Genomic DNA, 57,421 nt, shown 5'->3' on the forward strand with positions numbered 1-57,421 from the left:
ATAATGTTTTTATTCATACATGGTATGATCAAAGCGGATTAGGAAGAGATGCAATTCAAACAACCAGAAATAGACAACCTCGGTTTTATCCAGACACAAACAATCCTTATTTTCAAGGAGATGGTTCAAATGATCATTTAATTGTTAATACTCCAAATGGAATACAAGATGTAACTAATTCTGGAGATGAAGGAACAGTAATAACAATTGCTAGAGCAACTAATAAGAGTCAACATTCTTTTGGTGTTTTAACAGGTGCTAATAGGTGGTCAACTCATATTAACTGGAATAATAGAAACTTATATTTTGACCCAGGTATTTGCTGCAATCCGACACGTTCTTTTAATAATAACGCAAATACAAATGTCTGGGAAATATATACCTTTATGAAAACTAACACAAACACTATTGCGCGTTCTGGGGGAACACAACGTTTTAATGGAGTGTACAATAATGGTAGATGTACTAGAACTGAAGATTTTGCTATAGGATGGGCAAATGGCAATCAGTCAGGAAATCATGCAACAACAAGTTTTACAGAACTTATAATGTATAATACTGATATTACAACCGCTCAAATACAAGAAATTGAGCAAAATGCAATCACATTTTGGGGTATTTAATCATTAAAAAACAATATTATTAAAACAATTTTATGATAAACTATAGTAACATAATAAAATTTATAGTTACATCTTTATTAATATTATTTTCTTTTTCTACATATTCTCAGGAAATTAATGTTGTTGATAATAAAGGAACTGTGAACACTGTGAACAATAATAATGTTTATACGTCAGCAACAGATCCTAACACACCTACTCCTATAGCTTTAGAAAACGATATTTGGTTTGACACAAGTACAACACCAAATACCATTAAAGTATGGGATGGAACAACTTGGTTATCCTTAGCAAATAATTTTTGGTCTTTAACTGGTAATGCGGGAACAAACCCTACGACTAACTATCTAGGAACTAGTGACGGACAAGATTTAGTACTTAGAACAAACAATGTAGAGGCTATGAGAATAAATCAATCAAATCAATATGTTGGTATAGGAATATCTGGAGCAACAAGCCCTCTTCATATAAGCAAAGATCTTGCTGATGGTATTGGAATTATTCGTGTTCAAGGGACAGAACCCGATATTAATTTCAATGATACAGATGGAGGCTTTAACACGTTTACTTTTGAAAACGCTGGGGTAGCAAAATTTGCATTTGGTAGAAGAAACACGGACGCTTTTTACATAACAAGAAATGACGGTACTTGGCATGATGAAACCTTTAATATTCTAAACACCAACGGTCATATTGGATTAAACACCGATGCTCCAAGCGAGCGATTGGATGTAAACGGTAAACTTAGAGTTAGAGATATAGCTACAACAACAGCAGACAATGATATTTTAACTACAACAGCTACTGGAGTTATAGAAAAGAAATCTTCCTCTAAATTTGAAAACACATGGTTAGGTAAAGATGATAATCTTACAGCTGACAAAGATGATAGTGAAATTTACAAGAATGGTAAAGTTGGAATAGGTGATTTTTCAGCTTCAACAATTGATGCTCAATTACATACCAAAAGTACAGACGTGCCTTTTAAAATTGAGCCAAACACCACTACTCCTACCGGCACAAGTGGTGGACAAATGTATGTAGACAGTACAGATGGAATTTTATACATATATGACAATACAAGGACTAAATGGCTAAGTGTTCATCGTACTATGGTAGGTTGGGGTAGAAATAGCAATAATACTACAAATGAATATTTGAGGCAGTTTAACGGGGCTCAATCTAATAATAATGGCTGGCGCATGATTAGGAATGGTACAATTACGGCAATTAGTGCTCAGACTAACATTAATCAAACTTGGACTATAGAAATACGTAAAAATGATGTTACAACTGTTATAACGTCTTTAACAATGACTAGTGTACAAGGAAATCATAATAACACAATAAATGTAAATGTTAATGAAGGAGATTTTATTCAAGCTTATTGCAATGGCAATAGTATTGATTTCCCTCAAGTATTAATTGAAATTGCCTGGAGAAAATAACCCAAGTAGATACAAAACATAACTATCTAATAATCTACTAGTTAAATCAAAAATAAATAAACAAAAGTTGAAAAGTTTAAAAAATATGTATTACTTTTGCAGCTTTAAAATTAAAAATTAATCCTCTTTAAAATTATAACAATTAAATGATCATAAACCTACTACTACTTCAATAATAGTTAACCTAACTATTAAACATTTTTGTCTTAGAGTATATAAAAAGACTATAATAATATGCGGGTATTATCATAATTATTTTATATGCTTTGTTAACTTATAATTCAGTTATAATTAATTGAAATGCAATTTAACGTACGTTGAATAACGATAATAAAGCCTTACCCTAAAGACAAATCCACTAACCAGAAGAAATATACACTTCAACTAAGTTTTAAATCAAAATTTATTGATTTATAGCACCTTTGAAGCGTAGATGTAGGGAATTATACAACATAGTGTAATGAAGACAGTTACAAACCGACAACCAAGCAGTTTTTAACTAAATGAAAGTTTAATACAGTGGTATTATGAAAACAATAACTAAAATAACTATATTATTATTTACTTATTCTGTAGGTGCTCAAACTGCATTTCACAATTATGGTAATATAAAAATGCATACTAATGCTAGTATTGGATTTCACACAGATTTAACAAATGATGGTACTCTTGACAATAGCAATGAAGGTTTAGCTGGTTTTTATAGCAATAATGAAACAAGAATAGTATCAGGAAACAATAAAGCTACTTTTTACAATGTAGAAATAGATGCTGCTAATAATTTAGAGCTTAGAAATTCTTTAGGTATTACAAATGAATTAAGTTTTATAAATGGAAAAGTTATAACGCCAAGATCAAATTCAGACATTTCTTTAGATTTTATACTACATGATTTTTATGCTGGTGAAGATGATAATAGACATGTTGATGGCTATACTACTGTTTTAGGTTCTGAGGAATTTACATTCCCTATTGGAGATGATAACAGATTAAGACCAATGATTTTACCAACTCAAAATCAAAACGCAACTTTTAAGGGAGCATATTTTAACGAAGATCCGAATTCACCTAATACTTTTGCTCAATCTTTTTTAACGAATCAAAAACAAGTTTTTATTGAAAACATTAGCCAACTTGAATTTTGGGATTTAAAAGGAGCTAATAAAACAACGATAACATTAACTTGGGATAATCAGAGTGATATTGCAGCAATAACAAATACTATTGAGCAATTAAAAGTAGTTGGATGGAGTAAAACTGAGAACAAATGGATTGACTTAGGTAACAGTAATGTTTCTGGTGATTTAATAAAAGGAGAAGTTACCTCAAATGAGTTTATACCAAATGACTATGAAATAATCACAATTGGTTCTGGAATTGCAGACGGTAGTTTAAATGATGTAAACATCATATTTTCACCTAACGGGGATAGTACAAATGAAACTTTAGTTTTTGAAGGAATAGAACAATACAATAAAAGTTTATTAGAAGTATATAATAGATGGGGAAACCTTGTATATAAAACAACTAATTATAAAAATGATTGGAATGGAAAATCTAATGGAAGAGCTACCATAAAGGAGAATGATGACTTACCAGTTGGAACTTACTTCTACACGTTAAAATTTGGTCAAGACAACTTAAATAAAAAGCAAAAAGGTTGGGTTTATATTCAAAGATAAAACAACCACAACTTAATTTTAAAATAATTAAAACTTATACGAATACCATTTAACGTACGTTAAATGGTATTTTTTTTACTATCATTATTATGAGTAAATCCGCTAATCTTTAGAAAAACACTGTTCAACTAAAACTCCCAGTAATACTTATTGATTTAAAGCACCTTTGAAGTGTAAATACAACGAAACATTTACAAAGCGACAACCATTTTAAATCAATGATTATGAAAACAATAACTAAAATAGCCGTATTATTATTTACATACTCTATAAGTGCTCAAACTGCATTTCACAATTATGGAAATATAAAAATGCATGCAAATGCTAGCATTGGATTTCATACAGATTTAACGAATGATGGCACACTAGATAATGACAATGAGGGGTTAGCTGGATTTTATAGTGATAGTGAGACTAGAACTATAACAGGAAACAATAAAGCTACTTTTTACAATGTAGAAATAGACGCTACTAATAATGTAGAATTAAAAAATTCTTTAGGTGTAACTAATGAATTAAGCTTTATAAATGGTAAAGTTTTAACTCCAAAATCAAATTCAGACATTTCTTTAGATTTTATGCAACATGATTTTTATGCTGGTGAAGACGACAACAGACATGTAGATGGATATACTTCAGTTACTGGAACTAATGAATTTACATTTCCAATAGGTGATGACAACAGATTAAGACCAATGAAGTTACCTACTCAAAATCAAAACACAACTTTTAAAGGAGCATATTTTAACGAGGACCCAAATTCTCCAAATACTTTTGCTCAATCATTTTTAACAAATCAGAAACAAGTTTTTATTGAAAACATTAGTCAACTGGAATTTTGGAATTTAAAAGGAACTAATAAAACTACTGTTACTTTAACTTGGGATAATCAAAGTGATATTTCAGCTATAACAAGTAACATTAAACAATTAAAAGTAGTAGGATGGAGTAATGCACAAAACAAATGGATAGATCTTGGAAACAGTAATGCTTCAGGAGATTTAACCACAGGACAAGTAACTTCGAATGAATTTGTACCTAACGATTATGAAATAATTACAATTGGGTCTGGTGTTGTAGATGGTAAATTAGATGATGTAAACATCATATTTACACCTAATGGAGATAGCACAAATGAAACTTTAGTTTTTGAAGGCTTAGAGCAATACAATAAAAATGAGTTAGAAGTTTATAACAGATGGGGAAATCTTGTATACAAAACAAGTAATTACAAAAATGACTGGAACGGAAAGTCTACAGGAAAATCTACAATAAACGCTACAGATGACTTGCCAGTTGGAACTTATTTTTACACTTTAAAACTTGGTAAAACTGAATTAAGTAAAACTCAAAAAGGTTGGGTATACATTCAAAGATAATAGCAACATACAACTTCTACGAGACAATTCTCCTAGGAGTTGTTATATTATATCCATAATCAAAAGCCAAACAAATCAATACCAAATTGGTTAATTACAAAACCAATACTAGTAAAATGATGTATGCTATGGCTATGAAGCACTTGATAGAATATAATTAACAGTGAATTTACCAGTACTTAAATTATTTTTACCAAACCTACAAACAACTAATAATCAAACAGATAAAACCTATTTAATTTATTTAAAAGTTATCAAAATCATAAACTCAAATATTTTGGCACGCTCTTTGAAAATTATACATCAAACGCGGAAGCCGAAAAGCGCATAGAGTAAGCATAACCCTAAAATTAGCAATTATGAGAACAGGGATACTTTTTTTATTAGCAATCATGTCATTAGCAACAGTAAACGCTAATAACACAGACAAATCAACTAGCAAAATTGGGGTTACATATCGTTACAATGATGCTGTTACCTTTGTAGAAAGAGGGGTACAATTTCATGTATTTTTAAATGGTGATTTTGATTTTAATACACATTACAAAAACACTAGATATGTAGATTATTATGGTAAACGTAAGAGAGTAAATCGAGGTGTTAGAATTGAACGTGATTTTAAAGGACGTGTAAGACGTGTTGGAAATTCTTTTATTAATTACGATAGTAGAGGTAATGTAAAACGAATAGGTAGTGTTTACATCGGTTACCGTTTTGGTCAGTTAACTAAAGTTGGAAATTTAAGAGTTGAATATGATCGTTGGGGAACTCCAAGGTTTTATGGAGATGTAAAATATAACGATTACTGTGGAGATGATGTTTATTACAATGATAACAATATAGATATTGACATTAACATTGGTAATATATTTGATTATGATGATGTTTATTTTTACAAAAGAAACTTTAGAAGAAATTACCGTAAGTATAAAGAAGATAATAACTTCTATTACTATAGAGCAAACCCAAATGCTAAAATTGGTAAACGAGGTAAAATATTAAAAAGACGTAAGCAAAGAAAACACAACAATAAATATTTCAAAAGAGCAACTCCTGAACAAAAAGGAAAGTCTAGAAGAAATAATAGATAACAAAAAAAGCCTCATCAAAATGATGAGGCTTTTTATTTATTATTTACAATAATGATTACTTAGCTACATTTACAGCTCTAGTTTCACGTATTACTGTTACTTTAACTTGCCCTGGATACGTCATATCATTTTGAATTTTTTGAGAAATATTAAATGATAATTCAGCAGCTTTGGTATCGTTTACTTTAGCACTTTCAACCATAACTCTTAATTCACGTCCTGCTTGAATAGCATATGCTTTTTGAACTCCGTTGAAACCAAAAGCAATATCTTCTAAATCCTTTAAACGTTGAATATATGAATCTAACACTTGTCTACGAGCACCAGGTCTAGCTCCAGAAATTGCATCACACACTTGTACTATTGGCGACAACAAACTCTTCATTTCTATCTCATCGTGGTGAGCTCCTATGGCATTACATACATCTGGCTTCTCTCCATATTTCTCTGCCCATTGCATTCCTAATAAAGCATGTGGTAATTCACTTTCTGTTTCAGGAACTTTTCCAATATCGTGTAATAAACCAGCTCTTTTAGCAGCTTTAGCATTTAAGCCCATTTCTGCAGCCATAATACCACAAAGATTTGCAACTTCACGCGAGTGCTGTAATAAGTTTTGTCCATAAGAAGAACGGTACTTCATACGTCCAACAGTTTTAATCAACTCAGGATGTAATCCATGAATACCTAAATCAATTACGGTACGTTTACCTACTTCTATAATTTCTTGACCTATTTGTTTTTCAGTCTTCTTTACGATCTCTTCAATTCTAGCTGGGTGAATTCTTCCATCTGTTACCAACTTATGCATTGATAAACGAGCTATTTCTCTACGAACAGGGTCAAAACAAGATAAAATAATTGCTTCTGGTGTATCATCTACAATAATTTCAACTCCAGTTGCAGCTTCTAAAGCTCGTATATTACGCCCTTCTCTACCAATAATACGACCTTTAACATCATCAGATTCTAAGTTAAACACCGATACACAATTTTCTACAGCTTGTTCTACTCCTACTCTTTGAATAGTGTTTAAAACAACTTTGCGAGCTTCTTGCTGTGCAGTCATTTTAGCTTCTTCAACAGTGTCTTGAACAAAAGACATTGCATCAGCCTTTGCCTCATCTTTTAATGAAGCTACTAATTCTGTTTTTGCATCTTCAGCAGATAAGCCAGAAATTTGCTCTAACATATCTACATGACGCTTGTGAAGCTTGTCTAATTCAGACTCTTTCTTATCTAAAAATTCTAATTTATAATTAAAATCACCATCTTTTTTCTCAAGTAATTTATTTAATTTTTTATTTTTATCTAACTCAGAAGAAACCTGACTTTCTTTATCTCTAATTCTCTTTTCAACATCAGAAACTTTCTTTTCTCTTGATAAAACAACCTTTTCGTGTTCAGACTTTAATTCAATAAACTTTTCTTTGGCTTGTAATATTTTATCTTTTTTTATTGCATCCGCCTCAACTTTCGCTTCTTTTACAATATTTCTCGCTTCTTTCTTTGTTTCCTGTATTAATTTATTTGCATTAGATTTCTCTAACATTTTTGCAATAAAAAATCCTATTGCTACCCCTATAATCCCTGCTAAAACAGGGAATAATATTCCTTCCATAATTTTGATTTGATTGTATAAAAAAACCTACATTAATAGGGTTTTATAAACTCCAAAAAACAAGTTTAGGACTAACTGGCTTATCAAGGATCCGAAATTAAATCGGCGTGCTTTACGAACCAAGACTCATCCTTTCTAAATAAATAGTGTTGAGTTTAACAAACAATGTACTAATGTAGGCAGTATATTAATTTTATGTATTTTAAAGAACGTTATAAATGATTTTCCAACAAGTTAGTCAATTCATTTATCTTTTCCAATACTTCAGTGTTTTCTTTAGTATTGGTTAATGATACTATTTCTGCTTTAGACGCATACTGCAATGCACACATTGCCAATACATCTTGTTTATCTGCTACCGCATAACTTTGTTCAAACTTGGCTATTAATTCATTAATATCTTTTGCTGCTCTACGCATTCCTTCTTCTTCATCAGTGTCTTCTACACTCAACGGATACGTTCTACCAGCAATTACTACATTAACTTTTATTTTCGCCATGTAAAGAACTTTTTTATGAATTCAAAAGAGTAATACATTTATCAATCTCTCGAACTAAAGCATTTATTTTGAGTTTTGTTTCTCTTGTATTTTCGTTACTGCCTTCTATAGTTTTTGCAACTTTAAGTAATTTATATTCTTCTTTTCTTACTTCTAACTGTTGCTCTTTCTCTTGTAATAAAACTTGTAACTTTGCATTATTTTGAAGCAAAACTTGATTTTCTTCTTTCAAAAATTCATAATTGGAAAGTATTTTTTTCAACTTATTTTCCAGTAAATGAATTGCTTCTAAAGGGTTACTCATTTATTTTTTAGAATAAAACTATATCCACAAAGTTATTAATATAGATTTTAAATAGCAACTCTTTTAGTATCTTTTACTAAAACACTAGTAATTAAGCATCTAATTCTTTGATATAATTTTAGTATTTTTGTTTAAAACTGTTATAATTTGAAATTTCTTTTCTCCTTTTTTTTAGGCTTCTTTTTCTGTTTTAGTTATGCTCAAAAACAATATCCAAAAGACTATTTTTCGCCACCTTTAAAAATACCAATTGTTTTTGCTGGTACTTTTGGAGAATTAAGGAGTAATCATTTTCACTCTGGTGTAGATATAAAAACTCAAGGAAAGCAAGGAATTCCAATATATGCACCTGCAAATGGGCATGTTTCTCGTATAAAAGTATCTCAATATGGTTTTGGTAAAGCAATATATTTAAAACATCCTAATGGATACACAACAGTATATGCTCACCTTAAAAAATACGCACCAAAAATTCAGAAATACGTTAAAAGGATTCAGTACCAAAAAGAAAAATATCAAACAGGAAATATTTTCCCAAAACCAGAAAAATTCCCTGTTAAAAAAGGTGATTTAATTGGTTACACTGGAGATACTGGGAGTTCAGGTGGTCCGCATTTACATTATGAAATAAGAAATACCCAAACCGAACATATTATTAATCCGATGCATTTTGGATTAAATGCTGCTGATGATAAGAGTCCTTCTATAAAAAAACTAATTGCTTATCCTTTAGAAAATAATTCACGAATAAATAATTCAGCATTAAAAACCCTTATATCATTTAAAAGCATCGGTGAAAATAAATTTATAAGTGAGAGTATTAATGCTAGTGGTACTATTGGATTTGGTATTAGTGTTTTTGATAGGTTAAATGGTGCTTTAAATAAAAATGGTATTTACAGTCTAGAAATGAAAGTTAATGGTAGTAGAGTTTATTATCATGATGTTGAAACATTTTCTTTTGCTGAAAGCAAATACATAAATTTATTAATTGATTACCAACATTATAAAACCTATAAAAGTAGAGTTCAGAAAACACACAAAGTAGCTGCCAATCGATTAAACCTTTATGAAGACCTGGTGAATAATGGAAAAATAAAAGTTGAAAATGGAGCCAGCTATAATGTAAAAATTATAGCTAAAGATTTTAAACATAACACTTCTTCAATTACAATTCCAGTTAAAGGAGTAGAAAGTAATTTAATATTTAAACAAAAAGACACTACAAACTATAAAATAACTGCCAAAGACTTTAATAAATTTAATCATAAAAATGTAACTATAGCTTTTCCTAAAAACACATTTTATAACGATTGTTTTATAGATTTCTCTTTAGAAAACGGAATAGCCAAAATACATAACCCAACAGTTCCTCTTGATAAAAGATATACACTAACATTTGAAACTTCATTTTTAAATGAAAATCAAAAACAACATGTATATATAGCAAATGTTACCAATTCTAAATACCCAAGGTACACTTCCACAAGAAAAAAAATAAATAAAGTGTACACTACAACAAAAGTGTTAGGAGATTATACTTTACTTTTTGATAAAATTAAACCAACCATACAATCCTATAATTTTAAAGACAAACAATGGATTTCTAAAAACAAAACCTTAAGACTAAAGATAAAAGACAGTGAATCGGGAATTAAAAATTACCGTGCAACTATCGATGGTAACTGGGTTTTAATGGAATACAATCATAAAAAAGGAATTCTTACCTACGATTTTACCGATAAAAAGTTGGTAGGTAGCAAACATCTTTTTAAACTTGTAGTCTCTGATAATGTGGGAAATACTAAAATTTTTTCTGCTACATTTTTCAAAAAAATAAACTAAAAAACCCTTGAGAAAACTACTTTTATTACTACTGTTCCCTTCATTAGTTTTTGCACAAAAAACAGTGACTGTAAAAGGAAAAATTACCAATAAATTTAACACACCTGTTGAGGGTGTTGCTATTTCCTATTTATCTAAAGGTACAACTACCGATGCTGATGGAAGCTATCAATTTACCATTCCTATGCGAAAAACGGTTTCTGTAACTTTTAGCCATGTATCTTATAAAATAATCGTTAAAAAATTTACATCAAGAGGCAGAAAAATATTTGACTACTCTCCTACTCTAAATTTTAAAACACAAGAACTAGAAGAGGTAGTAATTAAAAATTTAAAGAAAGAAGCACAAGGAATTACAAAAATAAAAGCAAAAAAGGCAACTACAATATTAGGAGCAAACGCTGGAGTAGAAAATATTTTAATGACACTTCCTGGTGTTAGTAATAACAATGAATTAAGTACTCAATACAATGTACGTGGTGGTAATTTTGATGAAAACCTAGTGTATGTTAATGGAATTGAAGTATACCGTCCATTTCTAATTCGTTCTGGACAGCAAGAAGGGTTAAGTTTTATAAATCCACAATTAGTCCAAAATATTAATTTTTCTGCAGGTGGTTTTCAAGCTAAATATGGCGATAAACTTTCTTCTGTTTTAGATATTACTTACAGAAAACCTACTGAATTTTCGGCTAAATTAGATCTAAGTTTGTTAGGGGGGAGTTTTTCTATTGAAGATACTTTTTTAAATAATAAATTAAGTGCTATTGTTGGTGTCCGTTATCGAGATAATAGTTTGTTTGTAAACAGCAAACAAGTAGAAGTTAATTTTAGACCGAAATTTACAGATGTTCAAGCATTTTTATCATACAAAGCTACTGATAAACTTACGTTAAACTTATTAAGCAACTTTTCTTTAAACAACTATAATTATCAACCTTTAACACGAAAAACACGATTTGGTACACTAGCAAATCCATTAGAGTTAATAGTTTTTTATAGAGGTCAGGAACAAGATCAATTTAAAACACTTTTTGGAGCTTTTTCTGCCGAATATCAAGTAAACAAAGATTTAAAAATAACAGGAACTGTTTCTTCTTTTAACACCCAAGAAGAAGAACATTTTGATATTGCTGCTTCGTATAATTTAGGGGAAGTAGACAGCAATATTGGTTCAGAAAATTTCGGAAATGTAAAATTTTCTCAAGGAATTGGTTCGCAAATAAATCATGCACGTAACGATTTAGATGCTTTAATAAGTAGTATGCAACTTAGGGCTATCTTAAAAGATGGGCAAAACGAATGGAGAGCAGGAATTAAATACCAAACTGAAAACATAAAAGATCGTATTCGTGAATGGGAAGTTATAGATTCTTTAGGATTTTCTGTACGCCCACCACATCATACAGGAAACAACCAACCTTACCAACCTTTTACTGGACCTATAGAACCTTATAGAACTATTAGAGCAGCAAATGAGGTAGATATCAATCGTCTTTCTGGTTTTGTTCAATTTAGTAGAAAAGCAAATTGGAACAACCATCAAGTATGGATGAATATTGGAGTTAGAGCGCATACTTGGAATGTAAAAACAGCTACGAACAATAGTAGTAGCCAATTTATTTTTAGTCCTAGAGCGCAATTTTCTATTAAACCTGACTGGGATAAAGACATGCTTTTTAGAATTTCTGGAGGATGGTATTCTCAACCTCCTTTTTATAAAGAGTTACGTGATTATAACGGACAAGTGCACCCGAATGTAAAAGCACAAAAATCAATTCACTTAGTTGCCGGTAACGATTATAGCTTTATGCTTTGGGAACGCCCGTTTAAACTAACTACAGAATTATACTATAAAAACTTATCTGATGTAAATGCCTATTCGGTAGATAACGTTCGTATTCGATATCGTGCAGATAATGCTACAAAAGCTTACGCTTATGGTTTAGATGTAAGATTAAATGGAGAGTTTGTTCCTGGAAATGATAGCTGGGTTAGTTTTGGGTATTTAAAAACTGAAGAAAACATAAATAATAGAGGCTATATAGCTAGACCTACAGACCAACGTTTAAAATTCGGCGTGTTATTTCAAGACTATGTTCCTAATATACCTGATTTAAAAGCGCATTTAAATCTAGTTTACAATACAGGATTACCAGGTGGAGCTCCTGCATATGCAGATGTTTACCAATTTCAAAATAGGTTAAACGATTATAAACGTGCCGATGTTGGTATTTCTTATGTTTTTGCAGATGCTAATAAGCAACACAAAACAGGTTTTTTAAAGAACTTTAAAGAGTTTACTGCAGGATTAGAGTTATTTAATATTTTCGATATTCGCAATTCCATAACCAATACATGGGTTCGTGATGCCTATAGTAAAACCCAATACGGAATACCAAATTATATGACCGGTAGAGTTTTAAATTTTAAAGTAGGAATGCAGTTTTAGACTACATCTCTATAACTAAAAAACCACCTTACATACACTACGACACAGTTTCGCTAATCACTTACTAGAAAATGGTACAGACATAAGGTATATACAAGTTAGGCTACATTTGAAATGAGCATTTTCAATCGAAAAACCAAAAAGAAACATATTGAACAATTCGGACTTAAAGTAGCTGAATTGTTGGAGTCTGAAATGCCTCAAATCAAGACTGCTATTGGACTCTCTAAAATTTACGGAATTGGCTTTACGCATAAACCAAGAGGAATATATATTTCTCGAGGTTATAATCCCAAAGAATTTGAGATTATAAACAGAAATCACAAAACTCGTTTTAACCTAAATGGAATTTCAGTTTTTAACAAAAAAGAAAATCTCTATCAACCGATTAAATTATATTATCAATCTGACGGATTGACCGAAATCGAAATAGATAATCCAGAGTATTTCCACAAAACATTTGACCTAAACCAAATTCAGAAAAACCAAATAGAACTGGAGCATCTGAAAATGGAAAATCCAGACCAAAAGACAGCAGAAAAAATATTAAAATCGTTGACTAAAGAGCAAATCGGACTTTTGGAATTGGAATACACATTTGAAATTGAATTTGACGAGAAACTATACTACACTATTTTGGACATGGAAGACGGAAATTACATTGCAGTAGACAAAAAAGGAAAAGTATATCGACTAAACCACGACCACGAAAAAATGGTCAAACTTATAGCCATCAAGCCGACTGACTTCTTTGAATTTTACAATGGGCAAAAAAGCGAACTGGAAAATGTTATGTGTGGATAAAAAACGTTGCCTAACACCGTATAAAATTAATTGCTTCTGCTAGCTAAGACAACAATCTTTGCGCACAATTCACTCTATTATGTTTCAGAATGTAAATCACTTACCTAACCGTAACATACCATATACAAACACGTTAATCCTCCTCTTAGCCTACACAATAAATCTAAAAAGTTTATAAATAAGTTACAGTTCTAATTATATATTTTGTACAGTTTTAAAAATTTTTATTTAAAAACTGTACAGTATATGTACAGATTAAAATATTTTATTTTTAAATATGTACACTTATGAGCTCAATTCTTTTGTACAGATTAAAATATTTTTATTTTAAAACTGTACAATATTAATGGGGAAATTTCTATACAATCTTTTTAAAATTACTTTTTGAGTTGTACAAATTTTTTATAAAAAACTGAGGCTACTTTATAACAAACTATTTTAATTTATCTCTTTTAAGTATATTAGTAATATACTAACGTTGTGGTATATTAAAAAAACGTAAGAATGAACTTCGAACTAAATAAATCGATAGAAATTTTAGAGAAAACCCCTCTAGTTTTGGATACTTTACTGAATGGTTTATCTAAAGAATGGATTGAAAATAACGAAGGTAAAAATACTTGGAGTCCGTATGATATTGTTGGTCATTTAATCTTTGGCGAAAAAACAGACTGGATCATAAGAATAAAAACAATTTTAAGTGAATCTGAAAACAAGCTCTTTGAACCATTTGATAGATTTGCCCAACTAAAAGGAAATCAAGAAAAGACAATTAGTCAATTAATAGATGATTTTAAAGAATTAAGAACGCAAAATCTGAATGAATTGAATTCGCTAAATATTAGCCTAAAAGATTATAATCGTACAGGAATTCACCCAGAATTTGGAGAAGTAAATTTAAAGCAACTTATTTCTACTTGGGCTGTTCACGATTTAGGTCATTTAGGACAAATATCGCGAGTAATGGCGAAACAATATAAAAACCAAGTTGGACCTTGGATTAACTATTTGGGTATTCTAAAAAAATAACAACACTATAACAATAACTATAGTTATTAATACAGGTTTTAGTGCTAAACTCTATTCAATTAAACCTTTTTGATTTGACATTCTAAAGAAAAAAACACAAATTTTTAACTAAGAGATAAATCGAAAATTTATTACTTTTAATACCTCAACAAACCATACACAAACACGCTGTAACTAATTAAAATAATAAATATTTAATGAAACAATCTATAGTACATATTGCATTAGTTGTAAAAGATTACGATGAGGCGATTGAGTTCTATACTAAAAAACTCAACTTCGATTTAATTGAGGATACTTATCAACCAGAACAGGATAAAAGATGGGTTGTAATAGCACCTCCTAACTCAGCAGGAACAACAATTTTACTTGCAAGGGCTTCAAAAACAACGCAAGAAAACTTTATTGGAAATCAAGCTGGTGGAAGAGTGTTTTTATTCTTAAACACTGATGACTTTTGGAGAGACTATAAAGAAATGATTGCCAAAAGAGTGCAATTTGTTAGAGAACCTAAAAAAGCGGAATACGGAACTGTTGCAGTGTTTAAGGATTTATATGGAAACTTATGGGATTTGTTAGAATTAAACTCAGATCATCCAATTGCTAAAAGAATGAAATAAAAATTGGCCACAATAATCTCTATAATTAATTACTGCGTAAAATTTAAAACTACCTAAAAACAACATGAAATTATCGTTAAAAGCACAAAAAATATATAACGAAATAGACAAGGAAACAACTAAATTAGGTGATTTAAGAAAAATTGCAAAAGAAATTAAAAAAGACCATGAATTGGCTATGGAACTTTGGTCTACTGGAAAATTTATGCCACGTCAATTAGCTATTCTAATAATGGACAAAAAACTTCTAAATCAAGAATTAATTAACCTAATTGACAACGATATTCAAAAACACAATTACGATGAGCAAAATCATCTAATGGATTGGTTAATGGCAAATCAATTATCAAAAGATAAAAAGATAGTCTTACTTATGGAAACTTGGGAGAAGAGTCCTTCTTATTTACAAAGAAGAGTTTTTTGGTATTACCAAGCTAGACTAAGATGGATGGGAAATACTGAATACTCAAATACTGAATACTTATTAACCGCAATTGAAAAAAACATGATGGATGAAAAACCAGAAGTTCAATGGGCAATGAATTATACAGCTGGACAAATTGGTAAATGGCAAGAAGCATACCGTGAAAGATGTATTTCCATTGGCGAAAAAACTGGACTCTATAAAGATGAAATTGTTCCTAAAAACTGTACTCCAAGTTATTTGCCTGAATTTATTAGAATTGAAGTTGCTAAATTAAACTAACCTCAATAATACTCTTTATAAATCACTTAGTTTTAGTTAACTTAACTACGCAAACACATTAACAAAAATTAAACCTAATGGAACAATTAAAAAACTGTATTTTAAATCAAGTATCTATTAAAGAAAAAGCAATGGATACTATTCTTTCAGTTTTTGAACCATTAGAAATACCTAAAGGAGAATTCTTTTTAAAGTCTGGAAAAACTTGTCGACAAATGGCCTTTATAGAATCTGGCTATATGAGAATGTATGATATTGCAGACGGAAAAGAAATAACATTATGGATTGGTAATAACGGTAAATTTATAACCTCGCTTTCAAGCTTCATCTTTGAAACAAGAAACAATTGGAACATACAAGCTATTACCAATTGTAAACTTTATGTTATTAATAGAGAGAATCACTTTAAACTTAACAAAACAGAGTCTAAATGGTTAGAGTTTGATAATATTTTATTAGCAAATTCCTTTGCTTTACTAGAAAGAAATATGTTTGCTCAACTTCATACTACAGCTAAACAACGATTCCAAACTTTACTTAATGAAGAGCCAGATCTTTTTAAAAATGTTCCACTTCAATATATAGCTTCTATGCTAGGTATTACTCCAGAGTCTTTAAGCAGGTTGAGAAAAATGAATTAACTACCATTTGTCAAGAGAGATTACAATTTGTTTATAGAAATTTGTTTCAATTAAATTTAAATCAAATGAACAAATTACAAAACGCTTTAAAAATAAATGCTTTATTCTCAGGTATATCAGGCATACTATTAATTGTAATAAATCAACAAATTGCAAAAATATTTGGAACCAATAATAATACCCTTTTTTGGATAGTTGGAGTCATCCTAATTTACTTCGCATTAACCATATGGTATGAAATTAAAAGACAAAGGAAACTCGCTGTTATTTGGATTATAATTCAAGATTACACTTGGGTTTTAGGTAGTATATTCTTAATAATTTTTAAGCCTTTTCAAATAACAAAAACTGGGAGCTTAGTTATTGGAATTATTGCTTTAATAGTTTTATATATGGGAGTAAACCAAATGATTAATTTAAATAAAACTACAATTGATAATACATAATTTTTTTTATTATTTTTTTAAATAATCTCTGATTTTAAAGAATTCGTAAACATTCACTATAGTTTCAATATTTTTATTTCAAAAAACACGAATAGAATTCTTAAAATCTGATGTACTAGTTTTTGAGCAAGAAACTAGTAACAACTCAGAAAACGTTACCAATTATTCGCTAGGTAGTTTTCTTTTGCTAATTTGGTGCTATTCAATACAGTGAATCATACGTAAATATATTATTAATAAATGATCAAAATAATTGAAACTGAAAGGTTAATACTACGAGAACTAATGATTTCTGATGCAGAACCATTTTTTAATCTCAATGCTAACTCTGAAGTTATGAGGTATACAGGTGATCAACCTTTCTCTTCTATTTCTGATGCTGAATTATTCTTGAAAAATTATACTGATTATAAAAAAAATGGATTTGGACGCTGGGCAGTTATTCTAAAAGAATCAAATGAGTTTGTAGGTTGGTGTGGGTTAAAATTAAACGAAGAAGAATTCATTGATTTAGGTTTTCGTTTTTTTCAGAAAGATTGGGGGAAAGGCTATGCTACAGAAGCTGCTAAAGCTTCATTAAAATATGGTTTTAAAAATTTGAACCTTACTAATATAATAGGAAGAGCTTCTATTGACAATAAAGCTTCAGTAAGAGTTTTAGAAAAAATAGGAATGATTTTTTGGAAAAATGATAGTTGCAAAGGAATTGAAAATTCTGTTTATTATAAAATAAATAAAACACAGTATAACTCTTTATAGTTTCATTACTCCTAAATACTAAAAAGATGATAGCTAACACTTTTACGTATTAGCTATCATATAAATATATTTCTATATTAATTATCGTATTATACTTTCGATATTAGCAAACACAGTGAGACCAATCTAGACCGTATTTTTGTAACTGATCCTCTATATAATACTCTCTATCTCCGTCTCTCCAACTAGTTCTACAAAAATCGGCACAACTAAAGAATGGTCTTCCTCCTTTAATTTCTTCTTGATCTTTCTTGCTTAAAACTTTCCCTAGGTTTAAAATTTGTTCTTTCATAATAATGATATGTTTTTAATTACTCAAACATAGGCAATTAACAAAAAAACAATCGAGAAAAAACCTTACTATTAGTAAGGGAACACCCTCTTTATTAAAAGCTAATCTTTATTTTTTTAAGTACTTTAGCCATACATTAATGTCGGTATTAGTAAAAAAGTCGTACGTTAAAGAACTCGAAGCAGTTAAAAAGTAAATTTTTAGTTAGACGTTAAAATGAACAATAAACCTTTATTAGATTATATAAACAAACACATTCTTTTAACTCCAGAAGAAGAAGCTTTTCTGCTTTCTAAAATAACACACCGAAATTATCTTAAAGATCAATATATAGCACAACAAGGTGATGTATGTAAAACTGTTAATTTTATTGTCTCGGGATGTACAAAAACGTTTTATATGAATTTAGAAGGTCAGGAACATGTTATTATGTTTTCTATTGAAGATTGGTGGGCTTCTGATTTAGGTAGTTTTATAACTCAAACTCCTTCCGACTTTAATGTTCAATGTATAGAAAACACACAACTTATTCAATTTACCTTTGATAATCTAGAAGAATTGTATGCTGAAATCCCAAAACTTGAGCGTGTTTTTAGAAAAATTGTAGAACGTGCTTTTGTTGCTTCTCAAAAAAGAATTGTTAGAAACTTTAGTCTTTCTGCTAAAGAGCGTTATTTAATTTTTAAGAGTACATATCCAAAAATAGAACAGCGTGTACCTCAATATATGATTGCTTCCTACTTAGGTATTACCAAAGAATTTTTAAGTAAAATTAAAAGTCAGTTAATTCAAAATCAATAAATGTTAATCTAGTTTAACATCATTTCATAATCTACTTCATTTTTTATCTTTTTTATGCTTTAGATATTTGTACCATAATATTTAAAACTAAAAAAGATGAATACTTTATTAGAAAAAATCAGCTCAATTAACGATATGATTCTTCAAGGTAAAGCCTTAGAAGCTTTTGATCAATTTTATCATGACGATGTAGTTATGCAAGAAAACGACAATCCAATTGTTGAAGGTAAAATTGCCAATAGACAACGTGAAGAAGATTTTTTTGCTGCTATTACTGAATTTAGAGGTGCACAACCTTTAAAAGTTACTATTGGGGAAAATACTACAATGGTTGAATGGCATTTTGATTATACTCACAAAGATTGGGGTATTAGAAACTACACGCAAGTTGCTGTTCAAGATTGGAAGGATGGACAAATAATTAAAGAAAAATTTTATTACACAGCATAATTTTAAAAAACAATAGAATGAAAAATACAATCAAAAATATAGGCGCATTAGTAGTACTTTCTTTTCTTACATTTTCTTTTACAGGAATAAAAGAAACAAGAAAAGACATTAAAATAAAAAATAGTAACATTGTTTGGAAAGGATATAAAGTTACAGGTTCACATCAAGGAACGATCGCTTTAAAATCTGGTTCTTTAAACTTTAACAAAAAGAAATTAACTGGTGGAGAGTTTACTATAGATATGGCAAGTATTACTTGTACTGACTTAAATGGTGAATATAAAAACAAGTTAGAAGGACATTTAAAATCTGATGATTTCTTTGGAGTTAAGAAAAATCCAACAGCCTCTTTAGTTTTTAAAAACGTAAAGTCTACAGGAAAAAATTCTTATAAAATAAAAGGAAATTTAACGATTAAAGGAATTACCAAATCTGTAACACTTAACCTATCTATTTATGGAAATAAAGCAAATGCTACTTTAAAAATAGATAGATCTAAATACAATGTAAAATACGGATCTACAAGTTTCTTTGACGGTTTAAAAGACAAAGCTATTTATGATGAATTTGATTTAGTTGTTGATTTAGAGTTTTAACAAACTCTATAATGGTTTATTAAGTAAGGTTAGTAAAAAACCCATTAAATATAAGTTATGTTTAGTGGGTTTTAAATAAAAATTAGATTTTAAAAAATTCCTTTTTATATTTTTATCCTAATCCATTTTTTAAATTGATGAACTTTATTTCTTGTAGCTGTTCTTCTAAAAATGTGATGGCTTTTTTACTTCTCATTCCCGACTTACAATACACTACTATATTTTTTGTGGTATTTATTTCTGTATATCGTTGTTGTAATTCTCCTAATGGAATATGGTTACCACCAATATGATTTTGCTCACGCTCCCAATCTTCTCTAACATCTAAAAGATTATACTTTTCAGTATTTTCTTCTAACTCAGCTAATGTTATTTCGTTTGCTATTGTTTTAATTCCACAGAAAAAATCGTAATCCTCTTCCAACGTAGTTACTTTTGATTTTGCTGTTTTTTCAAAATTCAAAATCATTTGACGCATGTTTAAGGTATTATACATTAAAAGCTTATTCGCTAATACCTCTCCAATACCACAAATTATTTTTATAACTTCATTCGCTTGAAAACTTCCTATAATCCCTGGTAATACACCCAATACTCCTATTTGAGAACAATTTGGCGATTCTTCTGGTTTTGGTGGCGTTGGATATAAACATCTATATGTTGCACTTTCGTTATAATTAAATACGCTTACTTGTCCTTCAAACTTAAAGATTGCTCCATATACTAACGGTTTATTGGTTAGCACGGCAGCATCATTGGTTAAATATCGAGTTGAAAAATTATCGCTTCCATCTACAATTACATCATATGCTTTAAACATTGCAATTGCATTTGTTCTTGTTAGTTTTTCTTTATAAACATTAAACTGGATAAATGGATTTAATTTTGACAATCGTTTTGCAGCGCTTTCTGCTTTTGAGAATCCTATATCGTCTATCGTATACAATATCTGACGCTGTAAATTACTTTGATCTACCTCATCATCGTCCATAATTCCAATCGTACCAACACCAGCCGCAGTTAAATATTGTAACATTGGACATCCTAGGCCTCCTGCTCCAATTACTAAAACTTTAGCTTGTTTTAATTTTTGCTGCCCTTCTACGCCTATTTTATCTAAAATAAGGTGACGATTGTATTGTTTTTGTTCTTCTTTTGTAAACATATTTCCTTTTACAATTATGCAACTTATAATTCTTAGTGCTCTTAATAATTTTAGTATTTCTTTTAACTAAAAACTTCCCAATCTTTCCAAACTACTTCTAATCCTTGTTCTTTAAGCATGGTTACCACTTCCTCTGTGCTTCGTTCGTCTGAGGTTTCAAATTGCTCTAGTGATTGTGGTTCAACACTGTAACCTCCAGGGTTGGTTTTCGATTCTGCACTTATAGAAGTTGCCCCTAAATTAACAATATTATTTCTAAATACTTCACTTTCTCTGGTTGACATAGATAGTTCTAAATCTTCATCAAATAATCTAAAAGCACATATCAATTGTACCAAATCTGCATCGGTCATTTCAACTTTTGGTTCTAGTCCTCCTGAATGTGGTCGTAAACGTGGAAATGATATTGAGTATTTTGTTTTCCAATAAGTCTTCTGTAAATATTTTAAATGTAAAGCTGTAAAAAAACTATCGGCTCTCCAATCTTCTAATCCAAACAATACGCCTAATCCTATTTTATGAATCCCTGCTTTTCCTAAACGATCTGGAGTATCTAATCGATATTCAAAATTAGATTTTTTCCCTTTCGGGTGGTGCTTTTTATATTCTTCCTTATGATATGTTTCCTGGTATACTAATACGGCATACAATCCATTTTCAATCAATAATTCATATTCTTCTTGATCTAATGGTTGTACTTCAATAGTAATATTAGAAAACTGAGAACGTATTACTTGTATTGCATTTTTTATATATTCAACTCCAACAGTTTTATTTGCTTCTCCTGTTACTAATAGAATATGATCGTATCCTTTTTCTTTTAAAAAAGCTACTTCTTTTAATATTTCTGCATCTGTTAACGTTCGGCGCGGAATTTTGTTTGTTAAGCTAAAACCACAATACGTACAAATATTTTGACACTCGTTACTTAAATACATGGGAGCATACATTTGTATGGTATTTCCAAATCGCTTTTTAGTTAGCATTCGGCTTTTTTGTGCCATTTGCTCTAAATATGGTTTCGCAGCTGGTGATATTAGCGCTTTAAAATCTTCTGAATCTAATTTTTCTTTTGCTAAAGCTTGCTCCACCTCTTCTGAAGTTTTTTCAAAAATACTTTGGAGTGTTGTATCCCAATTATATAGATTGAATACACTCTTAAATGTACTCTCTTTCTGTTTTTCTTCCATTATCATTGTAAATGAAGTATAGTAACGTAATTCCTCCTTGTAATGACGTTAATTTAAAAAACTAGTTAATGGGCTACTTGCTTCTGCTTCCTTCCTTACAGGTGCTAATTTTGCTTCATAAGCCATTCTTCCTGCTTCTACTGCTTTTTTAAATGCTTTTGCCATTGCTACTGGGTTTTGCGACACTGCGATAGCTGTATTTACCAATACTGCATCTGCTCCTATTTCCATAGCATGTGCTGCATGCGAAGGCGCTCCTATTCCTGCATCTACAATAACTGGCACATTAGATTGTTCTATTATTATTTCTAAAAACTCTAATGTTTTTAATCCTTTATTGCTTCCTATAGGTGCTCCTAATGGCATTACACACTGTGCTCCCACTTCTTCCAAACGCTTACATAAAACAGAATCTGCATGAATATAAGGCATTACTACAAAACCTTGTTTTACCAATTCTTCTGCTGCTTTTAAAGTTTCAATTGGGTCAGGTAATAAATATCTTGGGTCTGGATGTATTTCTAATTTCACCCAATTTGTTTCCAATGCTTCTCTTGATAATTCTGCTGCAAAAACTGCTTCTTTTGCCGTTCGTACTCCTGATGTATTTGGTAATAAATTTATTCTTGAATGATTCAAATGCGTTAATATATCATCTTCGTCATTCTGTACGTTTACTCTTTTTAAAGCAACTGTTATTAGTTCACTTTCCGATGCCAATAAGGCTTCTCTCATTAACTGTGAGGTACTAAACTTTCCTGTTCCTGTAAATAAACGTGAAGTAAAGTTTTTATCAGCTATTGTTAATTTTGTACTCATAGCCCTATTTATTATCTCCCATTTTATACACTTGCTCTTGCGTACTTGGTGCCTTTAAAATTTGATGAAAAACTGGAATACTTGTAAAATCGTTAGTTATTGCTCCAGAAACTGCTACTCCATAAACACCTGCTTTTATAATTTCTGTAACGTCATCTAAAGTAATTCCGCCAACAGCTATAATAGGTGTTTCTGTTTTTAATTCCTCAACTAATACTTTATACCCTGCAATTCCTATAACTGGGCTTAAATTCTTTTTTGTTTCTGTATATTGAAAAGGTCCTAATCCTATATAATCTACTTTTTTTTCTAGTAACTTCTTACAATCTTCTAAAGTATTTGCTGTACTACCAATGCTATAAAACTTCCCCAAATAGGCACGTACTTTTAATGGGCAAGCGTCATTATTTCCTAAATGCACCCCATCAGCATTTACTTCTTTTGCTACTTTATAGTAATCGTTTATAATTAATCTTGTTTGGTAATGTCCCGTTATTTCCCTTGCCTTTTTAGCCGTTTCTAAAATTGTTTTCGGGTCTTGTTTTTTTAATCGAAGTTGTACCCACTCCGCCCCAGATGAGCATGCTTTTTGAATGTTTTCTAAATGTTCTTCCGGTGTATTTCCTTGTGATATATACTGTAACTTACTTACCATATTATTTATAATTATGAACTCCTAATAAGGTTTCATTTGAATTTAAAAATTGTTCTGTATACCATTTTGCTGCTTTACAAGCATCTTCTAATGATTTTTCTTTTAGCAAATTTGCTGCTAATGCTGCTGATAAAACGCAACCACTTCCATGTTTTTCAAAAACTGAATCTACATTTGGAGGAATGTTCATTTTTACAATTTTACTGTAATACACTTCATCCCATCCTTTTTTTTCTGTTCGATGTCCGCCTTTTAAATATACGTTAGTTTTTTCTGAAATAAAATCAATTGTTTCTTCTATTGCCTTCTTTGGAAACAATACTTTTATCTCTTCATAATTAGGCGTTATAAATTCGCACTCTATCAATACTTTTTCTAAAACTTCTAAGTTTTCTTCTGAATGAAATTTAAAACCTGCACTTGCTTTTAATATTGGATCTAAAATTATTTTTATTGTAGGGTTTAACTTTTTTAAAACTTCTACAATCTCCAATAATATTTCCCACGATTGAATAATTCCTATTTTAACTACAGATATTGTAAACCGATTAAAGAGAACTTCTATTTGATTTATAATCATTTCCTTTTCAACCCATTTACAAGCTTTAAAGTCAATATCATTTTGAACTGTTACTGCTGTACATACCGATAATCCATACAAATTATGAGCTTCAAATGTTTTAATATCTGAAGTAATTCCTGCGCCACTTGAAGGATCTAAACCAGCTATTGTTAGAATGTAGTCTTTAATATCTTTTTTAATAGTCATTGCGAAACCTTGCTAAATCTTGAAGTTATCTATTCTTTGTTTAAACACTTACTTCTTTATGTTTTCCTCGTAATGAGACTTTATTTCTTTAAAACTTTCTACTGGATTTTCCGAGTTCCATACACCACCTAAAACCCCTATTCCTTGAAAACCTAGCTCTAGTATTTCTTTTATCGTTGTTGTATTTATACCTCCCATACCTACAATAGTTTTGTCTATATCGTTTACATCAAAACCTCTCCCTTCGTATCCTTTTTTTGATATTGATGAAAATACAGGGCTCAATAAATGATAATCAAATTCTATATCACAAACAGCTAATTCTTCTGATTCATGAAATGAACTACTCATTGTTTTTCCCAACATATTCAACCCTATAAAATATTGATTTCCATTCTCTAGAGCGTCACGCCTTTTTTGTTCTTGAAAATGAATTCCTTTTAAATTGAATTCATTAATTAATTCATGAAAATAATGTGTTATAATTCTATCATGATATTGAATATCTATCTCATTTAAAAACTTAACATGCTCTTCATAATTTTTATAAGGCTTCCTTAAATGATAATATTCCAATCCTTCTTCAAATAATTGATGTAGGATTTTGATTTCATTTTCTATATCTTTTTCTGGAGCTATTAAAACAATCATGAATTTTTAATTACGTGTTGAGAATTATGAGTTACAAATATCTAACTATATATTAATTTGTAACTCATAATTAACAATTGATTATAGATATACTTCTGATCCTTTATCTTTAAACTCTTGTGATTTTTCTTCCATTCCTTTTGCAAATACTTCATCTCCTTCTACTTTATTTACAGCTGCAAAATCACGTACTTCTTGTGATATTTTCATAGAACAAAACTTTGGTCCACACATTGAGCAGAAATGTGCAATTTTTGCTCCTTCTGCTGGTAATGTTTCATCATGATATTCTCTTGCTAATTCTGGATCTAATCCTAAATTAAACTGATCTTCCCAACGGAATTCAAAACGTGCTTTACTCAATGCATCGTCTCTATGTTGCGCTCCTGGATGTCCTTTTGCTAAATCTGCTGCATGTGCTGCTAGTTTATACGTTACTACACCCGTTCGTACATCATCTTTATTTGGTAAACCTAAATGTTCTTTTGGAGTTACATAGCATAACATTGCACATCCAAACCATCCAATCATTGCTGCACCTATTCCTGATGTTATATGATCATAACCTGGTGCAATGTCTGTTGTTAAAGGGCCTAAAGTATAAAATGGCGCTTCATCACATGCTTCCAATTGCTTATCCATATTTGCTTTTATCATATGCATTGGAACATGACCTGGGCCTTCTATAAAACACTGAACTTCGTGTTTTCTTGCAATTTTAGTTAGCTCTCCTAAAGTTTCTAATTCTGCAAATTGCGCTTCATCATTCGCATCTGCTATAGATCCTGGGCGTAATCCATCTCCTAATGAAAATGCAACATCGTAGGCTTTCATAATCTCACAAATCTCTTCAAAATGTGTATATAAAAAGCTTTCTTTATGGTGCGCTAAACACCATTTTGCCATGATTGAACCTCCTCGAGAAACGATTCCTGTTATTCGTTTTGCTGTCATAGGTACATAACGCAAACGCACTCCAGCATGGATGGTAAAATAGTCTACACCTTGTTCTGCTTGTTCAATTAAAGTATCTTTAAATATTTCCCATGTTAAGTCTTCTGCAACACCATTTACTTTTTCTAAGGCTTGATAAATTGGTACAGTACCTACTGGAACTGGAGAATTACGGATAATCCATTCACGTGTTTCATGAATATTTTTACCTGTAGATAAGTCCATGATATTATCAGCTCCCCAACGACAAGCCCATACTGCTTTTTCAACTTCTTCTTCTATTGATGACGATGTTGCTGAGTTTCCAATATTTGCATTTATTTTGACTAAGAAGTTTCTTCCTAAAATCATAGGTTCAGCTTCAGGATGATTTATGTTTGAAGGTATTACCGCACGTCCTCTTGCAACTTCTTCTCTTACAAACTCTGCGGTAACTTTTGCTGGAATACTTGCTCCGAAATCTTGTCCTGGATGTTGTTTTGATAAACGTGTTATTTCATCTATTCGTTGATTTTCTCGAATAGCTATGTATTCCATTTCTGGAGTAATGATTCCTTTTTTTGCATAATATAATTGAGTTACATTTTGTCCTTTCTTTGCCCTCTTTGGTTTGTTTTTAAAATTGAATCGTAAATGATCTAAACTTGTATTGTTTAATCGTTCGTTACAATACTCTGAAGAAAAGGTTTCTAATTGCTCTACATCCCCTCTATTTAAAATCCACTCGTCTCTAATACGCTCCAACCCATTATGAATATTTATTTCACTAGTTGGATCTGTGTATGGTCCTGATGTATCGTAAACTGTTACAGGTTCATTTGCTGTTCTTTTTTTGGTCATTGAGTCTACAGTATCGCTTAACTCAATTTCACGCATCGCTACTTTTATTTGCGGATGTATTTTTCCTTGAACATATATTTTCTTTGAACTAGGAAAAGGTTGTCTAGTTACGCCTTTGCTTGGTGCTGTATCTTTTTTCTTCATACTTCTATTTAATGATTCAAATTAGTTGTTGTTACTTATTTTTTATCCTCCTTGAGTTGATTTAATAATTAAAACTTCGTCATTATCCTCAAGGTTTTCTGAAATCCAATTTTCTTTTTTTATGACATTGTTATTTACAGCCAAAGCAATACCCTTTGTTTGAATTTTTAGAGAAACTATTAATTCCTTTACTGTTAAATTATTTGAAAACTGGTGTTTATTTTCGTTTACTTTAATTAAAATCATGTTCGATATTTAAAGTAAACTATAGAAGAATATCTAGTACCGATTTACATCGCATACTAAATTTTAAGATACTAACTTTTTCCTACGCTGGTGTTAACCATATCAGGTTCTAAGGATATTTCTCAAACTAGTTTCCTAGCTACTCCTAAAGCTTACAGTTACAAATGTAAGTATTTTTTTATTCAGTTCAACATATTTGAAACTACTATAAAATAATCAAAATTATTCATTCAATAAAAAGAAAAAAACTAAAATATAAAAAGCTAAAAACCAGAACATAAAGGGGTTAAACCCCCTGTAAAAAGAAACACTTTGCTATTAGCTTTGGTAACCTAATCACAAACTTTATATATTATGAAAACTGAAACTTTAACAGAAAACCAAACATTAGTTGGAGGATGGTCTCCGTACACAGCTTTAACTGCAGAAGACCGTAAGGTATTTGATGAAGCTACTGCTGGTTTAGTAGGTGTTAAGTATGCTCCTCAACTAGTTTCTAAGCAAGTTGTTGCTGGAGTAAATTACCGTTTTAAATGTGAAGCATCTATGCCTCCTTCAATGGTAGTATGGGAAGCTATTGTAGAAATATTCCAACCTTTAGGTCAAAAACCTCATGTTGTTGGTATTATTCGTTTATAATTAAAAAAATAAATACTATGTCTACAATAATTCCACAAGTAATTGATTCTAACAATGAATTAGAAAAATTATCAACTGGAGATATCGGTATCATTGCTGAATATGCCTTTCAGAATCCTTATTCTATAAATGGTCCTTTTGGTACAATGAAACTAACACTTTCTAACGATACTGTTTCTAATGAAAATATTGCTATTGGCACTATTAAAATTAATACTTTATGGGGACTAGGTTCAACAACTAATCTTCATTTTGAAAGTACTGATGATTTTAATGGAAGTACTGGATATACTTCTGTTAATGCTGAATCAAAAGGAACTATTACTATTCGTCCGAATCCTCCGAAATTAATTAGAGCTAAGGTTAACATTTCATTAAAACCTGGGTTTCAAGAAGGCACATTAAGTGTTGAAGGTTTCTTTGAAGACTTTCAAATAAAAGCTACTTATGTTCATTATTCAAATGAGAATAATTAATTTTTCATTTTTTATGAAAACAAAAACGAGCCTTATAATAAGGCTCGTTTTATTTTACTGAAATAATTTATCAGTTATATTTTCTCAATTTTTTTAGTTACTTCTTGAAGTACTTCGAAAGCAGTTTCTGCCATTTTATTTCCTTTAAGATCTAATAATGGATTTACTTCTACAAATTCAACACAAGCAACTTTTTTACTATCTAATAGTTTATTTATAATTGCTATTATTTCATACTGATCGAATCCTTTTGGTACGGGTGTTCCTGTACCGTAAGAAATCATATCACAATCCATCGCATCAACATCAAAAGAAACATAAATAACATCGCAATCTGATAATTTATCTAAAGCTTCTTGTACACAAACTTCTAATCCACGGTATCGAACTTCTGCAACCATATAGTTCTTAATACCATGCTTTTCCATTTGTTTATTTTCTGGCTCTTCTGTATCACGAACTCCAAAAAACACAACATCCTCTGGCATAACTTTTTGTCCTGGTGTTCCTATGTTCTTCATTCTATCCCATAACTCTGCAGTCTCTCTATCTACATCGTTTATTTGGCAGTCTAAATTATCATCTGCAATAGCTGCCGATAAAGGCATTCCGTGAATATTTCCTGATGGCGAAGTATAAGGTGAATGTAAATCTCCATGAGCATCAATCCAAACCACACCTACTCTTTTTGTAGGATATGCCGCTTTTACACCACTTATGGTTCCCAAAGCTGATGAATGATCTCCTGAAATTACAATAGGAAATTTACCTTCTTGTAAATTTACTTTTACGTGGTTACTTAATCTTTTACATTGATTAAAAACACTATTTATTCGTTTAGCAAATGAATTATTCTTTTTATTGTAAATAGATTCATTTTCTGTAATTACATCTTCAAATTCATAAGAATCAAAATAACTACTGCTTTGATTAATCGCTGCTATTTCTATTGCATCAACTCCCATATCAGATCCACGTGTTCCTGCTCCAATATCTGATCTATTTTTAATAATTTTAATTTCTTTCATTACCAATTATATTAAATAAAAAAATGTCATTTAAATTTTAAATGACACCTTTTTGTTATTTTATCTTTTACTTAGTTTTACAAAATCTCTGTGGTTTTCACCTGTATAAATTTGACGTGGACGACCGATTGGTTCTTTTCCTAAACGCATTTCTCTCCATTGAGCAATCCATCCTGGTAAACGTCCTAAAGCAAACATTACTGTAAACATTTCTACTGGAATTCCCATTGCTCTGTATATAATTCCTGAATAGAAATCTACATTCGGATATAACTTACGTTTTACGAAATACTCATCGTTTAATGCTTCTTGCTCTAATGATTTAGCTATTTCTAAAATTGGATCATCTATTCCTAAATCAGCTAATACTTCATCTGCAGCTACCTTAATGATTTTTGCTCTTGGATCAAAGTTTTTGTAAACTCTATGTCCGAATCCCATTAAACGGAATGGATCATTTTTATCTTTAGCTTTCGCCATGTATTTTTTAGTATCCCCACCATCATTCTTTATCGCTTCTAACATTTCTAACACAGCTTGGTTTGCTCCACCATGTAATGGACCCCATAAAGCTGAAATTCCTGCTGATAATGATGCAAATAAACCTGCATGTGACGACCCTACTATTCTTACTGTAGATGTAGAACAGTTTTGTTCGTGGTCTGCATGTAAAATTAATAACTTATCTAATGCGTCTTTAATGATTGGATTCATCTCATAATCTTCATTAGGCTGCTCAAACATCATTTTCATAATGTTTTCTACATATCCTAATTTCTTAGATCCATAATTTAAAGGCAATCCTTGTTTTTTACGCATTGCCCAAGCTACTAATACTGGAAACTTAGCTAATATTTTTACAATAGCATTATACATCTCTTCTTCAGAATCTACATTTACTGAAGTTGGATTAAATGCTACTAATGCACTTGTTAATGATGATAACACTCCCATTGGGTGTGCATTCTTAGGAAAAGCTTCAATAATTTTCTTTACATCTTCATCTACAATCGCTTTTGAACGAATATCGTTATGAAACTTTTCTAATTGTTCTTTTGTTGGTAACTCTCCAAAAATTAATAAGAAAGCTACTTCTAAAAAGTCTGCTTTTTCTGCTAAATCTTCTATAGCATAACCTCTATAACGTAAAATACCTTCTTCTCCATTTAAAAATGTAATAGCACTTTGGCAAGAACCTGTATTTTTATATCCTGGATCGATAGTAATAATACCTCCAGAAGCTCCTCTCAATGTTTTAATATCAATTGCAGTTTCATTTTCGGTTCCAGTAATTAATGGGAACTCATACGTATTTTCGCCAATTTGTAATTTTGCTATATCTGCCATTTTATCTCTTAAAATTTTTATTAATGAAGTGAGTTGCGAAGATACCATTTTTTGTAAGATTTTAAAAATTGGTGTCGATAGATTTTTAATATCAAAAAATAAGAACTACCTATAATATAATTCGTTAAAAAACAAAAAACCTTGTTAGATTAACTAACAAGGTTTGAATATATTATTTACTATATTTTTACTTTATTTTAAAAGCTTTCTCTTGTGGAAAAAAAGCAACTCCACCTAATTCTTCTTCAATACGTAATAATTGATTGTATTTAGCCATACGATCTGAACGAGATGCTGAACCTGTTTTAATTTGCCCTGTATTTAACGCTACTGCTAAATCTGCAATTGTATTGTCTTCAGTTTCTCCTGAACGGTGACTCATAACTGAAGTAAACCCTGCATTATGTGCCATGTTTACCGCTGCAATTGTTTCTGTTAAAGTTCCAATTTGGTTTACTTTAATTAAAATTGAATTTGCGATTCCGTTTTCAATTCCTCTCGATAAACGCTCTACATTCGTTACAAATAAATCATCTCCAACTAACTGTACTTTATCTCCACAAATTTCTGTTAAGTATTTCCATCCTTCCCAGTCATTTTCATCCATTCCATCTTCTATCGATATAATTGGATACTTCTCTGCTAATGCAGCTAAGTAATCTGCTTGTTCTTTACTTGAACGAATTTCTCCTTTTGAACCTTCAAACTTTGTATAATCATACTTACCATCAACATAAAATTCAGCTGCGGCACAATCTAAAGCAATCATTACTTCATCTCCAAACGCATATCCTGCATTTTTTGTAGCCAAAGCTATTGTTTCAATTGCATCCTCAGTTCCTTCTAATGTTGGTGCAAACCCTCCTTCATCTCCAACTGCTGTAGATAAATTACGATCGTGTAATACTTTCTTTAAGTTATGAAAGATTTCTGAACCAACCTGCATTGCTTCTGTAAAATTCTTTGCTTTAACTGGCATTACCATAAATTCTTGAAATGCAATTGGTGCATCTGAATGCGAACCTCCATTGATAATATTCATCATTGGAACTGGCAATGTATTTGCTGATACACCACCAACATAACGGTATAAAGGTAAACCTAATTCATTTGCTGCTGCTTTTGCTGCCGCTAATGATACTCCTAAAATAGCATTGGCACCTAATTTAGATTTATTTGGTGTTCCATCTAAATCAATCATTAATTGATCGATCATATTTTGTTCAAAAACCGATACTCCTAATAATTCTTGAGCTATAAGTGTATTTACATTTTCAACTGCTTTTAACACTCCTTTACCCATATATTTATCACCTCCATCGCGCAATTCAACCGCTTCATGCTCTCCTGTTGATGCTCCAGATGGTACTGCAGCTCTACCCATAACTCCATTTTCCGTAGTTACATCTACTTCTACTGTTGGATTACCTCTTGAATCGAAAATTTGACGTGCGTGAATGTTGATTATAATACTCATAATTGTTTATTTTTAATATAGATTCCCGTGAATTTAAACTCACGGGAATGCTAATTTTATACTTGCTAATTTACTAATTGTGGTTGATTATTGGTTATTTGTATATAACTAATTACGAAAACGTTTACGCTCCAACCTTTGCTTTCTTTATATTTTCTATAAACTGATCGAATAAATATTCTGAATCATGTGGTCCTGGACTTGCCTCTGGATGGTACTGTACAGAAAATACATTTTTAGATTTCATTCTAATTCCAGCTACCGTATGATCATTTAAATGTACATGTGTAATCTCTACATCTTTATGAGCTTCTGTTTCTTCTCTATTTATAGCAAATCCATGGTTTTGAGAAGTAATCTCACCTTTTCCTGTAATTTGGTTCTTTACTGGGTGATTAATTCCTCTATGTCCATTATGCATTTTATATGTAGAAATACCATTTGCTAATGCTATTACTTGGTGTCCTAAACAAATTCCAAATAATGGTAAATTTCTTTCTATAATTTCTTTTGCTGTTTTTTGAGCATCTACTAATGGTTCTGGATCACCAGGTCCATTTGAAATAAAATAACCATCTGGATTAAAATCGCTCATTTGATCAAAACTAGCATTGTAAGGGTATACTTTTACATAAGCACCTCTTTTTACTAAATTTCTTAAGATATTTTTTTTAATTCCAATATCTAATGCAGAAATTTTAATTGGTGAATTTTCATCTCCAACAAAATAAGGTTCTTTAGTTGAAACTTTAGAGGCTAATTCTAACCCTTCCATATTTGGAATTCCTGCTAATTGTTTCTTTAGCTCTTCTATATTATCAGTTTCTGTTGAAATAATTGCATTCATTGCTCCATTATCTCTAATATAAGAAACTAATGCTCTAGTATCTACATCAGATATAGCAACTAAATTGTGCTTTTCAAACCAATCATATAAATTGCTATCAGAATCTACTCTTGAATGTGTAAAACTAAAATTACGACAAATTAAGCCTGATATTTTAATACCATCCGATTCATTTTCTTCATTATTAATTCCATAGTTACCGATATGTGCATTTGTAGCCACCATCATTTGTCCAAAATAAGATGGATCGGTAAATATTTCTTGATAACCTGTCATTCCAGTATTGAAACAAATCTCTCCAGTAGATGTTCCTTCTATTCCAATTGACTTTCCGTAGAAGATAGTTCCATCTGCTAATAGAACTAATGCTTTTTTACGTTGTTGATATTTCATTTAGTGTGTTGTGTAATTTGTATGCAAAAATATATAAAAAAAGGGATAAACATTAAATGTTTATCCCTTTGATATAATTTATAAAAATTTTCATTTTTATTCTTCTTCTTGTGAAGTTTGAGTTTCAACAGCAGCTTCAACTTTCTTCGCACCACCACGACGGCTACGACGAGTATTCTTTTTAGCTTTGTTTCCTTTTGGATCGTATAACTCGTTATAATCAACTAATTCTACCATTGCCATAGAAGCGTTATCTCCTTGACGGTTTCCTAACTTGATGATACGTACATATCCTCCTGGTCTGTCTGCAACTTTTACAGAAATCTCTTTAAATAATTCTGTTACAGCCTCTTTACTACGTAAATAACTAAATACTACACGACGGTTGTGTGTTGTGTCTTCTTTAGACTTCGTAATTAAAGGTTCAACAAACTTACGTAAAGCTTTAGCCTTAGCTACAGTTGTGTTAATACGCTTGTGCTCTATTAAAGAACAAGTCATATTTGCTAACATCGCTTTTCTGTGCGCTGTTTGTCTTCCTAAATGATTAAATTTCTTTCCGTGTCTCATGACATTTGGGTTTTAGCTCTCATCTTGCTTCTACCCTCTAAAGGGGAGCAAAATATGAAAGGTTAATCTCTATCTAATTTGTATTTGCTTAAATCCATTCCAAAACTTAAGTTTTTATTCGCCACTAACTCATCTAATTCAGTTAATGATTTTTTACCAAAGTTTCTAAATTTCATTAAATCGCTCTTGTTAAATGATACTAAATCTCCTAAAGTATCTACTTCTGCAGCTTTTAAACAGTTTAAAGCACGAACTGATAAATCCATATCAACTAATTTCGTCTTTAATAACTGACGCATATGTAATGATTCCTCATCATATGTTTCAGTTTGAGCAATTTCATCTGCCTCTAAAGTGATACGCTCATCTGAGAATAACATAAAGTGGTGGATTAAAATTTTTGCTGCCTCTGTTAATGCATCTTTTGGATTGATAGAACCATCAGTATCGATATCGAAAACTAATTTTTCGTAATCTGTCTTTTGTTCTACACGGAAATTTTCAACAGCATATTTCACATTCTTTATAGGAGTGTAAATTGAATCTGTAAAAATTGTTCCTAAAGGTGCCCCTGCTCTTTTGTTTTCTTCTGCTGGTACAAAACCCCTACCTTTTTCAATAGTAATTTCTGCATTGAAATTTACTGACTTATCCATGTTACAAATTACTAAATCTGGATTTAGCACTTGAAAACCTGAGATAAATTTTTGTAAATCTCCAGCTGTTAATTGTTCCTGACCAGATACCGCTATTGATACTGTTTCTCTGTCTGACTCTTCAATTTGTTTCTTAAAACGAACTTGTTTTAAATTTAAGATGATTTCTGTTACATCTTCTACAACTCCTTGAATTGTTGAGAACTCATGATCAACACCGTCAACACGTAATGATGTAATTGCAAACCCTTCTAAAGAAGATAATAATACTCTTCTTAAAGCGTTACCAATTGTTAATCCAAAACCTGGTTCAAGAGGTCTGAATTCGAATCTTCCAGAAAAATCTGTAGATTCAATCATTATTACTTTGTCAGGCTTTTGGAAATTTAAAATTGCCATATATTTTCTTCTTTTTAATTGTTATTCAGTTGCGCGGTCTAAAAGCGTGAAGAAGTGCTAATAGACCCTTTGGCTGAATTCCAATATAATTAATTATTACTTAGAATATAATTCTACGATTAACTGTTCTTTGATATTTTCAGGAATCTGTAATCTCTCTGGAGCCTTAATGAAAGTTCCAGATTTTTGATCTGAATTCCAACTTAACCACTCATAAACATTACTATTAGATGCTAAAGAGTTTTCGATAGCTTCTAATGATTTAGATTTTTCTCTAACAGCAACAACATCTCCATCTTTTAAGCTATAAGAAGGTATGTTTACGATTTCACCATTAACAGTAATATGACGGTGAGAAACTAATTGACGTCCAGCTCTTCTTGAATTTGCAATTCCTAAACGGAATACAACATTATCTAAACGAGATTCACATAATTGTAATAAAACCTCACCTGTAATTCCTTTAGAAGCTGATGCTTTTTTGAATAAGTTACTAAACTGACGCTCTAAAATACCGTAAGAGTATTTTGCTTTTTGCTTTTCCATTAACTGGATTGCATATTCAGATTTTTTCCCTCTTCTTCTTGCATTTCCATGTTGTCCTGGAGGAAAATTTCTTTTTTCGAAGCTTTTATCTTCTCCGAAAATTGCTTCGCCAAATTTACGAGCAATCTTAGTTTTTGGTCCTGTATATCTTGCCATTTCTTGTTAATTTAGTAGGGATTATGAATTAAGGCTAACTCCTTCGATAATCTTATTCCTACTTTGTTTAAAATATAATTTATTTGTGCACAAAAGTACACTGAAATAAAATATAAGTTGATTTAAATCAACTTATACTCTTCTTCTTTTAGGTGGACGACATCCATTATGAGGAATTGGTGTAACATCAATGATTTCTGTTACTTCGATTCCTGAATTGTGGATAGATCTGATTGCAGATTCTCTACCGTTACCTGGTCCTTTAACGTACACTTTTACTTTACGTAAACCTGCTTCTTTTGCAACGTTTGCACAATCTTCTGCGGCTAATTGAGCTGCGTATGGAGTGTTCTTTTTAGAACCTCTAAAACCCATTTTACCTGCAGATGACCAAGAAATAACGTCACCTTTTTTATTTGTTAAAGAAATAATAATATTGTTGAAAGATGCAGTTACGTGAGCTTCACCAACTGATTCTATTACAACTTTACGTTTTTTTGTTACTTTAGACTTTGCCATGATTATTATAGTTTTAGTAATTTAGTTTTCTAACCTTATAGTTTTTAATAAACTATTATTAGATCTTTATTACTTATCTAACTTATTTTTTCTTGTTAGCTACAGTTTTTCTCTTACCTTTTCTTGTACGAGAGTTATTCTTAGTTCTCTGTCCTCTTAAAGGAAGCCCTAATCTGTGACGAATACCTCTTTGACATCCGATGTCCATTAAACGTTTAATGTTTAATTGAACTTCTGAACGCAATTCACCTTCGATAGTAAAAGTTCCAACTTGCTCACGAATCGCTGCAATTTGATCATCAGTCCAATCTTGAACTTTGATACTCTCATCTATATTTGCAGTTGCTAAAACTTCTTTAGCTCTGCTGTTTCCTATACCAAAGATGTAAGTTAAAGCGATAACACCTCTTTTATTCTTTGGAATATCTATACCTGCTATTCTTGCCATTACCCTTGTCTTTGTTTAAATCTAGGATTCTTTTTGTTAATTACGTATAATCTGCCTTTTCTACGTACAATCTTGCACTCGGCACTTCTTTTCTTTAATGATGCTCTTACTTTCATCAGTGTGTTTTTTTAATATCTGTAAGTAATTCTTGCCTTTGATAAATCGTACGGACTCATTTCTAACTTTACCTTGTCTCCTGGTAATAGTTTGATATAATGCATACGCATTTTACCTGAAATATGAGCCGTAACAATATGTCCGTTCTCTAATTCTACTCGAAACATCGCATTTGATAATGCTTCTGTAATAGTTCCGTCTTGTTGAATTGCTGGTTGCTTAGCCATATTATTTTAACGATTTTCTGTTACTGTTACCTGTTTTCATTAAACCATCATAACGACTGTTTAATAAATACGAATTGATTTGCTGAATGGTATCTATTGCAACTCCAACCATAATGATTAAAGAAGTACCTCCAAAAAACATTGCCCAGTTTTGAGTAACTCCAAACTTAACAATAATTGCAGGTAAAATAGATAACGCTGCTAAAAAGATAGATCCTGGTAAAGTTATTTTCGACAATACTGAATCTAAATAGTTAGCTGTTTCTTCTCCTGGTTTATATCCAGGAACAAAACCATTACTTCTTTTTAAGTCTTCAGCCATTTTATTTGTAGGGATTGTAATCGCCGTATAAAAATAACTAAAAATAATAATTAAGAAAGCAAATATAACATTGTACCATAACCCGAAATTATCAGTTAAACTAGCCAATGCTGGGAATTTTTGTCCTAAAGCTACAGGTAAAAACATAATAGCTTGTGCAAAAATAATTGGCATTACACCAGCAGCATTCAATTTTAATGGAATGTACTGACGAGCGCCATCAACATCTTTAATGTTTGTAACTGCTGTACGACGAGCATATTGAACTGCTACTTTACGTACTGCGGTAACTAATAATACGGTTAACAAGATTACTACAAACCAAACTATTAATTCGATTAAAATCATCATTATTCCTCCTGCACCGGCTGTTTGCTTAGAAACTAATTCTTGAATAAATGCTGCTGGGAAATTAGCAATAATACCTACAGTAATTAATAACGAAATTCCGTTACCAACCCCTTTATCAGTAATACGCTCTCCTAACCACATCGCAAAAATTGTACCTGCGCTTAAAAGGATAATTGATGACACCCAAAATGTTGCTCCTGTTACTAAGAATGCTTCAGGTCCTAATCCCATTTGGTTTTGAATAATTCCAATATAGGTTGGTGCTTGAAACAACGTAATAGCAATTGTTAACCATCTTGTTATTTGTGTAATCTTCTTACGTCCACTTTCTCCATCTTTTTGTAATTTCTGTAAATACGGTACCGCGATACCCATTAATTGAACTACAATAGATGCAGAAATATAAGGCATTATACCAAGTGCCATTACTGACGCTCTAGCAAATGCCCCACCTGTAAATGCGTTTAATAAACCTAAAAGTCCACTAGAAGTACTGTCTTGTAATGCTGATAACTGTGTAGGGTCAATTCCGGGTAATGGAACTGCCGCCATAAAACGGTATACAGCAATTAAACCTAAGGTTAAAAGTAATTTCTCTTTTAACTCTTCTATCTTCCAAATGTCTTTTAAAGTATTTATAAAATTCATCATTTACAATTCTTATAAGGTAACTGCCTCACCACCTGCAGCTTCAATAGCCGCTTTTGCTGATCCAGTAAATTTATGTACAGTTATATTTAATTTAACCTTTAACTCACCACCACCTAATATTTTTACTAAGTCGTTCTTACGAGCTAAACGGTTTTCTACTAAAACGTCTAAATTAACTGTATCTTTAATTTTTCCGCTATCTACTAATCCTTGTAACTTGTCTAAATTAACACCAACATACTCTTTACGATTAATGTTTGTGAAACCAAATTTAGGCACACGTCTTTGAAGTGGCATTTGTCCTCCTTCAAATCCTATTTTACGAGAATAACCAGAACGAGATTTTTGACCATTATGACCTCTAGTAGCAGTACCACCTTTACCAGAACCTTCACCACGTGCAATTCTCTTAACTTTCTTAACAGATCCCTCTGCCGGTTTTAAGTTGTGTAAACTCATGATTATATATTGTCTTATTTAACTTCCTCTACGGAAATTAAGTGTTTAACTGTATTTACCATACCAATAATAGAAGGAGTTGCCTCGTGTTCTACTGTTTGGTTCATTCTACGTAAACCTAACGCCTCTAACGTTCTTTTTTGATTTTTAAGGCGACCGATTTGACTTTTTACTTGTGTAACTTTAATTTTACTCATCGTCTTAAATTTTAACCGTTAAAAACTTTCTCTAAAGATATACCTCTTTGCTTAGCAATAGTTGCTGCGCTACGTAACTGTAATAAAGCATCGAAAGTTGCTTTTACTACGTTATGTGGGTTAGATGATCCTTGAGATTTAGATAATACATCCTTAATACCAACTGATTCTAATACTGAACGTACTGCACCACCGGCGATAACCCCCGTACCATGTGAAGCTGGCTTAAGGAACACTTTTGCTCCACCAAACTTACCTTTTTGTTCGTGAGGTAAAGTTCCATCTAAAATAGGAATGCGCACTAAATTTTTCTTTGCATCTTCTACTGCTTTAGCAATTGCAGAAGCAACATCTTTAGACTTTCCTAATCCGTGACCTACAACTCCATTACCATCACCAACTACTACGATAGCAGAGAAACCAAATGCTCTACCTCCTTTAGTTACTTTAGTAACACGTTGTACACCAACTAATTTATCTACAAGCTCTAATCCGCTTGGTTTTACTCTTTCTACGTTTTTATATCCTAACATAATATAATTTCTTAAAATTTTAAACCAGCTTCTCTAGCAGCTTCTGCTAATACTTTAACTCTACCGTGATATAAAAATCCATTTCTATCAAAAGAAACAGTTTCTACTCCTGCTTTAACTGCTTTTTCAGCAATTGATTTACCTACTGCTGTAGCAGCTTCTGCTTTAGAGCTAGATGTAATTCCTTTATCTCTTGATGATGCTGCTACTAATGTTACTCCAGCAACGTCATCAACTAATTGAGCATAGATTTCTTTATTACTTCTAAAAACTGATAACCTTGGTTTAGCAGCCGTTCCTGTAACAACTTTTCTAATTCTATACTTAATTCGTTGTCTTCTTTCAAGCTTTGATAATGCCATAATAATTTCTCTTATTTATTATGCAGATTTACCTGCTTTTCTTCTTAATACTTCTCCTACAAACTTAATTCCTTTTCCTTTATAAGGCTCTGGCTTACGGAAACCACGGATTTTTGCTGCAACCTGACCTACTAATTGTTTGTCAAATGAAGATAATTTAATGATTGGATTTTTACCTTTTTCAGATATTGTCTCAACCTTAACTTCTGGAGCTAAATTTAATACTATGTTATGAGAAAAACCTAAAGCTAAATCTAATTTTTGCCCTTGATTAGATGCTCTATAACCTACACCTACTAACTCTAGTTCTTTAGTATAACCTTTAGTAACACCCTCAATCATATTATTGATTAAAGCACGATATAAACCGTGTGCTGCTCTATCGTCTTTACTATCTGATGCTCTCTCTACTGTTAAAACACCTTCTTCAATTTTCACAGTAATATCAGACTTTAACTCTTGAGTTAATTCTCCTAATTTACCTTTTACTGTAACCACGTTTCCGTCTACTTTTACTTCAACACCTTGTGGTAATGCGATTGGATTTTTTCCTATTCTACTCATTGTACAAAGCGATTAATAAACGTAACATAATACTTCCCCACCAACATTCTCTAGTTTTGCTTTCTTGTTTGTCATTACACCTCTAGATGTAGAAACAATAGCAATACCTAAACCGTTTAATACTCTTGGCATCTCTTTAGAACCAACGTATTTACGTAAACCTGGTGTTGAAATTCTTTGAATCTTTCTGATTACTGATTCTTTCGTGTCTCGGTCGTATTTTAAAGCGATCTTGATAGTTCCTTGAACTTTATCATCATTAAATTGATAGCTTAAAATGTAACCTTGATCGAACAAAATTTTCGTCATTTCCTTCTTCAATTTTGAAGCAGGAATCTCAACTACTCTGTGATTTGCTGCAATAGCATTTCTCACTCGAGTAAGAAAATCCGCGATTGGATCTGTATACATAATTAATTAAATTTCGGTTTTGGTTTTCAATAATATTGTTACTGAACCTTAAACCAGTTAATATTCATTTTTTGCTTTTCAGAAATAAATCACTTATAAGCCTTTGCTATTTTACAAGCAGTTACTTACAAGACATAATTTACCCTATAAAAAACAGAGTGCAAATATACATATTTTTTTTAAAAATCAAACGTTTTTAAAGCTTATCATTTTGAGTCTTAATTTATTGACTTGTTTTGATAATGTTTTTTTTTAAAACGCCTCCTTTAAACACACATATTATCGACCATTAAAAGTATTATATAAAACAAAAAAGGTGCACAACTTTTATAGTTGTACACCTTTTGATTTTTATAAAAACATGCTTTTACCAGCTTGCTTTTTTCACTCCTGGAATTAATCCTTGGTTAGCCATTTCACGAAAAGTAACACGTGAAATTCCGAACTGACGCATATATCCTTTTGGACGCCCTGTTAATTTACAACGATTGTGCATTCTAACTGGTGATGCATTCTTTGGTAATTTTTGTAATGCTTCGTAGTCTCCAGCCTCTTTTAAAGCTTTTCTCTTTTCTGCATACTTAGCTACCACTTTAGCTCTTTTGCGCTCACGCGCTTTCATTGATTCTTTAGCCATCTTTTAGTTCTTTTTAAATGGTAAACCTAATTCTCCTAATAATGATTTAGCTTCTTTATCAGTGTTTGCAGATGTTACAAAAGTAATATCCATACCACTAATCTTTTTTACTTGATCAATATTAATTTCAGGATAGATGATTTGTTCAGTAATTCCTAAGTTGTAATTACCTCTACCATCAAAACCGTTAGCTTTGATTCCGTTAAAATCTCTTACACGTGGTAAAGAAGCTGTAACTAATCTATCTAAAAATTCGTACATTTTAACTCCTCTTAACGTAACTTTTGCACCAATTGGCATCCCTTTACGTAATTTGAAGTTTGCAACGTCTTTTTTAGAAATAGTTGAAACTGCTTTTTGACCTGTAATTGTAGTTAACTCGTCAATTGCGTATTCTATTAATTTCTTATCTGCTATAGCTGCACCAACACCTTTACTTACAACAATCTTCTGTAAACTAGGCACTTGCATTACATTACTATAACCGAATTCATCAGTAAGAGCTTTGATAACTCTGCTCTTGTACTCTTCTTTTAATCTTGGTACGTAACTCATGGTTATATTGCTTTATCTGATTTTTTTGAAAATCTAACTTTCTTATCTCCTTCTACTTTATAACCAACTCTTACTGCTTCACCGTTTTCGATTAATGCAACGTTAGATATATGTAATGGAGCTTCTTTTTTTACAATTCCTCCTTGAGGACTAGCAGCACTTGGTTTAGTGTGTTTAGACACCATATTAACACCTTCTACTAAAACTCTATCTTTATCTTTAAGGATTTGTAAAACTTTACCTTCCGATCCTTTGTGATCTCCTGCTAATACTTTAACAGTATCTCCTGATTTAATTTTGAACTTCTTCATCTTAATGTCGATTTAAAGCACTTCAGGTGCTAATGATACTATCTTCATAAATTGCTTATCACGTAATTCACGGGCAACAGGACCAAATACACGAGTTCCTCTCATTTCCTCTGTAGGATTTAAAAGTACACAAGCATTATCATCAAATCTGATATATGATCCGTCTTTACGTCTAATTTCTTTCTTAGTACGAACAACAACTGCACGAGATACTTGACCTTTTTTTACAGTTCCGTTAGGAGTTGCAGACTTTACAGTTACTACAATTTTATCTCCAACGCTAGCGTAACGCTTTTTTGTTCCTCCTAAAACTCTAATCACTAAAACTTCTTTTGCTCCAGTGTTATCTGCGACTCTTAATCTTGATTCTGTCTGTAACATATTATTTAGCTCTTTCTAGGATTTCTACTAATCTCCAACGTTTAGATTTACTCATAGGACGCGTTTCCATTATCCTAACTGTATCACCTTCGTTGCAATCGTTATTCTCGTCATGTGCAACGTACTTTTTCGTTTTTAATACGAATTTACCGTACATTGGGTGCTTTACTCTTTTTACCTCATTAACAACAATAGATTTCTCCATTTTGTTACTAGATACTACACCGATTCTCTCTTTTCTAAGATTTCTTTTTTCCATCTTTAAAACTGACTAGAATTATTGTAATTCTCTTTTAGTTAACTCTGTAGCAATTCTTGCTACAGTTTTTCTTAAGCTTCTTAACTCTAATGGGTTCTCCAATGGAGTTATGGCGTGAGCCATCTTAAGATCCGTATAATTTTTCTTTAACGCCCCTAACTGCTCTTGTAAGTCTGCGATAGATAATTCTTTAATTTCTGATTGTTTCATGTCTTTTAGAATTAAGCGTTAAAATCAAAATCTCTTGCGATAACAAACTTCGTCTTTACAGGAAGTTTTTGTGCTGCTAAACGTAAAGCTTCTTTTGCTACGTCCATTGGTACTCCACCAACTTCAAACAAAATTCTACCTGGTTTAATTACTGCAACGAAATGATCAGGTGCACCTTTACCTTTACCCATACGTACTTCTAATGGCTTCTTAGTAATAGGTTTATCTGGAAATATTTTAATCCAAAGCTGCCCTTCTCTTTTCATATGACGAGTTGCCGCAATACGAGCTGCCTCTATTTGGCGAGAGGTTAATAGGTTTTGATCTAATGATTTGATACCAAACATTCCGTTAGAAAGTTGGTTTCCTCTATTAGAATTACCTTTCATATTACCTTTGGCCTTCTGTACCTTACGGTATTTTACTCTTTTTGGCTGTAACATTTTTAATTTCTAATTTTAAAAATTATTTTCTTCTGCGAGGTTGACGTTTTCCATTACCACCACCTTTATTTGCACCACCTTTTTGCTTAGATAGTCCAACTAATGGAGATAATTCACGTTTTCCATAAACCTCACCTTTCATAATCCATACCTTTACTCCGATTCTTCCGTATTGAGTATGGGCTTCAACAAGTGCATAATCGATATCTGCTCTAAAAGTAGAAAGAGGAATTCTTCCTTCTTTATAGTGCTCAGAACGTGCCATTTCTGCTCCGTTTAAACGACCAGATAATTGGATTTTAATCCCTTCTGCATTCATTCTCATTGAAGCTGCTATAGCCATTTTAGTAGCTCTCTTGTAAGAAATTCTATTTTCGATTTGACGTGCAACACTTGCAGCAACTAATTTAGCATCTAATTCTGGACGCTTAATTTCGAAAATATTAATTTGAACTTCTTTACTAGTAATTTTCTTAAGCTCTTCTTTTAACTTGTCTACCTCTTGACCTCCTTTACCAATAATGATACCAGGACGTGCCGTAGTGATAGTAACGGTTACAAGTTTTAAAGTACGCTCAATAATTACACGAGAAACACTTGCTTTAAATAATCTAGCATTAATATACTTTCTTATTTTATCATCTTCAGCTAATTTATCTCCGTAGTCATTTCCACCATACCAGTTAGATTCCCATCCTCTGATAATTCCTAAACGATTTCCTATTGGATTTGTTTTTTGTCCCATTTCTACTTTGATTAATTACTGTTATTTTTAGCACCTAACTCTAAAGTAACGTGATTAGAACGCTTACGAATTCTATGTGCACGACCTTGTGGAGCTGGTCTTAACCTTTTTAACATACCTGCGCTATCTACACAAATTGACTTCACGAATAATCCAGCATCTTCGATACTTGCATCTTCATTTTTAGCTTGCCAGTTAGCGATAGCTGATAATAATAACTTCTCTAAGTTACGTGATGCTTCTTTTGGACTAAACTTTAAGATTTGTAAAGCTTTTTCAACTTCTACTCCTCTTACTAAATCTGCTACCAAGCGCATTTTTCTTGGTGATGTAGGACAATTAGTTATTTTAGCGAAAGCTCTTGACTTTCTAGCTTCTTTTAACTGTGTTGCCATGTTATGTTTACGACTTCCCATAATTTCCTACTATTTTTTTCCTTTATTTTTTGCACCAGCGTGCCCTCTAAAAGAACGTGTTGGTGAAAATTCGCCTAATTTATGACCTACCATGTTTTCTGTAACGTAAACTGGTACAAACTGACGCCCGTTATGAACTGCAATTGTTTGACCAACGAAATCTGGAGTAATCATACTTGCTCTTGACCAAGTTTTGATAACTGATTTACTCTCAGTTTCAACGTTTGCCAACACCTTTTTCTCTAGTTTATAGTGAACGAAAGGTCCTTTTTTTAATGATCTTGCCATGTCTTATTTCTTTCTACGTTCTATAATATACTTATTACTAGCTTTAGTCTTAGATCTAGTCTTAAATCCTTTAGCTGGAATACCGTTTCTAGATCTTGGATGCCCTCCTGAAGAACGTCCTTCACCACCACCCATTGGGTGATCAACTGGATTCATTCTTACTGGGTTAGTTCTTGGTCTTCTACCTAACCATCTACTTCTACCTGCTTTACCAGATACTAATAATTGATGATCTGAGTTTGAAACAACTCCGATAGTAGCCATACAAGTTAATAAAATTAATCTTGTTTCCCCAGAAGGCAACTTAACTGTAGCATACTTTCCATCTCTTGCCATTAATTGAGCAAATGAACCAGCTGAACGAGCCATAACAGCTCCTTGATCTGGACGTAACTCTATACAAGAAATAGTAGTACCTAAAGGAATTTCACTTAAATACATAGCATTTCCAACTTCTGGAGCTACATTTTTCCCTGAAACGATTACTTGACCTACTTTTAAACCGTTTTGTGCAATTACATAACGCTTTTCACCATCAGCATAACTAACTAATGCAATAAATGCAGTACGATTTGGATCGTATTCGATAGTTTTTACTGTTGCAGGAATACCTTGCTTATCTCTTTTGAAATCGATAATACGGTATTTTTGTTTATGACCACCACCTATGTTACGTGTAGTCATTCTTCCCTGATTGTTTCGACCTCCAGATCGTTTTTTCGGAGCTAATAAAGATTTCTCCGGCTTATCAGTAGTAATGGTGTCGAACCCATTTACAACTCTAAAACGCTGACCTGGTGTTATTGGTTTTAATTTTCTAACTGACATTCTGTCTTTTCTTAAAGATTGTTATAAAAATCAATAGTTTCTCCTTCAGCTAACTGAACGATTGCTTTCTTGTATCCACTTTTTATCCCTGTTACTAAACCTTTTTTAGTGTATTTAGTATTTCTTTGAATAGGATAATTCATAGTTTTAACAGAAGTAATCGCTACACCATAAGCAGCTTCTACAGCTCCTCTGATTTCAACTTTGTTAGCTTTCTTACTTACAACAAATGTATAACGGTTATAAACCTCGCTATCGTTTGTTGCTTTTTCCGTAATAATAGGTTTTATTAAAATACTCATTTCGTTCCCTATTTACTTAAATTAGATTGAATTCCTTCTAAAGAGCTTTCAGAAATTACTACTTTGTTTGCATTTAAAACGCTGTAAGTATTAACTCCTGTTGCATTTACTACTTTAGATCCTTTTATGTTACGTGATGATAAGTAAACATTCTTACTTTCTTCACCTAATACAAATAAAGACTTTTTAGTATCTAACTCTAAAGCTTTTAAAACATTGATAAACTCTTTAGTTTTTGGAGTTTCAAAATTGAAATCTTCAACAACTACTAAATTGCTATCTTTTGCTTGAATACTTAAAGCTGACTTACGTGCTAAACGCTTTAAGTTCTTGTTCAATTTGAAAGAATAGTTTCTTGGTCTTGGTCCAAACATACGTCCACCACCTCTGAAAACTCCAGATTTGATAGAACCTGCACGTGCTGTACCAGTTCCTTTTTGTTTTTTAATCTTTCTTGTACTACCAGTAATCTCAGCTCTTTCTTTAGCTTTATGAGTACCTTGTCTTTGATTCGCCAAATATTGCTTTACATCTAAATAGATTGCATGATCATTTGGTTCAACACCGAATACTTCGCTAGAAAGTTCAACTTTTCTACCAGTATCTTTTCCTGTAATATCTAAAACTGCTACTTTCATTATTTTTCGATAGTTACAAAAGCATTTTTGTGACCAGGAATTGCTCCCTTTACAACGATAAGATTCTTATCTGCAACCACTTTTAATACTTTTAAATTTTGAACTTTTACACTGTCTCCACCCATACGACCTGCCATGCGCATTCCTTTGAATACTCTTGCAGGATATGATGCAGCACCAATCGAACCAGGAGCTCTTAAACGGTTATGTTGACCGTGAGTTGCTTGTCCAACTCCAGCAAAACCATGACGTTTAACTACACCTTGAAAACCTTTACCTTTAGAAACTCCAGAAACATCTACGAATTCTCCTTCTGTAAAGTGCTCAACTGTAATTGAATCTCCTAATTTGTACTCTCCATCAAAACCTTGAAACTCAACGACTTTTTTCTTAGCAGATGTACCAGCTTTTTTAAAGTGACCATCTAAAGCTTTATTAGAGCTTTTTGCTTTTTTGTCATCGAAACCAAGTTGTAACGCGCTATACCCGTCAACTTCTTCGGTTCTGACTTGGGTAACCACGCATGGACCTGCTTCGATTACAGTACAAGGAATATTCTTCCCGTTCTCATCGAATAAGCTGGTCATACCTACTTTTCTACCTATTAACCCAGACATATTTGTTAATTTTAAGACGATAGATTTTATTTTATCCAGCGCGTCTATTAATAATTATTATTTGAAACAAAAGTTTCAGTTTTCCTTTATTTTTCTCAAAAAAAAAGAGCGAAAAACATCTTCACTCTGAATTTGTTTTTACCATTTTTCCTTCGCGAAACCCTCAGGACATGTTAAATTCTAACAAAACATTAGAATTTTTACACCACGAAACATAAATTTCGGTGTGCAAAAGTAAAAAAAACTTTCGGTTTAACAAAATTAAACCGAAAGTTAGTGTTTTACTTATACTTTAATCTCAACTTCAACCCCACTTGGTAACTCAAGTTTCATTAAAGCATCAATAGTTTTTGAAGAAGAACTATAAATGTCTAATAATCTTTTGTAAGCAGATAATTGAAATTGCTCTCTAGATTTTTTGTTTACGTGTGGTGAACGTAATACTGTAAAAATCTTTTTATTTGTTGGTAAAGGAATTGGACCGTTTACTACAGCTCCAGTTGACTTTACTGTCTTTACGATTTTTTCAGCAGATTTATCTACTAAATTGTAATCGTAAGATTTTAATTTAATTCTAATTTTTTGGCTCATCTTAATATCTTATTAACCTTTAGCTTTTGCAATTACATCTTCAGAAACGTTAGATGGAGTTTCTGCATAGTGAGAAAATTCCATTGTAGAAGTTGCTCTACCAGAAGACATTGTTCTTAAAGCTGTTACATATCCGAACATTTCAGATAATGGAACTAATGCTTTTACAACTTTAGAACCGTTACGATCACTCATATCGTTAACCTGCCCTCTTCTTCTATTTAAGTCTCCTACGATATCTCCCATGTTTTCTTCAGGAGTTAACACTTCTAATTTCATCAATGGCTCCATAATTTTAGCTCTTGCAGCTTTTGCAGCAGCTTTATAACCCATTTTTGCAGCTAACTCAAAAGATAATTGATCAGAATCCACAGGGTGGAAAGATCCATCTCTTAAAGTTACTTTCATTGAATCCATTTCGTATCCTGCTAAAGGACCGTTCTTCATTGCTTCTTTGAATCCTTTTTCTACAGACGGTACAAATTCCTTAGGAACATTACCACCTTTAATTACAGATTCGAATTGTAAACCTTGAACACCTTCATCAGCTGGTTCCATAGTAAATACGATATCAGCAAACTTACCACGTCCACCAGATTGTTTCTTATAAACTTCTCTGTGATCAGCAGCTTGTGTAATAGCCTCTTTGTATTCTACTTGTGGTTGACCTTCGTTCACTTCTACCTTGAATTCACGTTTTAAACGATCAACAATAATATCTAAGTGTAACTCACCCATTCCAGAAATAATAGTCTGTCCTGAAGCTTCATCTGTCCTTACTGTAAACGTTGGATCTTCTTCAGCTAATTTTGCTAAAGACATACCTAATTTATCTACATCTGCTTTAGTTTTAGGTTCTACCGCGATACCAATTACTGGATCAGGGAAGTCCATCGATTCTAAAACGATTGGATTCTTTTCATCAGATAAAGTATCTCCAGTCTTAATAGACTTAAATCCTACTGCCGCTCCAATATCTCCTGCCTCGATATAATCAATAGCATTTTGTTTATTAGAGTGCATTTGATAGATACGTGAGATACGCTCTTTTTTACCTGAACGGTTATTTAACACATAAGAACCTGCATCTAAACGCCCTGAATATGCACGGAAAAATGCTAAACGTCCTACAAAAGGATCTGTAGCAATTTTAAATGCTAATGCAGAGAAAGGCTCTTTTGCATCTGGCTTACGAGAAATCTCATCACCTGTATTAGGGTCAGTTCCAATAATAGCATCCTTATCTACCGGTGAAGGTAAATAACGACATACTGCATCTAATAAGAACTGTACTCCTTTATTTTTAAAGGCCGATCCACAAATCATAGGAATGATAGACATATCCATTACAGCAGCACGAAGCGCAGCGTGCACTTCATCTTCAGTAATAGAGTTTTCATCTTCCATAAATTTCTCTAAAAGATTCTCATCATAAGCAGCAACTTCTTCAATAAGTTTACCTCTTAATTCAGCAGCTTCTTCTTTTAAATCTTCTGGAATATCAACGATATCAAAAGTAGCACCTTGAGTATGATCATGCCATATAATAGCACGGTTCTTTACTAAATCTACAATACCTTTAAACTCATCTTCATCACCAATATTCATTACAATTGGAACTGCATTAGACTTCAACATATCCTTAACTTGCTGACAAACTGCCATAAAGTTAGATCCTTGACGGTCCATTTTGTTTACAAATCCAATTCTTGGCACTTTATAATTATCAGCTAATCTCCAGTTAGTTTCTGATTGAGGCTCAACACCATCAACAGCACTAAATAAGAAAACTAATCCATCAAGAACTCTTAATGAACGGTTAACCTCTACTGTAAAATCAACGTGACCAGGAGTATCAATAATATTAAAGTGATATCCTTTAGTATCTTTTGTTGGCTGACCATTTTCAACAGGAAACTTCCACTCACAAGTAGTAGCTGCAGAAGTAATTGTAATACCTCTTTCTTGCTCTTGTTCCATCCAGTCCATAGTTGCAGCACCATCATGCACCTCACCAATCTTATGACTTACACCTGTATAATATAATACACGCTCAGTTGTAGTAGTTTTACCAGCATCAATATGTGCAGCAATACCAATATTTCTTGTAAATTTTAAATTTCTAGCCATTTCTTAGAATCTAAAGTGTGAGAATGCTTTGTTTGCTTCAGCCATCTTATGAGTATCTACTCTTTTCTTAACCGCAGCTCCTTCTTCTTTAGCAGCAGCTAAAATTTCAGCAGCTAAACGTTGCGCCATAGTTTTCTCATTACGCTTACGCGTATAAGTAATTAACCATTTTATCGCCATAGAAACCTTACGGTCTGGACGAATTTGCATTGGTATTTGGAATGTAGCTCCACCAACACGACGAGATCGAACCTCTACATGCGGCATAACATTAGACAAACCGTCTTTCCAAATTTCTAGTGCTGACTTTTCCTCATCAGTCTTTTTTTCTTCTACGATATCCATTGCATCGTAAAATACTTTAAAAGCTACAGATTTTTTACCATCCCACATTAAGTTATTTACAAAACGTGTTACCAGTTGATCATTAAACTTAGGATCTGGTAAAAGAATTCTTTTTTTCGCTTTTCTTTTTCTCATGTCTTTACATTAAAAAAGTTAATTAATCTTTACTTCTTTGGGCGTTTTGCTCCATACTTCGATCTACGTTGAGTTCTTCCCTCAACTCCCGCTGTATCTAAAGCCCCACGTACAACGTGATACTTAACTCCTGGCAAATCTTTTACCCTTCCACCTCTAACTAATACTATCGAGTGCTCTTGCAAGTTATGACCTTCACCTGGGATATACGCGTTAATTTCGTTACCATTTGTTAATCTTACCCTTGCTACCTTACGCATTGCTGAGTTAGGTTTCTTAGGTGTAGTGGTATACACACGCGTACAAACTCCACGTCTCTGAGGACAAGCTTGTAATGCAGCCGATTTACTCTTCTTAGTTATTTTGGTTCTTCCTTTACGAACTAATTGTTGAATAGTTGGCATACTATTATTCCTTGTTTTTAATTTGTACTTAAATTACTCTAATTTTAAGAGTGTGCAAATGTACACTATTTTTCTAATTATTCAAATATCAATGAGTTATTTTCGGTAAAAAAAACAAACGACAGTATAAATTTAACTTATTTCTATAAAAAATTAACTAATTACGTACACCTCCCCTTCCTTAATTTTATTTCTGAGTATTTTACTCATAAAGTAATAAGTCTCCTCTCTCACCCAAACCTTACATGTTAAATCAAAACATTCATCTTTTTTTAAGAAAAAATTAAGCTTTATGTTGTTTTATTAATAATATTTTATGACTTTTGATGCAATTAATTCAAATAATTACACAATGAAAACAAAGTTTAATGGAATTTTAACGCTTTTTTTAGCGTTACTTGTTCAAATTACATTTGCGCAAGAAAGAACAATTTCAGGTGTGGTTTCTGACGAAACTGGTCCTTTACCTGGAGTTAATGTATTAAAAAAAGGAACCGCCACTGGAGTTGAATCAGATTTCAATGGAAACTACTCTATCCAAGCTAAAACTGGAGACATTCTTATTTTTAGTTTTGTAGGTATGAAAACCATTGAAAAAACTGTTGGAGCTTCAAACTCAATCAACATTTCTATGGCCAGCGACAATGTTCTAGACGAAGTTGTTGTTACCGCACTAGGTATATCGAGAGATAAAAAATCTTTAGGTTACGCTACTCAAGAAGTAAAAGGGGAAGCGCTTACAACTAACAAAAGTGGAAACTTTGTTAATGCTTTATCAGGAAAAGCTTCTGGTATTCAAATTAGAAAAAACAACAACATGGGAGGTTCTACCAATGTTGTAATACGTGGTAATGCTTCACTTACAGGAAGCAACCAAGCTCTATTTGTTATTGATGGAGTTCCTATTAGTAATTCAAATTCAAATTCTGCTAACCAAGCTCAAGCTGTTGGTGGCTACTATGATTATGGTAATGCCGCTTCAGATATTAACCCCGAAGACATCGAATCTATCAACATTCTTAAAGGAGCTGCTGCGTCAGCCCTATATGGTTCTAGAGCAGCCAATGGTGTTATTATGATAACTACCAAAAAAGGGAAAAATGCAAAAGGATTAGGAATAACAATCAATTCTGGTTTAACTTTTGGTAAAATTGATAAAAGTACCTTTGCTAAATACCAAACTAAATATGGTGCAGGTTATGGTCATTATTATGACGGACCTGATAACCACTGGTATTTAGAAGATATTACTGGAGACGGAAATAATGATCAAGTTGCATTATATACAGAAGACGGTTCTTATGGTGCTGCTTTCGACTCTAATTTATCAGTTTACCAATGGGATTCTTTTGATCCAGATTCTCCAAATTACAGAACAGCTACCCCTTGGGTTAATGCTAAAAATGGTCCTGACACCTTTTTTGAATCTCCAGTTACTATAACCAACTCAGTATCTTTAGCTCAATCTTTAGAGAAAGGAAACTACAGAGTAAATTATACACAATTCGACCAATCTGGCTTAATGCCAAATAGCTCAATTAAAAAGCATAATTTTTCAATGAGCGGAAATCTTAAGTTAAATGAAAAATTTACTGCTACAGCTTATGCTAATTACATTAAAACAAAAGGAAAGGGTCGTAACTCTACTGGATATGGTGATAACATCCTATCAATGTTTAAACAATGGTGGCAAACGAATGTTGATTTAAAACAACAAAAAGATATCTATTTTTCTACAAGAAGAAATGTAACATGGAACCCTGCAACTGCACAAGCTGGTTCTGCTCCTATATTTTGGGACAATCCATATTGGTCAAGATACGAAAACTACCAAAATGACTCTAGAGACCGTTTTGTAGGTAACGTTTCTTTAAATTACGTAGTAAATGACTGGTTAAATATTACTGGTAGAATAGCTACAGATACATATAATGAATTACAAGAAGAACGAAGAGCTAATGGTAGTGTTGCTTCGGCTTTTGGAGTAAGTAGAGGTAGTGTTGATTCAGGATACGGAAGAAGAAACATATCTAACACCGAAACCAATTACGATTTAATGTTTAATTTTGACAAGGATTTAAGTGATAGATTTAACTTAAAAGCTATATTAGGTACAAATATTAGAAGAAATACATTTAAATCTATATACGCATCTACATCTGGAGGATTAAGTGTTCCTAAACTTTACTCTTTACAAAACAGTGTAGGTCCTTTACCTTTACCTGTTGAAAGAGACGAAAGAGTTGGTGTAGACGGAGTTTATGCAAGTGCCTCTTTAGGTTATGACGATACATTCTTTTTTGATGCTACCTTAAGAAGAGATCATTCATCAACTTTACCAGCAGACAATAGTACATTCTACTACCCTTCTTTTGCAGGTAGTTTTGTATTTTCTAAATTAACTAATGCTGATTGGTTATCATTTGGTAAACTTAGAGCTAATTACGCCGAAGTTGGTAACAGTGCTCCATTTGATTTCTTAAATGACACTTTTGTTGTAAACATCCCTCCAGGATCACCTAGTACTTCTGTTGGAAACACAAAAAAGAATCTTAATTTAAAGCCTGAGAGAACAAAAAGTTTTGAGATTGGTTTAGAGATGAAGCTATTAAAAAATCGTTTAGGTTTTGATTTTGCTTATTACAAAAACAATTCTGTTGATCAGATTGTAAGAGTACCTGTATCTACGGCTACTGGTTACCTTAACAAGGTATTAAATGCCGGAGAAATTGAAAATAAAGGTCTTGAATTATCTTTAAACGGTACTCCAATAAAAACTGATGATTTTACATGGAATGCAAATGTAAACTGGTCTAAAAACCAAAGTAAGGTTCTTTCATTAGCTGAAGGAATTACAAATTTACAATTAGGTTCTTTCCAAGGTGGTGTTACAATCAACGCAACAGTTGGACAACCTTATGGCGTTATTCAAGGTACGGATTACACATACTTAAATGGAGAGAAAGTTGTTGATGCATCAAATGGACAATATGTTAAAACTGGAACTTCAGATAATGTTATTGGTGACACTAATCCAGATTGGTTAATGGGAATTTCAAACAGTTTTAAATACAAAAACTTTTCATTAAGCTTCCTTATTGACATTCAAAAAGGTGGTAGTATTTTCTCTTTAGATCAATATTATGGTCTAGCTACAGGTTTATATGCTGAAACTTCATTTACAAATGACTTAGGGAATCCTGTAAGAAATACAATTGCAAATGGTGGTGGATTTATTAACCCTGGTGTTAATGCAAATGGTAATGCAAATACTACTCGTATTAGAGCTGATAGATTTGGTGCTTTCGGATATAGAAGAGGTTTACCAAATGCTGCTTTTGTTTACGATGCTAGTTTTGTAAAATTAAGAGAAGTTGCAATAACATATAACTTAACAGATAAATTATTAGATAAAACATTCTTAACAGGAGGTTCTATCAGTTTAACTGGTTCTAATTTATGGATTATCCATAAAAATTTACCACATGCAGATCCTGAATCTGGATTATCAGCTGGTAACTTACAAGGATATTCTGTTGGTTCTCTTCCTACAACAAGAGATTTTGGATTTAACGTTAAATTACAATTCTAAAAATAACAAAATGAAAAAAATATTAATTTTAGTAGCAGCAATATTTATTGCTTCTTGTTCTGATAATTTAGAAGGCTTAAATCAGAATATTAAAGATCCAGCTGCTGTACCAGGAGAAAGTTTGTTTACTGGAGCGCAAAAAGCCTTAGCTGATCAGGTTGTTGACCTAAACGTTAACAATAACAACACGAAACTTTGGTCTCAATATTTACAAGAAACTACTTATACAGATGAAAGTAATTATGATCAATTAACTCGTAATATTCCTCAACAACAATGGGATATTTTATATAAAGATGTATTAAAAGATTTAGATGAAGCTAAGAACGTAATTACTGCAACTACTTACACAACTGCAGAATTAAATGCTCTAAAGCCTAATAAATTAGCTATTATAGAAGTTTTAAATGTATATACATATGCTTTATTAGTTGAAACGTTTGGTAATGTACCATACACAGAAGCTTTAGATATTAACAATTTACTACCTAAATATGATGACGGTTTAACTGTATATAGAGATTTAATAGTTCGCTTAACTACTGCTATTAACACACTTGATACTAGTTTAGCTAGTTACGGTTCAGCTGATAACATTTATAATGGAGATGTTACGAAATGGAAAAAATTTGCAGCTTCTTTAAAATTAAGGATGGGAATTTTGCTTTCTGACGTAGATAATGCACTTGCAAAATCTACAGTAGAATCTGCTGTTACTGCAGGTGTTTTTACTAGTAATGCTGATAATGCTGATTTCACATATTATTCTGCCGATCCAAACACTAACCCAATACATGACAACTTAGTATTAAGCGGAAGACATGATTTTGTTGCTGCAAAAACAATAGTAGACATGTTGAATACATTAGCGGACCCAAGAAGAGCTACGTACTTTGAAGAAGTACCAGCTGGAGGCTACGTAGGTGGAACTATAGGTTCTACATCTGGTTACGCATCTCACTCTCATGTAGATCCAGTAGTAGAAGCTGCAACAACTCCAGGTGTACTTTTTGATTATGCTGAAGTTGAGTTTTTATTAGCTGAAGCAACTGCTCGTACTTTTGCTGTAGGTGGCACTACAAAAAGTCATTATGATGCTGGAATTACAGCTTCTTTTGAAGATTGGGGATTAACTGCTGCTGATGCTACAACATACTTAGCAACACCTGCTGTTGATTACGCAACTGTTTTAGCTGCTAGTACAGCCACTACTCCTTGGAAAGAAGTAATTGGTAATCAAAAATGGATAGCCTTATTTAATAGAGGTTTAGAAGCTTGGACTTCAATAAGACTTTTAGATTTTCCTACAATGGCGACTCCAACTGATGCTGTTTCTGGTTTTCCAAATAGATACACATATCCAGTAGTTGAACAAACTTTGAATGGAACTAATTATACAGCCGCTGCCGCTGCTATAGGTGCGGATACTGCTGAACAAAAACTATTCTGGGATCTTAATTAATCTTCATAATATTTTGTAATTATTTAAAGTCCTGATAAAATCAGGGCTTTTTTTTTGTTAAAAAATTGTATATTTAAGATAAAATTAAGATTTTAGCGATTAATTAATTCAAATAATTACATAATGAGAACAAAGTTTAATGGAATTTTAACACTTTTACTAGTGTTATTTGTGCAAATATCTTTTGCGCAAGACAAGACGATTTCAGGGACCGTCGCCGATGAATCTGGCCCACTTCCTGGAGTGACAGTCATAAAAAAAGGTACTACTCAGGGTACTGAAACAGATTTTGACGGAAATTATGCTATCAAAGTTAAAACTGGAGAAGTTTTAGTTTTTAGTTTTGTAGGTATGAAAACTGTTGAAAGAACTGTTGGAGCATCAAATCGTATTGATGTAACAATGGAAAACGACAATTTACTAGAAGAGGTTGTAGTTGTTGGTTATGGTACAAGTACAAAAAGAGCATTTGCTGGTACGGCTTCTACTGTAAAAACTGAGAACCTTGAAGCTAAATCATTCTCAAATGTATCTCAAGCTTTAGCTGGTGAGATTGCTGGTGTTACGGTAATAAATACATCTGGACAACCAGGTTCTATTGGTACTGTACGTATTAGAGGTTATGGTTCACCAAATGGTAACCGTGCTCCTTTGTACGTTGTTGATGGTGTTCAGCTTTCTGGAAACTTCGAATTAAACTCAATTAATCCATCAGATATTAAAAGTACTACTGTATTAAAAGATGCAACGGCTACTGCGATTTATGGATCTAGAGGTGCAAATGGAGTTGTATTAATCACTACAAAAACTGGTACTTCTTCTGAAAGAGGTTACATTGAAGTTGATGTTAAAACAGGTGTAAATACGCAAGTTATTCCTAGATATGATGTATTAACTTCTCCTGAACAATATGTT

The 57,421-nt window shown here is 31.9% G+C and carries 70 protein-coding genes, 1 other RNA gene, 1 pseudogene and 1 riboswitch (2 of these 73 only partly in view); of the genes and pseudogenes, 23 read left to right on the top strand and 49 right to left on the bottom strand.

Annotation, left to right across the window (positions count from 1 at the left end; genetic code table 11):
• The 5 genes from Q0881_RS12135 to Q0881_RS12155 all read left to right on the top strand — a co-directional run.
• A protein-coding gene (locus Q0881_RS12135; RefSeq protein ID WP_299160607.1) for a hypothetical protein crosses the window boundary here: on the top strand, positions 1-623 show its 3' portion. The gene continues 193 nt to the left of window position 1, outside the view; 623 of the gene's 816 nt are visible here — the last part of the coding sequence; the start codon falls outside the window, past its left edge; the stop codon is at positions 621-623.
• 32 nt (positions 624-655) lie between these two features.
• Positions 656-2,071 carry a hypothetical protein gene (locus Q0881_RS12140; protein WP_299160609.1) on the top strand — a complete coding sequence of 472 codons (1,416 nt, stop codon included), beginning with the start codon at positions 656-658 and terminating at the stop codon, positions 2,069-2,071.
• 527 nt (positions 2,072-2,598) lie between these two features.
• Entirely contained in the window at positions 2,599-3,753 is a 1,155-nt protein-coding gene (locus tag Q0881_RS12145) for a gliding motility-associated C-terminal domain-containing protein (protein WP_299160611.1), read from the top strand.
• A gap of 224 nt (positions 3,754-3,977) precedes the next feature.
• Positions 3,978-5,132: a gliding motility-associated C-terminal domain-containing protein gene (locus tag Q0881_RS12150; RefSeq protein ID WP_299160613.1), complete on the top strand. Its 1,155-nt coding sequence runs from the start codon at positions 3,978-3,980 to the stop codon at positions 5,130-5,132.
• Between the two features lie 359 nt (positions 5,133-5,491).
• Positions 5,492-6,223 carry a hypothetical protein gene (locus Q0881_RS12155; protein ID WP_299160615.1) on the top strand — a complete coding sequence of 244 codons (732 nt, stop codon included), beginning with the start codon at positions 5,492-5,494 and terminating at the stop codon, positions 6,221-6,223.
• 55 nt (positions 6,224-6,278) lie between these two features.
• Here the strand turns inward: Q0881_RS12155 and rny are convergent, their stop codons facing one another.
• From rny to Q0881_RS12175, 4 genes are all read right to left on the bottom strand, one after another.
• Complete coding sequence (gene rny / locus Q0881_RS12160) at positions 6,279-7,844, bottom strand: ribonuclease Y (protein ID WP_299160617.1); 1,566 nt, start codon at positions 7,842-7,844, stop codon at positions 6,279-6,281.
• Between the two features lie 47 nt (positions 7,845-7,891).
• Positions 7,892-7,999: non-coding RNA, 6S RNA (ssrS, locus tag Q0881_RS12165), on the bottom strand.
• A gap of 57 nt (positions 8,000-8,056) precedes the next feature.
• Entirely contained in the window at positions 8,057-8,344 is a 288-nt protein-coding gene (locus Q0881_RS12170) for a cell division protein ZapA (protein ID WP_299160619.1), read from the bottom strand.
• A gap of 13 nt (positions 8,345-8,357) precedes the next feature.
• On the bottom strand, positions 8,358-8,648 hold the full coding sequence (locus Q0881_RS12175; protein ID WP_299160621.1) for a hypothetical protein: 291 nt from the start codon (positions 8,646-8,648) through the stop codon (positions 8,358-8,360).
• Positions 8,649-8,795: 147 nt separating this feature from the next.
• Here Q0881_RS12175 and Q0881_RS12180 point away from each other — a divergent pair, with 147 nt between their 5' ends.
• The 10 genes and pseudogenes from Q0881_RS12180 (at position 8,796) to Q0881_RS12225 (ending at position 17,950) form a co-directional block, all read left to right on the top strand.
• On the top strand, positions 8,796-10,493 hold the full coding sequence (locus Q0881_RS12180; protein ID WP_299160623.1) for a M23 family metallopeptidase: 1,698 nt from the start codon (positions 8,796-8,798) through the stop codon (positions 10,491-10,493).
• Between the two features lie 7 nt (positions 10,494-10,500).
• The gene (locus Q0881_RS12185; protein WP_299160626.1) at positions 10,501-12,945 is read left to right on the top strand and encodes a carboxypeptidase-like regulatory domain-containing protein; all 2,445 of its coding nucleotides are present in this window, start codon (positions 10,501-10,503) and stop codon (positions 12,943-12,945) included.
• A gap of 34 nt (positions 12,946-12,979) precedes the next feature.
• Positions 12,980-13,063 (top strand): annotated as a pseudogene (locus Q0881_RS12190) (hypothetical protein); the annotation flags it as partial.
• Positions 13,060-13,749 (top strand): hypothetical protein, encoded by a 690-nt coding sequence (locus tag Q0881_RS12195; RefSeq protein ID WP_299160629.1) that lies wholly within the window; start codon positions 13,060-13,062, stop codon positions 13,747-13,749. The pseudogene Q0881_RS12190 and the gene Q0881_RS12195, both read left to right, overlap by 4 nt.
• A 504-nt stretch (positions 13,750-14,253) precedes the next feature.
• Positions 14,254-14,778, top strand: coding sequence for a DinB family protein (locus Q0881_RS12200; RefSeq protein WP_299160632.1), 525 nt, complete (start codon positions 14,254-14,256; stop codon positions 14,776-14,778).
• Positions 14,779-14,975: 197 nt separating this feature from the next.
• A complete protein-coding gene (locus Q0881_RS12205; RefSeq protein WP_299160635.1) occupies positions 14,976-15,398 on the top strand; it encodes a VOC family protein in 423 nt (140 codons plus the stop codon).
• 64 nt (positions 15,399-15,462) lie between these two features.
• Positions 15,463-16,104 (top strand): DNA alkylation repair protein, encoded by a 642-nt coding sequence (locus Q0881_RS12210; RefSeq protein ID WP_299160637.1) that lies wholly within the window; start codon positions 15,463-15,465, stop codon positions 16,102-16,104.
• A gap of 77 nt (positions 16,105-16,181) precedes the next feature.
• On the top strand, positions 16,182-16,745 hold the full coding sequence (locus tag Q0881_RS12215) for a Crp/Fnr family transcriptional regulator (protein WP_299160638.1): 564 nt from the start codon (positions 16,182-16,184) through the stop codon (positions 16,743-16,745).
• 65 nt (positions 16,746-16,810) lie between these two features.
• A complete protein-coding gene (locus tag Q0881_RS12220; RefSeq protein ID WP_299160640.1) occupies positions 16,811-17,191 on the top strand; it encodes a hypothetical protein in 381 nt (126 codons plus the stop codon).
• 240 nt (positions 17,192-17,431) lie between these two features.
• Positions 17,432-17,950, top strand: coding sequence for a GNAT family N-acetyltransferase (locus Q0881_RS12225; RefSeq protein ID WP_299160642.1), 519 nt, complete (start codon positions 17,432-17,434; stop codon positions 17,948-17,950).
• Positions 17,951-18,053: 103 nt separating this feature from the next.
• On the opposite strand, the gene Q0881_RS12230 is transcribed toward Q0881_RS12225, so the two are convergent.
• Complete coding sequence (locus Q0881_RS12230) at positions 18,054-18,242, bottom strand: hypothetical protein (RefSeq protein WP_299160644.1); 189 nt, start codon at positions 18,240-18,242, stop codon at positions 18,054-18,056.
• Between the two features lie 216 nt (positions 18,243-18,458).
• On the opposite strand from Q0881_RS12230, the gene Q0881_RS12235 reads away from it, so the two are divergent.
• The 3 genes from Q0881_RS12235 (at position 18,459) to Q0881_RS12245 (ending at position 20,089) form a co-directional block, all read left to right on the top strand.
• Positions 18,459-19,043, top strand: a complete 585-nt coding sequence (locus Q0881_RS12235; RefSeq protein ID WP_299160647.1) for a Crp/Fnr family transcriptional regulator — start codon at positions 18,459-18,461, stop codon at positions 19,041-19,043.
• A gap of 96 nt (positions 19,044-19,139) precedes the next feature.
• Positions 19,140-19,493: a nuclear transport factor 2 family protein gene (locus Q0881_RS12240; protein ID WP_299160650.1), complete on the top strand. Its 354-nt coding sequence runs from the start codon at positions 19,140-19,142 to the stop codon at positions 19,491-19,493.
• Between the two features lie 17 nt (positions 19,494-19,510).
• Positions 19,511-20,089: a YceI family protein gene (locus tag Q0881_RS12245; protein ID WP_299160652.1), complete on the top strand. Its 579-nt coding sequence runs from the start codon at positions 19,511-19,513 to the stop codon at positions 20,087-20,089.
• 112 nt (positions 20,090-20,201) lie between these two features.
• Here Q0881_RS12245 and Q0881_RS12250 read toward each other — a convergent pair whose 3' ends face one another.
• The 8 genes from Q0881_RS12250 to thiS form a co-directional block, all read right to left on the bottom strand.
• On the bottom strand, positions 20,202-21,254 hold the full coding sequence (locus Q0881_RS12250) for a HesA/MoeB/ThiF family protein (protein WP_299160655.1): 1,053 nt from the start codon (positions 21,252-21,254) through the stop codon (positions 20,202-20,204).
• A 62-nt stretch (positions 21,255-21,316) separates the two neighbouring features.
• Positions 21,317-22,444: a 2-iminoacetate synthase ThiH gene (gene thiH / locus Q0881_RS12255; RefSeq protein ID WP_299160657.1), complete on the bottom strand. Its 1,128-nt coding sequence runs from the start codon at positions 22,442-22,444 to the stop codon at positions 21,317-21,319.
• A gap of 48 nt (positions 22,445-22,492) precedes the next feature.
• A complete protein-coding gene (locus Q0881_RS12260) occupies positions 22,493-23,263 on the bottom strand; it encodes a thiazole synthase (protein ID WP_299160659.1) in 771 nt (256 codons plus the stop codon).
• Positions 23,264-23,267: 4 nt separating this feature from the next.
• Positions 23,268-23,918: a thiamine phosphate synthase gene (gene thiE, locus Q0881_RS12265; protein ID WP_299160662.1), complete on the bottom strand. Its 651-nt coding sequence runs from the start codon at positions 23,916-23,918 to the stop codon at positions 23,268-23,270.
• A 1-nt stretch (position 23,919) separates the two neighbouring features.
• Positions 23,920-24,687: a bifunctional hydroxymethylpyrimidine kinase/phosphomethylpyrimidine kinase gene (locus Q0881_RS12270; RefSeq protein WP_299160665.1), complete on the bottom strand. Its 768-nt coding sequence runs from the start codon at positions 24,685-24,687 to the stop codon at positions 23,920-23,922.
• A gap of 48 nt (positions 24,688-24,735) precedes the next feature.
• Positions 24,736-25,338, bottom strand: a complete 603-nt coding sequence (locus Q0881_RS12275) for a thiamine phosphate synthase (protein WP_299160667.1) — start codon at positions 25,336-25,338, stop codon at positions 24,736-24,738.
• Between the two features lie 81 nt (positions 25,339-25,419).
• Positions 25,420-27,276 carry a phosphomethylpyrimidine synthase ThiC gene (thiC, locus tag Q0881_RS12280; protein ID WP_299160670.1) on the bottom strand — a complete coding sequence of 619 codons (1,857 nt, stop codon included), beginning with the start codon at positions 27,274-27,276 and terminating at the stop codon, positions 25,420-25,422.
• Positions 27,277-27,318: 42 nt separating this feature from the next.
• Positions 27,319-27,522: a sulfur carrier protein ThiS gene (gene thiS / locus Q0881_RS12285; RefSeq protein ID WP_299160673.1), complete on the bottom strand. Its 204-nt coding sequence runs from the start codon at positions 27,520-27,522 to the stop codon at positions 27,319-27,321.
• Positions 27,523-27,584: 62 nt separating this feature from the next.
• Positions 27,585-27,679: riboswitch (TPP riboswitch) on the bottom strand.
• Between the two features lie 197 nt (positions 27,680-27,876).
• Between thiS and Q0881_RS12290 the strand changes: the two genes are divergently transcribed.
• Both Q0881_RS12290 and Q0881_RS12295 read left to right on the top strand, forming a co-directional pair.
• The gene (locus Q0881_RS12290) at positions 27,877-28,161 is read left to right on the top strand and encodes a hypothetical protein (protein WP_299160676.1); all 285 of its coding nucleotides are present in this window, start codon (positions 27,877-27,879) and stop codon (positions 28,159-28,161) included.
• A 17-nt stretch (positions 28,162-28,178) separates the two neighbouring features.
• Positions 28,179-28,637: a hypothetical protein gene (locus tag Q0881_RS12295; protein WP_299160679.1), complete on the top strand. Its 459-nt coding sequence runs from the start codon at positions 28,179-28,181 to the stop codon at positions 28,635-28,637.
• Between the two features lie 74 nt (positions 28,638-28,711).
• Here the strand turns inward: Q0881_RS12295 and rocF are convergent, their stop codons facing one another.
• The 36 genes from rocF to rpsL all read right to left on the bottom strand — a co-directional run bounded on the left by rocF (position 28,712) and on the right by rpsL (position 51,452).
• Positions 28,712-29,665, bottom strand: a complete 954-nt coding sequence (gene rocF, locus Q0881_RS12300) for an arginase (protein WP_299160682.1) — start codon at positions 29,663-29,665, stop codon at positions 28,712-28,714.
• Positions 29,666-29,725: 60 nt separating this feature from the next.
• Positions 29,726-31,012, bottom strand: a complete 1,287-nt coding sequence (locus Q0881_RS12305) for a citrate synthase (protein ID WP_299160685.1) — start codon at positions 31,010-31,012, stop codon at positions 29,726-29,728.
• Between the two features lie 187 nt (positions 31,013-31,199).
• On the bottom strand, positions 31,200-32,489 hold the full coding sequence (gene eno / locus Q0881_RS12310; RefSeq protein ID WP_299160687.1) for a phosphopyruvate hydratase: 1,290 nt from the start codon (positions 32,487-32,489) through the stop codon (positions 31,200-31,202).
• Positions 32,490-32,613: 124 nt separating this feature from the next.
• On the bottom strand, positions 32,614-33,729 hold the full coding sequence (gene carA, locus Q0881_RS12315) for a glutamine-hydrolyzing carbamoyl-phosphate synthase small subunit (RefSeq protein ID WP_299160690.1): 1,116 nt from the start codon (positions 33,727-33,729) through the stop codon (positions 32,614-32,616).
• Positions 33,730-33,825: 96 nt separating this feature from the next.
• Positions 33,826-34,299, bottom strand: a complete 474-nt coding sequence (rplQ, locus tag Q0881_RS12320; RefSeq protein ID WP_299160693.1) for a 50S ribosomal protein L17 — start codon at positions 34,297-34,299, stop codon at positions 33,826-33,828.
• A gap of 62 nt (positions 34,300-34,361) precedes the next feature.
• On the bottom strand, positions 34,362-35,354 hold the full coding sequence (locus Q0881_RS12325) for a DNA-directed RNA polymerase subunit alpha (RefSeq protein ID WP_299160696.1): 993 nt from the start codon (positions 35,352-35,354) through the stop codon (positions 34,362-34,364).
• A 96-nt stretch (positions 35,355-35,450) separates the two neighbouring features.
• Positions 35,451-36,056, bottom strand: a complete 606-nt coding sequence (rpsD, locus tag Q0881_RS12330; protein ID WP_299160699.1) for a 30S ribosomal protein S4 — start codon at positions 36,054-36,056, stop codon at positions 35,451-35,453.
• Between the two features lie 132 nt (positions 36,057-36,188).
• The gene (rpsK, locus tag Q0881_RS12335; RefSeq protein ID WP_047789818.1) at positions 36,189-36,575 is read right to left on the bottom strand and encodes a 30S ribosomal protein S11; all 387 of its coding nucleotides are present in this window, start codon (positions 36,573-36,575) and stop codon (positions 36,189-36,191) included.
• An 82-nt stretch (positions 36,576-36,657) separates the two neighbouring features.
• Complete coding sequence (gene rpsM, locus Q0881_RS12340) at positions 36,658-37,023, bottom strand: 30S ribosomal protein S13 (RefSeq protein ID WP_299160703.1); 366 nt, start codon at positions 37,021-37,023, stop codon at positions 36,658-36,660.
• A complete protein-coding gene (ykgO, locus tag Q0881_RS12345) occupies positions 37,023-37,139 on the bottom strand; it encodes a type B 50S ribosomal protein L36 (RefSeq protein WP_073316873.1) in 117 nt (38 codons plus the stop codon). The genes rpsM and ykgO overlap by 1 nt, the downstream gene beginning before the upstream one ends.
• A gap of 12 nt (positions 37,140-37,151) precedes the next feature.
• The gene (infA, locus tag Q0881_RS12350; RefSeq protein WP_024740627.1) at positions 37,152-37,367 is read right to left on the bottom strand and encodes a translation initiation factor IF-1; all 216 of its coding nucleotides are present in this window, start codon (positions 37,365-37,367) and stop codon (positions 37,152-37,154) included.
• 1 nt (position 37,368) lies between these two features.
• Positions 37,369-38,688: a preprotein translocase subunit SecY gene (secY, locus tag Q0881_RS12355; RefSeq protein ID WP_299160903.1), complete on the bottom strand. Its 1,320-nt coding sequence runs from the start codon at positions 38,686-38,688 to the stop codon at positions 37,369-37,371.
• A gap of 12 nt (positions 38,689-38,700) precedes the next feature.
• A complete protein-coding gene (gene rplO, locus Q0881_RS12360) occupies positions 38,701-39,150 on the bottom strand; it encodes a 50S ribosomal protein L15 (protein ID WP_299160706.1) in 450 nt (149 codons plus the stop codon).
• Positions 39,151-39,164: 14 nt separating this feature from the next.
• A complete protein-coding gene (gene rpmD, locus Q0881_RS12365; RefSeq protein WP_299160709.1) occupies positions 39,165-39,347 on the bottom strand; it encodes a 50S ribosomal protein L30 in 183 nt (60 codons plus the stop codon).
• Positions 39,348-39,358: 11 nt separating this feature from the next.
• A complete protein-coding gene (rpsE, locus tag Q0881_RS12370) occupies positions 39,359-39,883 on the bottom strand; it encodes a 30S ribosomal protein S5 (RefSeq protein ID WP_299160905.1) in 525 nt (174 codons plus the stop codon).
• An 8-nt stretch (positions 39,884-39,891) separates the two neighbouring features.
• Positions 39,892-40,242: a 50S ribosomal protein L18 gene (gene rplR, locus Q0881_RS12375; RefSeq protein ID WP_299160711.1), complete on the bottom strand. Its 351-nt coding sequence runs from the start codon at positions 40,240-40,242 to the stop codon at positions 39,892-39,894.
• Between the two features lie 18 nt (positions 40,243-40,260).
• Entirely contained in the window at positions 40,261-40,806 is a 546-nt protein-coding gene (gene rplF, locus Q0881_RS12380; protein WP_299160713.1) for a 50S ribosomal protein L6, read from the bottom strand.
• A gap of 12 nt (positions 40,807-40,818) precedes the next feature.
• Positions 40,819-41,217, bottom strand: coding sequence for a 30S ribosomal protein S8 (gene rpsH, locus Q0881_RS12385; RefSeq protein ID WP_299160715.1), 399 nt, complete (start codon positions 41,215-41,217; stop codon positions 40,819-40,821).
• A gap of 367 nt (positions 41,218-41,584) precedes the next feature.
• Positions 41,585-41,854 (bottom strand): 30S ribosomal protein S14, encoded by a 270-nt coding sequence (gene rpsN / locus Q0881_RS12390; protein ID WP_299160717.1) that lies wholly within the window; start codon positions 41,852-41,854, stop codon positions 41,585-41,587.
• Between the two features lie 3 nt (positions 41,855-41,857).
• Positions 41,858-42,409, bottom strand: coding sequence for a 50S ribosomal protein L5 (gene rplE, locus Q0881_RS12395; RefSeq protein WP_299160720.1), 552 nt, complete (start codon positions 42,407-42,409; stop codon positions 41,858-41,860).
• A 2-nt stretch (positions 42,410-42,411) separates the two neighbouring features.
• Positions 42,412-42,720 carry a 50S ribosomal protein L24 gene (gene rplX / locus Q0881_RS12400; RefSeq protein ID WP_299160722.1) on the bottom strand — a complete coding sequence of 103 codons (309 nt, stop codon included), beginning with the start codon at positions 42,718-42,720 and terminating at the stop codon, positions 42,412-42,414.
• Positions 42,721-42,732: 12 nt separating this feature from the next.
• On the bottom strand, positions 42,733-43,101 hold the full coding sequence (gene rplN / locus Q0881_RS12405; protein WP_150900302.1) for a 50S ribosomal protein L14: 369 nt from the start codon (positions 43,099-43,101) through the stop codon (positions 42,733-42,735).
• Between the two features lies 1 nt (position 43,102).
• Entirely contained in the window at positions 43,103-43,360 is a 258-nt protein-coding gene (gene rpsQ, locus Q0881_RS12410; RefSeq protein WP_099215304.1) for a 30S ribosomal protein S17, read from the bottom strand.
• An 18-nt stretch (positions 43,361-43,378) separates the two neighbouring features.
• Positions 43,379-43,570, bottom strand: a complete 192-nt coding sequence (rpmC, locus tag Q0881_RS12415) for a 50S ribosomal protein L29 (RefSeq protein WP_299160725.1) — start codon at positions 43,568-43,570, stop codon at positions 43,379-43,381.
• Positions 43,571-43,581: 11 nt separating this feature from the next.
• Complete coding sequence (gene rplP / locus Q0881_RS12420; protein WP_299160727.1) at positions 43,582-44,013, bottom strand: 50S ribosomal protein L16; 432 nt, start codon at positions 44,011-44,013, stop codon at positions 43,582-43,584.
• A 22-nt stretch (positions 44,014-44,035) separates the two neighbouring features.
• Positions 44,036-44,758: a 30S ribosomal protein S3 gene (rpsC, locus tag Q0881_RS12425; RefSeq protein ID WP_299160729.1), complete on the bottom strand. Its 723-nt coding sequence runs from the start codon at positions 44,756-44,758 to the stop codon at positions 44,036-44,038.
• Between the two features lie 11 nt (positions 44,759-44,769).
• Positions 44,770-45,174, bottom strand: a complete 405-nt coding sequence (gene rplV / locus Q0881_RS12430) for a 50S ribosomal protein L22 (RefSeq protein ID WP_299160731.1) — start codon at positions 45,172-45,174, stop codon at positions 44,770-44,772.
• 9 nt (positions 45,175-45,183) lie between these two features.
• Positions 45,184-45,462, bottom strand: a complete 279-nt coding sequence (rpsS, locus tag Q0881_RS12435; RefSeq protein ID WP_150900307.1) for a 30S ribosomal protein S19 — start codon at positions 45,460-45,462, stop codon at positions 45,184-45,186.
• A gap of 3 nt (positions 45,463-45,465) precedes the next feature.
• Positions 45,466-46,290 (bottom strand): 50S ribosomal protein L2, encoded by an 825-nt coding sequence (rplB, locus tag Q0881_RS12440; RefSeq protein WP_299160734.1) that lies wholly within the window; start codon positions 46,288-46,290, stop codon positions 45,466-45,468.
• Positions 46,291-46,301: 11 nt separating this feature from the next.
• The gene (rplW, locus tag Q0881_RS12445) at positions 46,302-46,592 is read right to left on the bottom strand and encodes a 50S ribosomal protein L23 (protein WP_299160736.1); all 291 of its coding nucleotides are present in this window, start codon (positions 46,590-46,592) and stop codon (positions 46,302-46,304) included.
• Positions 46,593-46,600: 8 nt separating this feature from the next.
• On the bottom strand, positions 46,601-47,230 hold the full coding sequence (gene rplD / locus Q0881_RS12450; protein ID WP_299160737.1) for a 50S ribosomal protein L4: 630 nt from the start codon (positions 47,228-47,230) through the stop codon (positions 46,601-46,603).
• Entirely contained in the window at positions 47,230-47,847 is a 618-nt protein-coding gene (gene rplC / locus Q0881_RS12455) for a 50S ribosomal protein L3 (protein ID WP_299160739.1), read from the bottom strand. Before rplC ends, rplD begins: the two co-directional genes overlap by 1 nt.
• Positions 47,848-48,132: 285 nt before the next feature.
• Positions 48,133-48,438 (bottom strand): 30S ribosomal protein S10, encoded by a 306-nt coding sequence (gene rpsJ / locus Q0881_RS12460; RefSeq protein ID WP_024740605.1) that lies wholly within the window; start codon positions 48,436-48,438, stop codon positions 48,133-48,135.
• A 12-nt stretch (positions 48,439-48,450) separates the two neighbouring features.
• On the bottom strand, positions 48,451-50,568 hold the full coding sequence (fusA, locus tag Q0881_RS12465; RefSeq protein WP_299160741.1) for an elongation factor G: 2,118 nt from the start codon (positions 50,566-50,568) through the stop codon (positions 48,451-48,453).
• 3 nt (positions 50,569-50,571) lie between these two features.
• A complete protein-coding gene (gene rpsG, locus Q0881_RS12470) occupies positions 50,572-51,048 on the bottom strand; it encodes a 30S ribosomal protein S7 (RefSeq protein ID WP_299160743.1) in 477 nt (158 codons plus the stop codon).
• Positions 51,049-51,077: 29 nt separating this feature from the next.
• Positions 51,078-51,452: a 30S ribosomal protein S12 gene (gene rpsL / locus Q0881_RS12475; protein WP_028887479.1), complete on the bottom strand. Its 375-nt coding sequence runs from the start codon at positions 51,450-51,452 to the stop codon at positions 51,078-51,080.
• A 352-nt stretch (positions 51,453-51,804) separates the two neighbouring features.
• Here rpsL and Q0881_RS12480 point away from each other — a divergent pair, with 352 nt between their 5' ends.
• From Q0881_RS12480 to Q0881_RS12490, 3 genes are all read left to right on the top strand, one after another.
• Complete coding sequence (locus Q0881_RS12480; protein WP_299160746.1) at positions 51,805-55,044, top strand: SusC/RagA family TonB-linked outer membrane protein; 3,240 nt, start codon at positions 51,805-51,807, stop codon at positions 55,042-55,044.
• A 10-nt stretch (positions 55,045-55,054) separates the two neighbouring features.
• Positions 55,055-56,506: a SusD/RagB family nutrient-binding outer membrane lipoprotein gene (locus tag Q0881_RS12485; RefSeq protein ID WP_299160748.1), complete on the top strand. Its 1,452-nt coding sequence runs from the start codon at positions 55,055-55,057 to the stop codon at positions 56,504-56,506.
• Between the two features lie 123 nt (positions 56,507-56,629).
• Positions 56,630-57,421, top strand: partial view of a SusC/RagA family TonB-linked outer membrane protein gene (locus tag Q0881_RS12490; RefSeq protein ID WP_299160750.1) — the 5' end (the start) only. Its footprint extends 2,499 nt past the window's final position; only the first 792 of its 3,291 coding nucleotides appear in the window; its start codon is at positions 56,630-56,632; its stop codon lies off the right edge, out of view.

This window comes from uncultured Tenacibaculum sp. (assembly GCF_947494125.1).
In the GTDB taxonomy this organism is placed as follows: Bacteria; Bacteroidota; Bacteroidia; order Flavobacteriales; family Flavobacteriaceae; genus Polaribacter.

Coding starts and splice junctions, on each gene's coding strand:
- Q0881_RS12140 (WP_299160609.1), top strand. CDS start 656: ATGATAAACTATAGTAACATAATAAAATTTATAGTTACATCTTTATTA.
- Q0881_RS12145 (WP_299160611.1), top strand. CDS start 2,599: ATGAAAACAATAACTAAAATAACTATATTATTATTTACTTATTCTGTA.
- Q0881_RS12150 (WP_299160613.1), top strand. CDS start 3,978: ATGAAAACAATAACTAAAATAGCCGTATTATTATTTACATACTCTATA.
- Q0881_RS12155 (WP_299160615.1), top strand. CDS start 5,492: ATGAGAACAGGGATACTTTTTTTATTAGCAATCATGTCATTAGCAACA.
- rny (WP_299160617.1), bottom strand. CDS start 7,844: ATGGAAGGAATATTATTCCCTGTTTTAGCAGGGATTATAGGGGTAGCA.
- Q0881_RS12170 (WP_299160619.1), bottom strand. CDS start 8,344: ATGGCGAAAATAAAAGTTAATGTAGTAATTGCTGGTAGAACGTATCCG.
- Q0881_RS12175 (WP_299160621.1), bottom strand. CDS start 8,648: ATGAGTAACCCTTTAGAAGCAATTCATTTACTGGAAAATAAGTTGAAA.
- Q0881_RS12195 (WP_299160629.1), top strand. CDS start 13,060: ATGAGCATTTTCAATCGAAAAACCAAAAAGAAACATATTGAACAATTC.
- Q0881_RS12200 (WP_299160632.1), top strand. CDS start 14,254: ATGAACTTCGAACTAAATAAATCGATAGAAATTTTAGAGAAAACCCCT.
- Q0881_RS12205 (WP_299160635.1), top strand. CDS start 14,976: ATGAAACAATCTATAGTACATATTGCATTAGTTGTAAAAGATTACGAT.
- Q0881_RS12210 (WP_299160637.1), top strand. CDS start 15,463: ATGAAATTATCGTTAAAAGCACAAAAAATATATAACGAAATAGACAAG.
- Q0881_RS12215 (WP_299160638.1), top strand. CDS start 16,182: ATGGAACAATTAAAAAACTGTATTTTAAATCAAGTATCTATTAAAGAA.
- Q0881_RS12220 (WP_299160640.1), top strand. CDS start 16,811: ATGAACAAATTACAAAACGCTTTAAAAATAAATGCTTTATTCTCAGGT.
- Q0881_RS12225 (WP_299160642.1), top strand. CDS start 17,432: ATGATCAAAATAATTGAAACTGAAAGGTTAATACTACGAGAACTAATG.
- Q0881_RS12230 (WP_299160644.1), bottom strand. CDS start 18,242: ATGAAAGAACAAATTTTAAACCTAGGGAAAGTTTTAAGCAAGAAAGAT.
- Q0881_RS12235 (WP_299160647.1), top strand. CDS start 18,459: ATGAACAATAAACCTTTATTAGATTATATAAACAAACACATTCTTTTA.
- Q0881_RS12240 (WP_299160650.1), top strand. CDS start 19,140: ATGAATACTTTATTAGAAAAAATCAGCTCAATTAACGATATGATTCTT.
- Q0881_RS12245 (WP_299160652.1), top strand. CDS start 19,511: ATGAAAAATACAATCAAAAATATAGGCGCATTAGTAGTACTTTCTTTT.
- Q0881_RS12250 (WP_299160655.1), bottom strand. CDS start 21,254: ATGTTTACAAAAGAAGAACAAAAACAATACAATCGTCACCTTATTTTA.
- thiH (WP_299160657.1), bottom strand. CDS start 22,444: ATGGAAGAAAAACAGAAAGAGAGTACATTTAAGAGTGTATTCAATCTA.
- Q0881_RS12260 (WP_299160659.1), bottom strand. CDS start 23,263: ATGAGTACAAAATTAACAATAGCTGATAAAAACTTTACTTCACGTTTA.
- thiE (WP_299160662.1), bottom strand. CDS start 23,918: ATGGTAAGTAAGTTACAGTATATATCACAAGGAAATACACCGGAAGAA.
- Q0881_RS12270 (WP_299160665.1), bottom strand. CDS start 24,687: ATGACTATTAAAAAAGATATTAAAGACTACATTCTAACAATAGCTGGT.
- Q0881_RS12275 (WP_299160667.1), bottom strand. CDS start 25,338: ATGATTGTTTTAATAGCTCCAGAAAAAGATATAGAAAATGAAATCAAA.
- thiC (WP_299160670.1), bottom strand. CDS start 27,276: ATGAAGAAAAAAGATACAGCACCAAGCAAAGGCGTAACTAGACAACCT.
- thiS (WP_299160673.1), bottom strand. CDS start 27,522: ATGATTTTAATTAAAGTAAACGAAAATAAACACCAGTTTTCAAATAAT.
- Q0881_RS12290 (WP_299160676.1), top strand. CDS start 27,877: ATGAAAACTGAAACTTTAACAGAAAACCAAACATTAGTTGGAGGATGG.
- Q0881_RS12295 (WP_299160679.1), top strand. CDS start 28,179: ATGTCTACAATAATTCCACAAGTAATTGATTCTAACAATGAATTAGAA.
- rocF (WP_299160682.1), bottom strand. CDS start 29,665: ATGAAAGAAATTAAAATTATTAAAAATAGATCAGATATTGGAGCAGGA.
- Q0881_RS12305 (WP_299160685.1), bottom strand. CDS start 31,012: ATGGCAGATATAGCAAAATTACAAATTGGCGAAAATACGTATGAGTTC.
- eno (WP_299160687.1), bottom strand. CDS start 32,489: ATGAGTATTATAATCAACATTCACGCACGTCAAATTTTCGATTCAAGA.
- carA (WP_299160690.1), bottom strand. CDS start 33,729: ATGAAATATCAACAACGTAAAAAAGCATTAGTTCTATTAGCAGATGGA.
- rplQ (WP_299160693.1), bottom strand. CDS start 34,299: ATGAGACACGGAAAGAAATTTAATCATTTAGGAAGACAAACAGCGCAC.
- Q0881_RS12325 (WP_299160696.1), bottom strand. CDS start 35,354: ATGGCAATTTTAAATTTCCAAAAGCCTGACAAAGTAATAATGATTGAA.
- rpsD (WP_299160699.1), bottom strand. CDS start 36,056: ATGGCAAGATATACAGGACCAAAAACTAAGATTGCTCGTAAATTTGGC.
- rpsK (WP_047789818.1), bottom strand. CDS start 36,575: ATGGCAAAGTCTAAAGTAACAAAAAAACGTAAAGTTGTAATAGAATCA.
- rpsM (WP_299160703.1), bottom strand. CDS start 37,023: ATGGCAAGAATAGCAGGTATAGATATTCCAAAGAATAAAAGAGGTGTT.
- ykgO (WP_073316873.1), bottom strand. CDS start 37,139: ATGAAAGTAAGAGCATCATTAAAGAAAAGAAGTGCCGAGTGCAAGATT.
- infA (WP_024740627.1), bottom strand. CDS start 37,367: ATGGCTAAGCAACCAGCAATTCAACAAGACGGAACTATTACAGAAGCA.
- secY (WP_299160903.1), bottom strand. CDS start 38,688: ATGAATTTTATAAATACTTTAAAAGACATTTGGAAGATAGAAGAGTTA.
- rplO (WP_299160706.1), bottom strand. CDS start 39,150: ATGAGTTTACACAACTTAAAACCGGCAGAGGGATCTGTTAAGAAAGTT.
- rpmD (WP_299160709.1), bottom strand. CDS start 39,347: ATGAGTAAAATTAAAGTTACACAAGTAAAAAGTCAAATCGGTCGCCTT.
- rplR (WP_299160711.1), bottom strand. CDS start 40,242: ATGGCATTATCAAAGCTTGAAAGAAGACAACGAATTAAGTATAGAATT.
- rplF (WP_299160713.1), bottom strand. CDS start 40,806: ATGAGTAGAATAGGAAAAAATCCAATCGCATTACCACAAGGTGTTGAA.
- rpsH (WP_299160715.1), bottom strand. CDS start 41,217: ATGTATACAGATCCAATCGCGGATTTTCTTACTCGAGTGAGAAATGCT.
- rpsN (WP_299160717.1), bottom strand. CDS start 41,854: ATGGCTAAAGAATCAATGAAAGCGCGTGAGCGCAAAAGAGCTAAAGTG.
- rplE (WP_299160720.1), bottom strand. CDS start 42,409: ATGAGTTACGTACCAAGATTAAAAGAAGAGTACAAGAGCAGAGTTATC.
- rplX (WP_299160722.1), bottom strand. CDS start 42,720: ATGAAGAAGTTCAAAATTAAATCAGGAGATACTGTTAAAGTATTAGCA.
- rplN (WP_150900302.1), bottom strand. CDS start 43,101: ATGTTACAGACAGAATCAAGATTAAGAGTCGCAGATAACACTGGAGCA.
- rpsQ (WP_099215304.1), bottom strand. CDS start 43,360: ATGGAAAAAAGAAATCTTAGAAAAGAGAGAATCGGTGTAGTATCTAGT.
- rpmC (WP_299160725.1), bottom strand. CDS start 43,570: ATGAAACAATCAGAAATTAAAGAATTATCTATCGCAGACTTACAAGAG.
- rplP (WP_299160727.1), bottom strand. CDS start 44,013: ATGTTACAGCCAAAAAGAGTAAAATACCGTAAGGTACAGAAGGCCAAA.
- rpsC (WP_299160729.1), bottom strand. CDS start 44,758: ATGGGACAAAAAACAAATCCAATAGGAAATCGTTTAGGAATTATCAGA.
- rplV (WP_299160731.1), bottom strand. CDS start 45,174: ATGGGAAGTCGTAAACATAACATGGCAACACAGTTAAAAGAAGCTAGA.
- rpsS (WP_150900307.1), bottom strand. CDS start 45,462: ATGGCAAGATCATTAAAAAAAGGACCTTTCGTTCACTATAAACTAGAG.
- rplB (WP_299160734.1), bottom strand. CDS start 46,290: ATGTCAGTTAGAAAATTAAAACCAATAACACCAGGTCAGCGTTTTAGA.
- rplW (WP_299160736.1), bottom strand. CDS start 46,592: ATGAGTATTTTAATAAAACCTATTATTACGGAAAAAGCAACAAACGAT.
- rplD (WP_299160737.1), bottom strand. CDS start 47,230: ATGAAAGTAGCAGTTTTAGATATTACAGGAAAAGATACTGGTAGAAAA.
- rplC (WP_299160739.1), bottom strand. CDS start 47,847: ATGTCTGGGTTAATAGGTAGAAAAGTAGGTATGACCAGCTTATTCGAT.
- rpsJ (WP_024740605.1), bottom strand. CDS start 48,438: ATGAGCCAAAAAATTAGAATTAAATTAAAATCTTACGATTACAATTTA.
- fusA (WP_299160741.1), bottom strand. CDS start 50,568: ATGGCTAGAAATTTAAAATTTACAAGAAATATTGGTATTGCTGCACAT.
- rpsG (WP_299160743.1), bottom strand. CDS start 51,048: ATGAGAAAAAGAAAAGCGAAAAAAAGAATTCTTTTACCAGATCCTAAG.
- rpsL (WP_028887479.1), bottom strand. CDS start 51,452: ATGCCAACTATTCAACAATTAGTTCGTAAAGGAAGAACCAAAATAACT.
- Q0881_RS12480 (WP_299160746.1), top strand. CDS start 51,805: ATGAAAACAAAGTTTAATGGAATTTTAACGCTTTTTTTAGCGTTACTT.
- Q0881_RS12485 (WP_299160748.1), top strand. CDS start 55,055: ATGAAAAAAATATTAATTTTAGTAGCAGCAATATTTATTGCTTCTTGT.